This is a genomic window from Halomonas sp. PGE1 (genome assembly GCF_013000985.1).
Lineage (GTDB): Bacteria > Pseudomonadota > Gammaproteobacteria > Pseudomonadales > Halomonadaceae > Halomonas > Halomonas alkalicola.
The window spans coordinates 501,550-558,304 of record NZ_CP053032.1; the positions used below are offsets into that span (position 1 = coordinate 501,550).

At 67.8% G+C, this 56,755-nt stretch carries 48 protein-coding genes and 1 CRISPR repeat array (2 of these 49 running past the window's edge); of the genes, 22 read left to right on the top strand and 26 right to left on the bottom strand.

The genetic code is table 11. The features are described 5' to 3' along the window. Positions 1-20, bottom strand: the start of a protein-coding gene (locus tag HIR79_RS02425; RefSeq protein ID WP_249322230.1) for a hypothetical protein. 667 nt of this gene lie to the left of the window's left edge; the window shows 20 of its 687 coding nt (coding positions 1-20); it begins with the start codon at positions 18-20; its stop codon lies off the left edge, out of view. A 161-nt stretch (positions 21-181) separates the two neighbouring features. Between HIR79_RS02425 and HIR79_RS02430 the strand changes: the two genes are divergently transcribed. The 3 genes from HIR79_RS02430 (at position 182) to HIR79_RS02440 (ending at position 3,217) form a co-directional block, all read left to right on the top strand. Then, entirely contained in the window at positions 182-1,189 is a 1,008-nt protein-coding gene (locus HIR79_RS02430) for a DUF4349 domain-containing protein (protein ID WP_169956548.1), read from the top strand. 117 nt (positions 1,190-1,306) lie between these two features. Further along, positions 1,307-2,506, top strand: coding sequence for a Na/Pi symporter (locus tag HIR79_RS02435; RefSeq protein ID WP_249322231.1), 1,200 nt, complete (start codon positions 1,307-1,309; stop codon positions 2,504-2,506). Positions 2,507-2,530: 24 nt separating this feature from the next. Next, the gene (locus tag HIR79_RS02440) at positions 2,531-3,217 is read left to right on the top strand and encodes a phosphate signaling complex PhoU family protein (RefSeq protein WP_169956549.1); all 687 of its coding nucleotides are present in this window, start codon (positions 2,531-2,533) and stop codon (positions 3,215-3,217) included. Positions 3,218-3,436: 219 nt separating this feature from the next. Here the strand turns inward: HIR79_RS02440 and HIR79_RS02445 are convergent, their stop codons facing one another. After that, positions 3,437-5,809, bottom strand: coding sequence for a putative inorganic carbon transporter subunit DabA (locus HIR79_RS02445; RefSeq protein ID WP_169956550.1), 2,373 nt, complete (start codon positions 5,807-5,809; stop codon positions 3,437-3,439). Next, the gene (locus HIR79_RS02450; protein WP_169956551.1) at positions 5,806-7,404 is read right to left on the bottom strand and encodes an NADH-quinone oxidoreductase subunit L; all 1,599 of its coding nucleotides are present in this window, start codon (positions 7,402-7,404) and stop codon (positions 5,806-5,808) included. The genes HIR79_RS02445 and HIR79_RS02450 overlap by 4 nt, the downstream gene beginning before the upstream one ends. A 134-nt stretch (positions 7,405-7,538) precedes the next feature. Here HIR79_RS02450 and HIR79_RS02455 point away from each other — a divergent pair, with 134 nt between their 5' ends. Continuing rightward, the gene (locus HIR79_RS02455) at positions 7,539-8,432 is read left to right on the top strand and encodes a LysR family transcriptional regulator (RefSeq protein ID WP_169956552.1); all 894 of its coding nucleotides are present in this window, start codon (positions 7,539-7,541) and stop codon (positions 8,430-8,432) included. A 10-nt stretch (positions 8,433-8,442) separates the two neighbouring features. Here HIR79_RS02455 and HIR79_RS02460 read toward each other — a convergent pair whose 3' ends face one another. Both HIR79_RS02460 and HIR79_RS02465 read right to left on the bottom strand, forming a co-directional pair. Beyond that, entirely contained in the window at positions 8,443-9,441 is a 999-nt protein-coding gene (locus HIR79_RS02460) for an aldo/keto reductase (RefSeq protein ID WP_249322232.1), read from the bottom strand. A gap of 17 nt (positions 9,442-9,458) precedes the next feature. Next, positions 9,459-10,052 carry an SAM-dependent methyltransferase gene (locus HIR79_RS02465; RefSeq protein WP_169956553.1) on the bottom strand — a complete coding sequence of 198 codons (594 nt, stop codon included), beginning with the start codon at positions 10,050-10,052 and terminating at the stop codon, positions 9,459-9,461. Between the two features lie 207 nt (positions 10,053-10,259). On the opposite strand from HIR79_RS02465, the gene HIR79_RS02470 reads away from it, so the two are divergent. The 9 genes from HIR79_RS02470 (at position 10,260) to cas2 (ending at position 20,355) form a co-directional block, all read left to right on the top strand. Beyond that, positions 10,260-11,510, top strand: coding sequence for a YbfB/YjiJ family MFS transporter (locus tag HIR79_RS02470; protein ID WP_119021345.1), 1,251 nt, complete (start codon positions 10,260-10,262; stop codon positions 11,508-11,510). A gap of 121 nt (positions 11,511-11,631) precedes the next feature. Then, positions 11,632-12,015, top strand: coding sequence for a DUF4168 domain-containing protein (locus HIR79_RS02475; RefSeq protein WP_169956554.1), 384 nt, complete (start codon positions 11,632-11,634; stop codon positions 12,013-12,015). Positions 12,016-12,449: 434 nt separating this feature from the next. Further along, entirely contained in the window at positions 12,450-14,675 is a 2,226-nt protein-coding gene (locus tag HIR79_RS02480) for a CRISPR-associated endonuclease Cas3'' (RefSeq protein ID WP_169956555.1), read from the top strand. Between the two features lie 340 nt (positions 14,676-15,015). Beyond that, entirely contained in the window at positions 15,016-15,684 is a 669-nt protein-coding gene (gene cas5c, locus HIR79_RS02485) for a type I-C CRISPR-associated protein Cas5c (protein ID WP_169956556.1), read from the top strand. Next, positions 15,681-17,465, top strand: coding sequence for a type I-C CRISPR-associated protein Cas8c/Csd1 (gene cas8c / locus HIR79_RS02490; protein WP_169956557.1), 1,785 nt, complete (start codon positions 15,681-15,683; stop codon positions 17,463-17,465). Before cas5c ends, cas8c begins: the two co-directional genes overlap by 4 nt. A gap of 11 nt (positions 17,466-17,476) precedes the next feature. Further along, entirely contained in the window at positions 17,477-18,346 is an 870-nt protein-coding gene (gene cas7c, locus HIR79_RS02495) for a type I-C CRISPR-associated protein Cas7/Csd2 (protein WP_169956558.1), read from the top strand. 9 nt (positions 18,347-18,355) lie between these two features. Then, complete coding sequence (gene cas4, locus HIR79_RS02500; RefSeq protein WP_169956559.1) at positions 18,356-18,994, top strand: CRISPR-associated protein Cas4; 639 nt, start codon at positions 18,356-18,358, stop codon at positions 18,992-18,994. A gap of 5 nt (positions 18,995-18,999) precedes the next feature. Next, entirely contained in the window at positions 19,000-20,040 is a 1,041-nt protein-coding gene (gene cas1c / locus HIR79_RS02505; protein WP_169956560.1) for a type I-C CRISPR-associated endonuclease Cas1c, read from the top strand. 24 nt (positions 20,041-20,064) lie between these two features. After that, complete coding sequence (cas2, locus tag HIR79_RS02510) at positions 20,065-20,355, top strand: CRISPR-associated endonuclease Cas2 (RefSeq protein ID WP_169956561.1); 291 nt, start codon at positions 20,065-20,067, stop codon at positions 20,353-20,355. 189 nt (positions 20,356-20,544) lie between these two features. After that, positions 20,545-24,048: a CRISPR direct-repeat array (repeat unit 33 nt; unit sequence GTCGCGGCCCGCCCGGGCCGCGCGGATAGAAAC). Between the two features lie 271 nt (positions 24,049-24,319). On the opposite strand, the gene HIR79_RS02515 is transcribed toward cas2, so the two are convergent. Further along, positions 24,320-24,646 (bottom strand): antibiotic biosynthesis monooxygenase family protein, encoded by a 327-nt coding sequence (locus HIR79_RS02515; protein WP_169956562.1) that lies wholly within the window; start codon positions 24,644-24,646, stop codon positions 24,320-24,322. Positions 24,647-24,768: 122 nt separating this feature from the next. On the opposite strand from HIR79_RS02515, the gene HIR79_RS02520 reads away from it, so the two are divergent. Beyond that, on the top strand, positions 24,769-25,356 hold the full coding sequence (locus HIR79_RS02520; protein WP_169956563.1) for a DUF4202 domain-containing protein: 588 nt from the start codon (positions 24,769-24,771) through the stop codon (positions 25,354-25,356). Between the two features lie 155 nt (positions 25,357-25,511). Here the strand turns inward: HIR79_RS02520 and HIR79_RS02525 are convergent, their stop codons facing one another. The 4 genes from HIR79_RS02525 to HIR79_RS02540 form a co-directional block, all read right to left on the bottom strand. Continuing rightward, entirely contained in the window at positions 25,512-26,705 is a 1,194-nt protein-coding gene (locus tag HIR79_RS02525; RefSeq protein WP_169956565.1) for an acetate/propionate family kinase, read from the bottom strand. Position 26,706: 1 nt separating this feature from the next. Further along, positions 26,707-28,131 (bottom strand): bifunctional enoyl-CoA hydratase/phosphate acetyltransferase, encoded by a 1,425-nt coding sequence (locus HIR79_RS02530; protein WP_169956567.1) that lies wholly within the window; start codon positions 28,129-28,131, stop codon positions 26,707-26,709. 140 nt (positions 28,132-28,271) lie between these two features. Then, complete coding sequence (locus HIR79_RS02535) at positions 28,272-29,333, bottom strand: C45 family autoproteolytic acyltransferase/hydrolase (RefSeq protein ID WP_169956569.1); 1,062 nt, start codon at positions 29,331-29,333, stop codon at positions 28,272-28,274. A 2-nt stretch (positions 29,334-29,335) separates the two neighbouring features. Further along, complete coding sequence (locus HIR79_RS02540) at positions 29,336-30,091, bottom strand: dienelactone hydrolase family protein (RefSeq protein ID WP_169956571.1); 756 nt, start codon at positions 30,089-30,091, stop codon at positions 29,336-29,338. Positions 30,092-30,284: 193 nt separating this feature from the next. Here HIR79_RS02540 and HIR79_RS02545 point away from each other — a divergent pair, with 193 nt between their 5' ends. Further along, positions 30,285-31,490 (top strand): ABC transporter substrate-binding protein, encoded by a 1,206-nt coding sequence (locus tag HIR79_RS02545; protein ID WP_169956573.1) that lies wholly within the window; start codon positions 30,285-30,287, stop codon positions 31,488-31,490. 218 nt (positions 31,491-31,708) lie between these two features. On the opposite strand, the gene HIR79_RS02550 is transcribed toward HIR79_RS02545, so the two are convergent. The 8 genes from HIR79_RS02550 to HIR79_RS02585 form a co-directional block, all read right to left on the bottom strand. Continuing rightward, complete coding sequence (locus HIR79_RS02550) at positions 31,709-33,019, bottom strand: branched-chain amino acid ABC transporter permease (protein WP_169956575.1); 1,311 nt, start codon at positions 33,017-33,019, stop codon at positions 31,709-31,711. Next, the gene (locus HIR79_RS02555) at positions 33,019-34,026 is read right to left on the bottom strand and encodes a branched-chain amino acid ABC transporter permease (protein WP_169956577.1); all 1,008 of its coding nucleotides are present in this window, start codon (positions 34,024-34,026) and stop codon (positions 33,019-33,021) included. Before HIR79_RS02555 ends, HIR79_RS02550 begins: the two co-directional genes overlap by 1 nt. A gap of 24 nt (positions 34,027-34,050) precedes the next feature. After that, complete coding sequence (locus HIR79_RS02560; protein WP_169956579.1) at positions 34,051-34,755, bottom strand: ABC transporter ATP-binding protein; 705 nt, start codon at positions 34,753-34,755, stop codon at positions 34,051-34,053. Then, a complete protein-coding gene (locus HIR79_RS02565; protein ID WP_169956581.1) occupies positions 34,742-35,521 on the bottom strand; it encodes an ABC transporter ATP-binding protein in 780 nt (259 codons plus the stop codon). The genes HIR79_RS02560 and HIR79_RS02565 overlap by 14 nt, the downstream gene beginning before the upstream one ends. 107 nt (positions 35,522-35,628) lie before the next feature. After that, positions 35,629-37,074: a sodium-dependent transporter gene (locus HIR79_RS02570; protein ID WP_169956583.1), complete on the bottom strand. Its 1,446-nt coding sequence runs from the start codon at positions 37,072-37,074 to the stop codon at positions 35,629-35,631. Positions 37,075-37,199: 125 nt separating this feature from the next. Then, positions 37,200-37,544 (bottom strand): hypothetical protein, encoded by a 345-nt coding sequence (locus tag HIR79_RS02575; RefSeq protein ID WP_169956585.1) that lies wholly within the window; start codon positions 37,542-37,544, stop codon positions 37,200-37,202. A 128-nt stretch (positions 37,545-37,672) separates the two neighbouring features. After that, a complete protein-coding gene (gene typA / locus HIR79_RS02580) occupies positions 37,673-39,520 on the bottom strand; it encodes a translational GTPase TypA (RefSeq protein ID WP_169956587.1) in 1,848 nt (615 codons plus the stop codon). A 195-nt stretch (positions 39,521-39,715) separates the two neighbouring features. Continuing rightward, the gene (locus HIR79_RS02585; RefSeq protein ID WP_169956589.1) at positions 39,716-40,261 is read right to left on the bottom strand and encodes a hypothetical protein; all 546 of its coding nucleotides are present in this window, start codon (positions 40,259-40,261) and stop codon (positions 39,716-39,718) included. A 539-nt stretch (positions 40,262-40,800) separates the two neighbouring features. Here HIR79_RS02585 and glnA point away from each other — a divergent pair. The 5 genes from glnA (at position 40,801) to ntrC (ending at position 45,820) form a co-directional block, all read left to right on the top strand. Further along, on the top strand, positions 40,801-42,207 hold the full coding sequence (glnA, locus tag HIR79_RS02590; RefSeq protein ID WP_169956591.1) for a glutamate--ammonia ligase: 1,407 nt from the start codon (positions 40,801-40,803) through the stop codon (positions 42,205-42,207). A gap of 168 nt (positions 42,208-42,375) precedes the next feature. Beyond that, the gene (locus tag HIR79_RS02595; RefSeq protein WP_169956593.1) at positions 42,376-42,942 is read left to right on the top strand and encodes a DUF4124 domain-containing protein; all 567 of its coding nucleotides are present in this window, start codon (positions 42,376-42,378) and stop codon (positions 42,940-42,942) included. Positions 42,943-43,056: 114 nt separating this feature from the next. Then, positions 43,057-43,182, top strand: a complete 126-nt coding sequence (locus tag HIR79_RS18610) for a hypothetical protein (protein ID WP_283241849.1) — start codon at positions 43,057-43,059, stop codon at positions 43,180-43,182. A gap of 186 nt (positions 43,183-43,368) precedes the next feature. Then, positions 43,369-44,415 carry a nitrogen regulation protein NR(II) gene (gene glnL, locus HIR79_RS02600; protein ID WP_169959443.1) on the top strand — a complete coding sequence of 349 codons (1,047 nt, stop codon included), beginning with the start codon at positions 43,369-43,371 and terminating at the stop codon, positions 44,413-44,415. Beyond that, positions 44,408-45,820 carry a nitrogen regulation protein NR(I) gene (ntrC, locus tag HIR79_RS02605; RefSeq protein ID WP_169956595.1) on the top strand — a complete coding sequence of 471 codons (1,413 nt, stop codon included), beginning with the start codon at positions 44,408-44,410 and terminating at the stop codon, positions 45,818-45,820. The genes glnL and ntrC overlap by 8 nt, the downstream gene beginning before the upstream one ends. A gap of 1 nt (position 45,821) precedes the next feature. On the opposite strand, the gene HIR79_RS02610 is transcribed toward ntrC, so the two are convergent. From HIR79_RS02610 to HIR79_RS02635, 6 genes are read right to left on the bottom strand one after another with little or no spacing between them, the layout of a single operon-like run. After that, the gene (locus HIR79_RS02610; protein ID WP_169956597.1) at positions 45,822-46,142 is read right to left on the bottom strand and encodes a type II toxin-antitoxin system RelE/ParE family toxin; all 321 of its coding nucleotides are present in this window, start codon (positions 46,140-46,142) and stop codon (positions 45,822-45,824) included. A 2-nt stretch (positions 46,143-46,144) separates the two neighbouring features. Further along, positions 46,145-46,414 (bottom strand): type II toxin-antitoxin system Phd/YefM family antitoxin, encoded by a 270-nt coding sequence (locus tag HIR79_RS02615; RefSeq protein WP_169956599.1) that lies wholly within the window; start codon positions 46,412-46,414, stop codon positions 46,145-46,147. A gap of 41 nt (positions 46,415-46,455) precedes the next feature. Continuing rightward, the gene (locus HIR79_RS02620; protein ID WP_169956601.1) at positions 46,456-47,682 is read right to left on the bottom strand and encodes a Wadjet anti-phage system protein JetD domain-containing protein; all 1,227 of its coding nucleotides are present in this window, start codon (positions 47,680-47,682) and stop codon (positions 46,456-46,458) included. A 1-nt stretch (position 47,683) separates the two neighbouring features. Continuing rightward, positions 47,684-51,067 carry an ATP-binding protein gene (locus HIR79_RS02625; protein ID WP_169956603.1) on the bottom strand — a complete coding sequence of 1,128 codons (3,384 nt, stop codon included), beginning with the start codon at positions 51,065-51,067 and terminating at the stop codon, positions 47,684-47,686. A 1-nt stretch (position 51,068) separates the two neighbouring features. After that, positions 51,069-51,674 (bottom strand): DUF4194 domain-containing protein, encoded by a 606-nt coding sequence (locus HIR79_RS02630; protein ID WP_169956605.1) that lies wholly within the window; start codon positions 51,672-51,674, stop codon positions 51,069-51,071. Then, the gene (locus tag HIR79_RS02635) at positions 51,671-53,161 is read right to left on the bottom strand and encodes a DUF3375 domain-containing protein (RefSeq protein ID WP_249322233.1); all 1,491 of its coding nucleotides are present in this window, start codon (positions 53,159-53,161) and stop codon (positions 51,671-51,673) included. The genes HIR79_RS02630 and HIR79_RS02635 overlap by 4 nt, the downstream gene beginning before the upstream one ends. Positions 53,162-53,236: 75 nt before the next feature. On the opposite strand from HIR79_RS02635, the gene HIR79_RS02640 reads away from it, so the two are divergent. Next, complete coding sequence (locus HIR79_RS02640; RefSeq protein ID WP_169956607.1) at positions 53,237-54,577, top strand: deoxyguanosinetriphosphate triphosphohydrolase; 1,341 nt, start codon at positions 53,237-53,239, stop codon at positions 54,575-54,577. Positions 54,578-54,590: 13 nt separating this feature from the next. On the opposite strand, the gene HIR79_RS02645 is transcribed toward HIR79_RS02640, so the two are convergent. Next, positions 54,591-55,493 carry a nuclease-related domain-containing protein gene (locus HIR79_RS02645; protein ID WP_169956609.1) on the bottom strand — a complete coding sequence of 301 codons (903 nt, stop codon included), beginning with the start codon at positions 55,491-55,493 and terminating at the stop codon, positions 54,591-54,593. A 123-nt stretch (positions 55,494-55,616) separates the two neighbouring features. Here HIR79_RS02645 and HIR79_RS02650 point away from each other — a divergent pair, with 123 nt between their 5' ends. Further along, positions 55,617-56,480, top strand: coding sequence for an NAD-dependent protein deacetylase (locus HIR79_RS02650; RefSeq protein ID WP_249322234.1), 864 nt, complete (start codon positions 55,617-55,619; stop codon positions 56,478-56,480). Between the two features lie 6 nt (positions 56,481-56,486). Here HIR79_RS02650 and HIR79_RS02655 read toward each other — a convergent pair whose 3' ends face one another. Beyond that, on the bottom strand, positions 56,487-56,755 hold the 3' portion of the coding sequence (locus HIR79_RS02655; protein WP_169956611.1) for a translation initiation factor Sui1. It continues 106 nt past the right edge of the window; the window shows 269 of its 375 coding nt (coding positions 107-375); its start codon lies beyond the right edge, outside the window — the gene reads right to left on this strand; the stop codon is at positions 56,487-56,489.

Genomic DNA, 56,755 nt, shown 5'->3' on the forward strand with positions numbered 1-56,755 from the left:
AAACGGACGAGACGGGGCATGGCGATCTCCAGCGAATCGGGACGCATCGGGACCCGGCCAGGGAAGCCTAGCATCGCCGGCCGCGGGGAGCCCACCGTCGCCCATCGGCAACGCTGCGCAGCGGCGGGCAGCGGTGAAGTGCTACGCTTCAGGCATTCTCCCTGTCATGGACGACCCCGGCATGCCCTCCCGTGCTTTCCTCATCTTCCGCCCCCGCCTGCTGGGCCTCCTTTTTTCGGGGCTGGGCCTGCTGGCCGTGCTGGGACTCTCCGGCTGTGACGCCTTCGATGGCGGCGAGGTCTCCTCGCCCTATTCCGACCCCTACGCCACCGGCCAGGAGTTTTCCGGCAAAGAGTTCGCCGGCGAGGCCATGGTGCGCCAGGCCGACCTGGCCGGGGCCGCCCGGGCTCCGGAGGCCGGCGGCGAGGCGGACGCCTCGCGCATCGAGGAGCGGCGCCACTACCAGCTGCAGTTCGATGCCGCCGACGCCTTGGTGGCCGCCTACCACGAGGCCCACGAGGCCTGCCTGGGCATGGGCGGCTGCCAGGTGGAGCAGGGGCGCCTCAGCACCCCGCGCCAGGGGCTGGCCGGCGGTACCCTGGTGATGCGCATCGCCCGTGACCGGGTCGACGAGGCCGAGCCGGTGCAGCGCCTCGGCGATTCCCCGGCGCTGAGCGGCGTGGAGATCACCCGCGAGGACCGCACCCAGCAGATGATCGACCTGGAGGCGCGCCTGGCCCAGCAGGTGGTGCTGCGCGAACGGCTCGCCGAGCTGGCCCAGGAGGGGCGCGGCTTCAGCGAGCGGCGCATCCAGGACCTGCTGCAGGTGGAGCGGGAGCTGGCCCGGGTGCAGGGCGAGATCGAGTCGATGCAGGGCCGCCAGCGCCATCTCTCCCGGGTCACCGCGAGCGTCTCGGTGACCGCCAGCTTCCAGCAGCAGCGCTGGGTCGAGCCCCATCAGCACGGCCCCCTGGCCCCGCTGTGGCGCGCCCTGGATCGCAGCGTCAGCCTGTTCTTCGAGTCGGTGGGTCAGGTGATCCTGGTGGTGGTCTTCCTGACGCCCTGGCTGGTGCTGGGCATTCCCGCGCTGTGGCTGCTCACCCGGCTGTGGCGCCCGGTGCGCCGCGGGATCTCCCGCCTGGGCCAGCGCCGCCGCGCGCGGCGGGCCGCCCCGAGCGACGACGTCTGACGATTGGGATGCGGATGTCATCAAAGTGTCACATAGTGGCGCTACGTTGCGCCCACTGACATGGAATCGTCACGTAATCGTCACGAAGGGACCGTCCACCAACACGGCAGACCGCTAATGTCGAATCCAGGACCTTCCACCGATCGTCCCGCTCTCGCCCGCCAGGCCACCCACGAGGTGCCCGCCTGGCTGAGGGGCATCTACGCCGGCCTGTGCCTCTACCTGTTCCTGGCCGCCCTCAATGTGCTGGGCGCCGGGCTTGGCACCTTCGGCAGCGACAGCGATATGCTGACCCGCGCCTTCGCCTATGGCGAGAACCCCTTTATCGCCCTGATGGCGGGCGTGTTGGTCACCATGATCGTGCAGAGCTCGTCGTTCACCTCGGCGCTGATCGTCACCCTGGTGGCCAGCGGCGAGATGACACTGGGCACCGCCGTGTTCGCCATCATGGGCGCCAACATCGGCACCGCGGTGACCGGGGTGATCGTGGCGCTGGCCAACGTGCGCATCAAGCGCAACTTCCGCCGCTCCTTCACCGCGGCGATGATGCACGACTTCTTCAATATCCTGACCGTGCTGATCGTCTTCCCGATCGAATGGATCACCGGCATGTTCCACGAGGGCGGCCGCGGCATCTTCACCCGGCTGGCCGCCTGGCTGGCCGAGCTGATCGGCCTGGAGGAGGTTGCCCGTCCCAGCAGCCCGATCAAGGTGATCACCGCCCCCATCGTCGACGGGGCCAACTGGATCGGTGCCACCCTGATGCCGAGCCCGGCCTCCGCCGGCCTGCTGGTGGCCGGCCTCGGCCTCGCGCTGATGTTCGCCGCCCTGGTGTTCATGGTGCAGAATCTGCGCGGCGCCCTGCTGCGCCACATGGACGGCCTGTTTCGTACCTACTTCTTCCGCACCGATGCCCGCGCCTACGGGGTCGGGGTGGTCTCCACCGTGCTGGTGCAGTCCAGCTCCATCACCAGCAGCCTGATGGTGCCGCTGGCCGGGGCCGGGGTGGTGCGCCTGCGCCGGGTGCTGCCCTTCATGATGGGCGCCAACCTGGGCACCACGGTGACCAGCGTGCTGGCGGCCACCGCCAACCCCATCGCTGCGGCGATGACGGTGGCGCTGTTTCATGTCATCTTCAACCTGACGGGTACCGCCATCTGGTGGCCGCTGCGGGTCATCCCGCTGCGCATCGCCACCTGGTACGGCCGCCTGGCCGGCAAGCAGATCCGCTACGCCTTCCTGTTCCTGATCGGCGTATTTCTGGTGGTGCCGCTGGTCGGCATCACCCTCACCGAACTGTTCATGAGCCTGCGCTGAGCGCGGCCAACCGGGAGGTTCCCCATGTTTCGACAGCTCTATAGCGCCCTCACCTCCGAGAACAGCATCGACCAGGCCTACGCGGACCTGACCCGGATGCTCGAGCACGGCGCCTGGATGTTCGCCCGCGCCAACGAGGTGCTCTACAGCACCGTGGCCGCCGAGGAGGTGCGCCAGCCGCTCTACCAGCGCGATGGCGCCGTCAACGAGCTCGAGCGCTCCATCCGCCGCAAGGTGCTGCGCCATCTCACCGTCAACCCGGGCCACGACGTGGCCATCTGCCTGGCGCTGATGAGCGTGGCCAAGGACGCCGAGCGCATCGGCGACTACTGCAAGAACGTCTTCGAGGTCGGCGTCTTCTACAGCGAAGGCTTCCACGTGCCCAGCTACCAGAAGCCGCTGGACGAGATGGCCGAGCGCTTGAACGGCCTGTTCCAGGAGTTGATCGCCGCCACCCGCGACTCCGACGAGGCCAAGGCCCACCGGGTCATTACCGCCACCCGCGAGATCCGCGGCCGCTGCGACAAGCTGATCGAGGCGCTGCTGCGCGAGGAGGAGACGGTCGAGTTCCACGAGGCGGTGGCCTACTCGCTGCTGGCGCGCCACTACAAGCGGGTGGCCTCGCACCTGGCCAACATCGCCACCGCGGTGACCGGCCGCCTGGAAGACCTGGACTTCCCCAGCGACGCCGACGACCGCGCCCTGGACTGAGCCCGGCCCGCCAGGGGGAGACCCCAGGTAGCCTCTCGAGTCTGCACGAGGCTTGAGCCTGCTGGTGGGAGATCGGCTCCGCCGGGCGAATGGCGCCGCAGGCGCCCCGGCTGTCTGCCGCTGACAGTGAGAACCTCGCGTAGGCTCACGCCTGCGCGGGGCTTCTCGTGATAGCGGGGCCCCTCCCGGCCCCTCGGCACTCGGCAGGCGCCGGGCGGCTCAGGTCGCCACCCATCGGCCCGACCGATATCGCTCCAGCCCGGCGTCGGTGCGCCGGCACAGCCAGAGCCAGCCATGGTCGACCAGCCGGGCCACGTCAGCCTGGCGCGCCAGCACCGCCTCGATCCGCTCCCGCGGGGCATCGACCACCACCGTCAGTCGCTGCGGCTCGTGGCGCCACGCCGTGCCGTCGTGCAGGGACTGCAGCGGCAGGCCGATGCGCAGCTGCGGCGAGTTGCCCTCGATCACCCCGACATGGCCCCCCACCACCGAATGCAGCAGCTTGTTGCCGGCGCCGTAGAGCGAGGGGGCGACGACCGAGGCGAAGTACTGCAGGTTGATCCAGCTTGCCACCAGCATGGGGGCGGTCATCAGCGCCTCCAGCATTCGGCCGTCGGGATCGCGCTGCGGGTCATACTCGTGCAGGAAGACCCGTCCCTCCAGGTCGAGGCCCCGGCTTACCGCGCGGGGGGCCAGCAGCAGGGCGGCGTTGTTGGCCAGCCCCCACTCGGGGCGCGGCTGCGACCAGTCGCCGCCGCGCTGCCGCAGCGCCGCAAGGCGCTCCTCATCGCCGGTCGCCGCCACGCCCAGTGCCGTCGCGCGCTCCTCGCGGGTCGCCTGTCCGGCTCGCTCCAGGGCCTGCTCGAAGCGCCCCAGCAGGGGTGCCAGCGCCTCCGGTACGGCATCGGTGTCCAGCAGGGTGACGCGGTCGGTCAGGGTGCAGTGGGTGGCGGCCAGCACATGGGTGGTGGCGGGCAGGGCGACGCCACGTTCCGCCAGGCCCCGGCGCACCTCGCGGTCGTTGAGCAGCCGTGCGGCGAGCCGGGCATTCACCCCGCCCCCCTGGCCGCCGCAGGCGCCACAGGTGAGCCCGGCGTGATGCGGGTTGTTGTCGCTCGCCGAGTCATGCCCCACGAGCACCAGCAGCGGCGCCACGACGGCTCCCGGTCCCAGGCTGTCGAGCAGCCCCCGGGCCAGCGCGACGCGCTCCTCCAGCGCGAGCGGCTCGCCACCATAGGCGTGGAAGGGCCCCTCCAGGGAGGGCGTGGCCGTCGCCGGCGCCGGGCGGCGGCGGCTGTCCTTCAGCAGCTTCCAGCCCCAGGCCAGGCCGGTGGTCTCGACCAGGGTGAAGGTCGACAGCGCATGGTACTTGGCATGGCGGACGCTCTGGCGCCTGGCCTCCTGCCGGTAGCGGCGGCGGTGAAGCGGGGCCAGCGGCGGTGCTTCCTCGGTGCGGTAGCCTGGCGTCAGCAGCCCGGGCACCCGGGGCAGGGCGCGTTCGGGCCCGGCAGCGACATGGGTGATCGGCATGCCGAAGAATCCCGCCACGCCCAGGGTGGCCATCTCGGGCGAGGCCCCCTCGAGATGACGCCGCAGCCGCTCGGAGCGGACATCGATGCAGAAGGCCGCCTGCACCTGTGCCGGCTCCTGTCGCGGTGACGGGGGCCGGGCCAGGGCCGCCGACAGGCGGCGCTGGTAGCCCAGCTCGAAGGCGCATTGCCAGCACCAGAGTTCGGCCCGGTCGGCTCGGGAAGGGGGAGACGATTCCCACTGCGCCTGCCAGCGGCGGCGGCCCGGCGCCTCCAGCGCGTCGAGGCCCAGCCACTCCCAGGCCAGCAGCACCACCATCAGTTCATCGATGCCGGCGTGGCGAGCGGCGTCCGGCGTGTGCCAGGCCAGCCCCTGGCACCACGAGGCCCAGCCGTTGACCCGCAGCAGCAGGGCATGGGCCAGCGCCTCCAGGCCTTCGGGTGACAGCGCCAGCGCCTCGAGCAGTACCGCCCGCGCGTCCGTCGCGTCCGGGGGCAGCGTCTCGACGCGACGGCGCCGCGCGGCGTTCATCCGCCGGTCGTGGCGGGTCTGGGTCCTCCACCAGCCGTAGAGGGTCTCGTCCGCCTCGGCGGTCCAGCGCTGCTGGTGGTGATCGAAATAGCCGGCGCACAGCTCGGCGACCGGCTCGAAGGGGTCGTGGCCCGTCGACTGGACATGGCCGGCATCCCGGGCGGCCAGCTCCCAGGCGCTTGCCCGCTGCCGTGGCGGGGGGTCGGGCCGTTCCAGCCGTGACGTCAGCGATGCCTCCTCAAGTGGCGAATCGCACAGCGCGATGGCCTCGCGCAGGTCCTCGGGGCGGATGCGCCCGCTCTCCCAGGCCTGACGATAGAAGGCAGCCGGCATGGTCAGGGTGACGCCCGCCCGCCCGGCGAGGCGCTCCTCCGCCTCCTCGATGGGCAGGTCCCGCAGGCCCCACCAGGGGTTGACGGCGATCCAGCGGTCGAGTGGCCAGGTGGGGGCGATGCACTCGGTGGCACGGGCCAGGGCCTGGTGGTGTGCCTCGGTCACGTTCGGCTTGGCAGCGGGGGCAACGGCGGTCATGACCACTCTCCTCTGACGGTGACGGTATCGACCCGGCGGGTGGCCGAGAGGCGCTGGCGCATCAGGTGATCGATGCTGCGCTCCAGCGGCAGGTGGGCGTAGAGGCCCTGGCGGAAGTGGATCCGCCAGCGGGCTACGGCGGGGTGATGGGGGCGCAGCGTGACCGCCAGGGCCAGGCCGACCAGCGCCACCAGCACCGCGGTGCCGAGCAGGGCCGATGCCGGGCTCAGCGGCTCCGCCGCCAGCGGCAGTGCCGGCGAGATAAGGGCGTGCAGCAGCGCATAGAGCGGCACCAGGGCCAGGGCCATGGCGGCCAGGGTCAGGCGCTGGCGCAGGCCGAGACCCGCCGGCATGCCCAGCAGGGCCGCGCCCACGGCCAGCACCAGCAGCGCACCGAGCACCGGGTTGTGGCTGACCAGCCCCGGCCAGGCCAGCAGCACCCCGCCCGCCATGCCGCCCGCCAGGCCGGCCATGAGCAGGCGCTCCCGTGAGGGGGCCGGGGTCAGTCGCGAGCAGCGTGCCGCGTGCACCGTGCGGCCGCTGGCGAGGAAGGAGTGGGCCTTGTAGAGGGAGTGGGCGAGCAGGTGCACCAGCGCCAGGGTATAGGCGCCCAGGCCGATCTCGAACAGCATGAAGCCCATCTGGGCACAGGTGGACCACGCCAGGGCGTGCTTGACCGAGGCCTGGGTGAGCATGGTCAGCACCGCCACGATGGCCGTGGTGCCGCCGATGGCGATCAGCAGCAGGTGCCCGGGGGTCAGGCCATCGAACAGCGGGTAGAGGCGCAGCCAGATGAAACCGCCCAGGTTGATCACGCCGGCGTGCAGCAGCGCCGAGACCGGGGTCGGCGCCTCCATCACCTTCATCAGCCAGCCGTGCAGCGGCAGCTGCGCGCACTTGCACAGCGCCGCCAGCGCCAGGGCCACCGAGGCGGCCGGCAGCGCCCACCCTTCGCCGGTCGAAGCCTCGGCGGCGGCCAGCAGCACCGGCAGTTCGAAGCTGCCGTAGTGGTGGTAGATCAGCAGCACCGCTGCCAGCAGGGCGAGGTCGCCCAGGCGACTCACGGCGAACTTCTGCCAGGCGGCACGCTGCGCCTCGACGCGCTCCGGGTAGAGGGTCAGCAGGTGGTGCAGCGCCAGGCTGACGCCGACCCAGGCCACCAGCATCACCAGCAGGTGATGGGTAAACACCAGCAGCATGACGCTGGCCAGCACGACCAGGCACCAGGGCAGGAAGCGGGCGCGCCCCGCGTCGCCCTGGAGGTAGCCATCGGCGAAGCGCAGCAGCACCCCGCCGAGGAAGCTGATCAGCAGCGCCATCCACACCGCCAGGCCGTCGGGATAGAGGCCCAGGGGCGCGGCGGCTTCGGGCAGTCCCGTGGCCACCCCGGCGGCGTCGGCCACCAGCAGGCCGCCGATCAGCGCGCTGGCGAGGAAGCTGCCGGCCATCAGAGTCTGGCCGATCCGCCAGCAGCGCTGCTGGCGTTCGGGGGCGGCCAGGCGGATGCACCAGCCGGCCAGGACCAGCAGCGCAACCGGCAGCGCCAGCCAGACCGCCAGCGACGCATGGACCACCATCTGAAGCAGGGTCGTCATGGTACGGCTCCTTTGCGAGACATCCGCCGTACTATGACCCTATCGGTATGATGAAAAAATAGTTTATAAAGAAGCTATTGTTCGTTTAAAAAGAAGATATCCGCAGACATCGCCGCACGGCATCGAGGCCGGGGATGAAGCTCAACTACCACCATCTCTACTACTTCTGGCAGGTCGCCCGGTCGGGCCACCTGACCCGCACCGCCGAGGCCCTGCACGTATCGCAGTCCTCCCTCTCCCACCAGATCCGCCAGCTGGAGGAGCGCCTGGGACAGCCGCTGTTCGTGCGGGAGGGGCGCCGGCTGCGCCTCACCGAGGCCGGCCGGCTGGCGTTCGACTATGCCAACGCCATCTTCCGCCAGGGGGAGGAGCTGGCCGCGCTGTTCAGCGAGGGCGGCCAGGCGCTGCGCGAGGTGATCCGGGTGGGGGCCGTGGGGACGCTGTCGCGCAACTTCCAGGAGGAGTTCCTGCGCCCGCTGCTCGACCGCGAGGACCTGGAGCTGAGCCTGCAGAGCGGCGGCCTGGATGAGCTGCTGCGTCGCCTCTCCGCCCACCGGCTGGATGTGGTGCTGGCCAACCAGCCCGTGCGGGGCGATGACCAGCATCCGTGGCGCTCGCAGCGGCTGGCGCGCCAGCCCGTCAGCATCATCGGGGCGTCGAGCCTCGCCCCGTTGCCGACGTTTCCCGACGGGCTGCGCGGGCGCGGCCTGATCGTGCCCGGCCCCGACAGCACCGTGCGCCATGCCTTCGAACAGCTGTGCGACTACCATCGCCTGGCGCCCAACATCATCGCCGAGGTGGACGACATGGCCATGATGCGCCTGCTGGCCCGCGACACCTGCCACCTGGCGGTGATGCCGCCGGTGGTGGTGCGCGACGAGCTGCGGGCGGGCACGCTGACCGATTTCGGCGCGCTTCCCGGGGTCTTCGAGGAGTTCTACGCCATCACCATTCGCCGACGCTTCGAATCGCCACTGCTCAAGCGCCTGCTGGGCCAGTCGAGCGAGGCGCTGCTGCCGGCCCGGTGAGACGCGGGCGTTACGGGAACGCCTCGGTATCGATCTCGGCCTGCAGCGCCTCGCCGTAGCGCTCCCCCGCGACCCGGTCCGGGGTCAGCATCGCGTCCAGCCGCGCGACGGTGGCCGGCGCCAGGCGCAGGCCGTCCGCGGCCAGGTTCTCGCGCATGTGGGCCACCGAGCGGGTGCCGGGGATCGGCAGGATGTCGTCGCCCTTGGCGCGCAGCCAGGCCAGGGCCAACTGGCCGGTGGTGACCTCGTGCTCCCTCGCCACCGCCTGGGGCTCGGCCAGCTGCGACAGGTTGCGGGGCAGGTTCTCGGCGCTGAAGCGCGGCATGCCGCGCCGCACGTCGCCCTCCGCCAGCGGGGTGTCGGCCTGGATCGCTCCGGCCAGGAAGCCGCGCCCCAGGGGGCTGAAGGCCACGAAGGCGGTGTCCGCCTCGCGGCACGCCTCGATCACTGCGATCTCCGGGTTGCGGGTCCACAGCGAGTACTCCGACTGCACCGCGGCGATGGGATGCTCGGCCTGGGCCCGACGCAGGGTGGCCGCCGAGACCTCGGAGAGCCCCACGGCGCCGATCTTGCCCTCTGCTACCAGGCGGCCCAGCTCCCCCACGCTCTCCTCGATGGGCACCTGGCGGTCCCAGCGGTGCAGGTAGTAGAGATCGATATGGTCGGTGCCCAGGCGTTCGAGGCTCTCCTCGCACTGGCGGCGCAGGGTGGCCGGACGGCCGTCGATCACCTTCCTGCCCTGCTCGGGGTCCATGGCCATGCCGCACTTGCTGGCCAGCAGGATCTCGCCGCGCTTGGCGGAGAGGGCCTTGCCGACCAGCCGCTCGTTGGCGGTGGCGCCGTAGAGGGTGGCGGTATCGAAGTGGCGATAGCCCATGTCGAAGGCGGCATCCAGGGCGCGCAGCGCCTCCGCCTCGGGCACCGGTTGGCCGTAGCCGTGGGAGAGGTTCATGCAGCCCAGGCCGATGGCGGGGGAGCCGACGTCCTGAAGGCGGGAGAAAAGCGTCATCACGGGGTTCCTCGTTCTCAGCGCTTGCGGGCGATGAACTGCACCACGGCGCCCAGGCCAGTATGGCCGCGGCCCTCCACCACCTCGCGCTCGCACTCGCGGCTGAGCGCGATCTCCATCTCGGCGAAGGCCGCGTCGAGCTCGGCGGCGGTGGGCGTGCGGTCCGGGGTGTCCGGGCCGCCGGTGTCGCGGGGCACCTGGTCCGGGGTGTAGGCCTCGAGGATCAGCACGCCGCCGGGCTTGAGGGCGCGGAGCACCTGGCGGTGCAGGTGAGGGCGGCCCGCCGCCGGCACGTGGCAGAAGATCGACACCACCGCATCGAAGCTCTCCGGCAGGAACTCGTGCTCGGTGAGGTCGGCATTCAGGGTGGTGATGGCCACGCCCTTCTCCTCGGCCAGATGGGCGGCCTTGCGCAGACCCACCGAGGAGGCATCCACCGAGGTCACCCAGTGGCCCAGCCCCGCCAGGTAGACCCCGTTGCGCCCCTCGCCGTCTGCCAGGCAGAGCACCCGCTTGGGCGCCTCGCCGATCAGGTCGGCCTGTTCGCGCAGGAAGTCGTTGGGTTCGGTGCCGTAGACGTAGTCATCCGTGCTGTAGCGGTCGTCCCACATGGGGGCACTCTCCTGTTGGGGGTGATCAGAGCACGAGAGTAGCAAGTTATGCCGACAATGTGGCAGCGATATGTCGGTATTCGGCGACGGCATGCTGAGGGGCTCTTCCTTGGCTTTCGTCGGGGGGGTGGTGTGTGGCGAGTCGGGTTAAGGTAGAACCCTTAGCGTCATAACGACACAACAACACGGATCTCAGGAGCGCCAGGCATGGCCACGCCTTCGTCATCCTCACTCGGGGTGCCTTCCCCGGGATTTCTCTCCCCGCGCTATCGGGTACTGCTGGCCGGGGTATTCAGCCAGCTGCTCTGCATCGGCGTGGCACGCTTCGCCTATACGCCGCTGCTGCCGGTGATGCAGCAGCAGGCCTGGCTCTCCGACGCCCAGGGCGGCTGGCTGGCCGCGCTCAATTACGCCGGCTACATGCTGGGGGCGCTCACCGCGGCCTCCATCCACAGCATCCGGCTCAAGGACACCCTCTACCGCCTCACCCTGGTGCTGGCGGTGCTCTCCACCGCCGGCATGGCCCTCGCGGACAGCTTCTGGCTGTGGGCGGCCATGCGCTTCGTGGCCGGTTTCTCAAGCAGCGGTGCCATGCTGCTGGCCTCGGGGCTGATCCTGCACTGGCTGATCAGCCACCGGCAGCGCGGCGAGCTGGGCATCCACTTCGCCGGGGTGGGGCTCGGCATGCTGGTGGCTGCCCTGGCGGTGGAGCTGATGCTGCGCCTTTCCTTCGACTGGCAGGCCCAGTGGTGGGGCTTCACCGCCTTGGCCGCGGCGCTGCTGGTGCCTGCCTGGCGCTGGCTGCCGCGACCGACGAAGCCTGTAGAAGGCGCCGCCGCGAGTGCCGCGCCCGCGGCCATACCGCGCAGCCGCACCTTTATGCGGCTGATGCTGGCCGCCTACTTCTGCGCCGGCTACGGCTACGTGATCAGCGCCACCTTCATCGTGGCCATCGTGGAGCGCGAGCCGCTGCTGGCCGGCGCCGGCAACTGGACCTTCGCCCTGGTGGGCCTGGCCGCCGCCCCCGCGGTGATGGTGTGGGACCTGATCGCCCGGCGCTTCGGTTACCTGGGCGCGCTGATCGCGGCCATGGCCCTGCAGGTGGTGGGCATCGTGCTGCCGGCGCTCACCTCTAGCCTGGCCGGCGTGCTGATCAGCGCCGTGCTCTACGGCGGCACCTTCCTCGGCTGTGTGAGCCTGGTGCTGACCATGGCCGGCCGGCTCTACCCCCAGAGCCCGGCGCGGATGATGGGGCGCATGACGCTGGCCTACGGCGTGGCGCAGATCGTCGCCCCGGCGCTCACCGGCATGCTCGCCGAGGCCACCGGCCACTACTACACCGGCCTGTGGCTGGCCGGCGGCTTCGTGGCCCTGGGGGCGCTGCTGCTGATCTGGCTGCGTGCGGTGGACCAGACCGCCCAGCGGCTGGATGCCGAGGCGAGGGGAACCGCGGCCTGACACCTGATGAATCAACCTGTTACCAAGGGTTACCGGAAAATGTTGAACGCGAGTGGGTGAGTGTCGTCACAGGGGGCACATGCACGTAACGCCCCCCTGGGGTGATTCTCTGGAGGTATCAATGAAACGGATGACAGCCCTTTTTTCCGCCGCCCTGCTCAGCGCCGGCCTGATGTCGGCCACCGCCCACGCCCAGCAGGATCCGGCCGCCGCTCCCGAGCAGCCCCAGGCCGCGGCCCCGGCGACGGATTTCTCCGATGAGCAGCTCGAGCAGTTTGCGGAGGTCTCCCAGGAGATCGTCGTGATCTCCGAGGAGTACACCGGGCGCCTGCAGGCCGCCGAGGACGAGGCCGCCCAGCAGGAAGTGCAGATGGAGGCCAACGACAAGATGGTCGAGGCAGTCGAGGAGAGTGGTCTCGACGTGGATACCTTCAACGCCATCGGCATGGCCGTTCAGCAGGACCCCGAGCTGATGCAGCGCGTTCAGGAGAAGGTCGAGTCGTAAGGCTCGCGGACCGGGCCCAGGCCCGGTCCCGATGTATGGTGTTCCCCGACGCGGCCGGCCCAGGTTCCCCCCGTCCCCTCGGCATGTCCGGCCGAACCGCGTCCTTCGCCCCCGCACCCTGCGGGGGCTTTTCGTGGCTGCTCGCGAGCTCGCATGAGTCTCGGTTGCGAGATTGCTAGCTATCCGATCGAGCTGCCGGCGGCCTCGCCACTCATGTAGGCTTCTCGAATTCGCGGCTCAGACAGCCCAGCGAAGTCGTGGTATTTCAATCAGTTATCGCGATCACATCATCGTCCCCAGCGAAAATCAGATATGAAGCAGCTTGAGTCTGGCCAATGACCTTTCTTTTAGAAATAGCTGGCAAAGAAGGCTTCAGGATGCTTAGGTTGAATAGAAGAATCTGAATTCAGGAACTGGAATGCAGGCAGGAACGCATGTTCTACGCACATTCGACTTCGGAGGGAAACAAGTCGGACTGGCAGACATTGGCCAGCCACTTGATTGCTGTAGGGGAATTGGCTGGGGAGCGAGCAGCCCGCTTTGGTGCAGGCCCTTGGGGTGAGGCCGCCGGCTTACTCCATGATATCGGCAAGTACACGGCTCCCTTCCAAAGACGCCTGGAGGGCTCGCCGGAGCGCGTGGATCACTCCACGGCCGGCGCGCATATCGCCATCGAGACATTTCCTCAGGTAGGCTACCTGTTGGCCTACCTTATCGCGGGTCACCATGCGGGGCTGGCCAATGGTCGGGATATGGGGGAGCGCACGCCACTGAAGAACCGTCTGGAAGCAGACTTGCCGCCACTCGATCCAGTATGGCAGCAAGAGATAGCCCTTCCCCGCAATCTGTTGCCTCCGGCCCACTTTCAACAGCGCCGCGACAGGGCCTTCTTCCAGTATGCCTTTCTAACGAGGATGTTGTTTTCCTGCCTGGTCGATGCCGACTTTGTCGATACCGAGGCCTTCTATGCCGTGCATGAAAAAGGCGTGCCCTACGCGCGTGGTGGCGGGCCGTCGCTGGACTTGCTGCGTGATGCCCTGAATCAGCGTCTGGCCACCTTCACGGCAGATAGCGACGTCAATCGCCTGCGTAGCGAGATTCTCTCCCATGTACGTTCCCAAGCCGAGCTGTCGCCTGGACGGTTTACGTTGACGGTGCCGACCGGTGGCGGCAAGACGCTGGCCTCGCTGGCCTTCGCTCTCGATCATGCCATCGCTCACGGCATGGATCGGGTGATCTACGTGATTCCATTTACCAGTATCGTCGAGCAGAACGCCGCGGTGTTTCGCGATGCCCTGGGGAAGCATGGCGAGACGGCGGTATTGGAGCACCATAGCGCCTTCGACGCTGGCAACCCGCGTGACCACCATAGCATCGACAAGCTGCGCCGCGACAGCGAGAACTGGGATGCGCCGATCGTCGTCACCACGGCGGTCCAGTTCTTCGAGAGCCTGTTTGCTGCCAAGACCTCGCGCTGCCGCAAGCTGCACAATATCGCGCGCAGCGTGGTGATCCTTGACGAGGCGCAGACCATGCCCTTGCCGCTGCTGCGGCCCAGTGTGGCGGCCTTGGACGAACTGGCGTTGAACTATCGCACCAGCGTCGTGCTGTGCACCGCGACCCAGCCGGCGTTGGCCGAGACCGACGATCCCGAGCGTAGTTTCGTCGGTGGTTTGCGTGACTTGCGGGAGCTGGCGCCGGAGCCGGACCGACTATACCGCGATTTCAAGCGCGTTACCGTGCGCCATATCGGCCCGCTGGACGATACGGCGCTGCGCGACGAACTGCTTGTGACCGATCAGGTGCTGTGCATCGTCAATAACCGTCGCCATGCTCGGGCGCTGTTCGAGTCGATAGCGGATCGGTCTGGTGCCTATCACCTCACCACTTCGATGTGCGCCGTGCATCGCCGCCGGGTACTAGCCGAGATACGTCAGGTCCTCCAGGCTGGCGAGCCCTGTCGAGTCATATCGACATCGCTAATAGAGGCTGGCGTCGATGTCGACTTCCCCCGTGTATTGCGCGCTGAGGCTGGCCTGGACTCCATTGCCCAGGCGGCCGGGCGCTGCAACCGTGAGGGCAGACGCAGTGCGTCGGACAGTGAGGTCGCCATCTTTGCCACCGCCAACGATGACTGGGCACCTCCGCCTGAGCTCAAGAAGTTTGCACAGGCCACTATCGAAGTGCTTAGGCACCACGGCGACGATCCGCTGTCGTTGGCGGCGATAGAGGCCTATTTCCGGCTGCTGTACTGGCAACAAGGTCCCCAGGAGCTGGATAAGCATGGCTTGCTGAAGCTGGTCGAAGATGGCCGTATCGAAGGGCTGCCCTTCGATACCCTTGAACAGAAGTTCCGAATGATTGAGAACAACCAGCGCGCCGTGATCATCCCTTTCGATGACAAGGCCCGGGATGCGCTGAGGAAGTTGGCTTATGCCGAGGGGGTGGGAGGCATCGCTCGTGAGCTCCAGCCCTATACGGTGCAGGTGCCGCAGCAGGGCTTCGCTGCGCTGGAACGGGTGGGGGCCATCGTTGCCGTAGAATCCGCCAAGTTCGGTGAGCAATTCATGATGCTGGTTAACGAGGATCTCTATGACGGGCGGCTAGGGCTGAACTGGAGTGAGCCCACGTTTATGAGGGCTGAAAGCCTGATCTTGTAATTTCCAAGGGAAAGAATTGGAAGTTTTGGCGCCCTTGTCCTAGGCTTGCTTTGTCAAGAAGCCTGAGGGCACTGCCATGAGCTCATCAGAAGATGGTGACGGGAGTAAGCAAAGTGACTGGTCCTTGCTGTGCAAGATTCAGAGGGGATATGTCACTTTAGAGCTTCAGTGCCCTTTCAAACTATCTTGGCTTGTCTCGTTGCTCAGCTTGGTCATAGCCGCATTAGGGATTAAAGCTTGGCTTCCATGAGTGAGAGAGGGTTGAAATTTTCCCTTGGAAATTAATAGGTAAAATGTCGCCCCGTCCTGCCGGGGCGCGGATCTGATAAAGGATACAGCCATGACATTTGGAGTTCGTCTGCATATCTGGGGGGAGCGGGCCTGTTTTACGCGGCCTGAGATGAAAGCAGAACGGGTGTCCTACGATGTGATTACGCCGTCGGCGGCACGCGGTATCCTGGAGGCAATACACTGGAAGCCGGCGATTCGCTGGTGCGTGGATCGTATCCATGTGCTGAAACCGATCCGTTTCGAGTCATTGCGCCGTAACGAAGTGGCAGGAAAGCTGCCAGCCTCCACCGTCTCCAAGGCGATGAAGTCAGGGCGTGTCGATGATGTGGCCTACTTCGTCGACCAGAACCGTCAGCAGCGTGCTGCCACGATCTTGCGTGACGTGGGTTATGTGATCGAAGCGCACTTCGAGTTCACCTCGCGCGCCGACGATAGTGATACGCCTGGTAAGCATCTGGATATCTTCAACCGCCGCGCTCGGCAAGGGCAGTGTTTCCATATGCCGTGCCTAGGCACACGGGAGTTCCCCGCTAGTTTTGCTTTGATCGAAGCCGATGCCGCTGTGCCAGCCATTGATGACCGCTTGAGCGGTGAGCGTGATCTTGGCTATATGCTGCACGATATCGACTTCGCCAATGGCAAGACGCCACGTTTCTTTCGCGCCAGGATGCAGGATGGCGTGATTGAGGTGCCGCCTTTCGAGGAGGCACTGGCATGATCCTTACGGCTCTCAATGACTACTACCAGCGGCTGGCAGATGAAGACAAGGTGCCGCTGCCAGGCTTCAGCAGCGAGAAAGTTAGCTTCTGCCTGATCTTTTCCCAGGAGGGGAAGCCGCTACAGGTCGTCGATCTGCGCGATACCTCCGGAAAGAAGCCTCGACCAAGCCCTTGCCAGGTACCTGTGGACAAGCGGCGTACCTCGGGCATCCACGCCTATCCGCTGTGGGACAAGACCGCCTATTCCCTTGGTGTTACTGCTGGTGAAGGCAAGCGTCTGGCCGATGAGCATGCGGCATTCAAGGCGCGCCAATTAGCGCTGTTCGGCGAGAGCGATGATCCCGATCTGATGGCCTTTTTGAGACTGCTGGATCAATGGCAGCCGGAGCAGCTCTCTGAGTTACCCGGATATAGCGAAGAGGTCTTGGATACTAACGTCATATTCCGGCTCGATGGCCAGCGGCAGTATCTGCATGAGAACCGGGAAGCGCGCCGGCTATGGGGAGCTGCCTTGGAAGGCGGCGAAGGGGTGTCGGGGCAGTGCCTGATAACCGGAGACATCGCCCCCTTGGGTACCGTTCATCCTGCAATCCGTGGTGTCAGAGACGCGCAGTCGTCTGGTGCCTCGCTCGTTTCATTCAACAGCGATGCCTATGAGTCATACGGCTACAGCAAGAATCAAAACGCCTCGATCTCCAAGGCAGCCATCTTCGGCTACTCGACGGCGCTGAATCATTTGCTTCGAGGCGATACCGATAACCATCAGCGCTTGCAGATCGGCGATGCGACGGTGGTGTTCTGGGCCAAGGCCAGGGATACGGCTCATGCCGAGGCTGCCGAGGGCTTTTTCGCCATGCTCAACGAACCGCCCAGCGATGAGCAGGAGGCCGCCAAGCTAGGCACCTTGATGAAGCAGGTCTCCGAGGGACGCATCCTGGCAGAGCTCGATCCGATGTTGGAAGCGGATACCCAGTTCTTCGTGCTGGGACTGGCGCCCAACGCAGCGCGCCTATCGGTGCGCTTCTGGTATGTCGATAGTCTGGAGCACCTGGCGCAGCATTATGCCCATCACTACCAGGACATGTCGCTTGAGCCTTCCCCCTGGAAGGGGATGACGCCGGGAGCGTGGCGGCTTGCACTGCAGACGGCACCCATTCATGGCGACAGGCCCAAAGCTGAGGACGTGCTACCACAACTAGCCGGAGAGTTGATGCGTTCCATTCTTACCGGCTCCCGTTATCCGCGCTCACTTCTCAATAACATCGTCATGAGATTCCGCAATGACGGAAAAATCAGCGGTATTCGAGTTGCACTCTGCAAGGCTGTACTCGCGCGAGAGGGTCGTCTCGCGGTGCATTCGAACTCAACCACTCAGGAGGTGCCCGTGAGTCTCGATCCTCATTCCACCCACCCCGGCTATTTGCTTGGCAGGCTATTCGCCGAGTTGGAAAGTGCTCAGCGCGGCGCGCTAGGTAACGAGGTGAATGCCACCATTCGTGATCGCTATTACGGTGCCGCCTCGGCGACACCGGCCAGCGTCTTCCCCATGCTGTTGCGTAATTTACAGCATCATTTGTCGAACATGCGCAAGAAGGACAAGGGCGGGCTGGCACACAAGATCGAAGGCGAGATAGGCACTATCATCGACGGCTTGAGCGACAGGTTCCCCAGGAGCTTGCGCATCGAGGACCAAGGGCGTTTTGCGATAGGTTATTATCACCAGTCGCAAGCCCGCTTTGCCAAGAAAGATAGTGCCTATAAAAACGCAGAAGACGAGTAGGGAGAGTCAGAATGAGTGCCATCGCCAATCGCTATGAATTCGTGCTGCTGTTCGACGTCACCAACGGCAATCCCAATGGTGATCCGGATGCCGGCAACCTGCCGAGGCTCGACCCGGAGACCAATCAGGGACTGGTGACCGATGTCTGCCTCAAGCGCAAGATCCGCAACTACGTTGCCCTCGAGAAGGAAGAAGACGCCGGCTACGCCATCTATATGCAGGAAAAGTCGGTACTCAACAACCAGCACAAGAAGGCCTATGATGCGCTCGACATCAAGCCCGAGCCGAAGAAGCTGCCCAAGGAGGTGGAGAAGGCCCGTGCGCTGACAGAGTGGATGTGCCGGAATTTCTTCGACGTGCGCACCTTCGGCGCGGTGATGACCACCGAGGTCAACTCCGGGCAGGTGCGTGGCCCGGTGCAGATGGCCTTTGCCAGCTCCATTGACCCGGTGGTGCCGATGGAGGTCTCGATCACCCGCATGGCGGTCACCAACGAGCGCGACCTCGAGAAGGAGCGCACCATGGGCCGCAAGCACATTATTCCCTATGGCCTCTATCGTGCGCACGGTTACATATCGGCCAAGCTCGCCGAGCGTACCGGCTTCTCGGAAGACGATCTCGAGCTGCTGTGGCGCGCTCTGATCAATATGTTCGAGCATGACCGCTCGGCCGCCAGGGGTGAGATGTCGGCACGCAAGCTGATCGTCTTCAAGCATGACCACCCGATGGGCAATGCCCCGGCGCACCGGTTGTTCGACAGCGTGAAAGTCGTGCGTGTCGAAGGCGAGGAAGATACACCGGCTCGTCACTACAGCGACTATCGCGTCTCCATCGATGCCGAGGCCTTGCCGGCCGGGGTCAGCGTTGACGAGAAGCTATAGGTGAACCGGATGGAGGATGACGTTCGCCTGATCCCGCTCTCGGCGCTGCAGCATATGCTGTTCTGTCCACGCCAGTGTGCGTTGATCCACCTCGAACAGCAGTGGTTGGAAAACCGCTATACGGCGGAAGGGCGTATCCTCCATGAACGTGCTGATAATCTGGGGCATGAGCGTCGGCGGGGCATTCATACCGCCATGGCGCTTCCGCTGGCCAGTGAAACACTGGGATTGACCGGGGTTGCCGATGTGGTCGAGTTCGATGAGTCCCAGCAACCCACAGGGGTCCGGCCCATAGAGTACAAGCGTGGCCGGCCCAAGGCCCATCGCGCCGATGAAGTCCAGCTCTGTGCCCAGGCGTTGTGCCTGGAAGAAATGCTGGACGTCAGTATCGAGCAGGGCGCGCTCTACTATGGCAAGACGCGGCGGCGCAAGACCGTCGCGTTCGACGATGAATTGCGGGCACTGACCCTGCGCGTCATCGCCGATACTCGCGCGCTCTTCGATAACAACCGTACGCCAACTGCCATCTATGAGCCCAAGCGCTGTGACCATTGCTCGTTGATCGATGCCTGCCAACCGCAAGTAATGGGGAAGCAGCGCTCGGCGAGCCGTTGGCTAGCGCGTCAACTGCAATCGCTTGATGAGTGAATCGCATGCGCCGTCAGCTCAACACGCTGTATATCACCACCGAAGGTGCCTGGCTCAAGAAGGACGGAGCCAACGTGGTCATGAATGTAGAGGGCAAGGAGCGGGCGCGGCTACCTATCCATATGCTCGAATCACTGGTGTGCTTCGGCAGGGTGCTGGTATCGCCACCGCTGATGGGCTTTTGTGCCGAACAAGGGGTCACCATTACCCACTTGTCGCCTAACGGTAAGTTCCTCGCGCGTATCGAAGGGCCGGTATCCGGCAACGTGCTGCTGAGGCGCACCCAGTACCGCACCAGCGATGACGAAACCGCCTGTGCAGCTATCGTCCGCGGCGTGCTGATCGGCAAGGTGCACAATCAGCACGCGGTGATCTCCAGGGGGCTGCGTGACTACGGTAGCAAGCTGGACCCGTCCGAGCGTGAAGGATTGGAAAGGGTGCGGACTCGCCTGGGCCGGATCGCGCGGGACCTACTGCGTGAGCCCACGACGAATGGGTTGCGTGGCCTGGAGGGTGAAGCCGCGCAGGTCTATTTCAGCGTTTTCGATAGCCTCGTTCGTCACAACGGAGAAGCCTTCCGCTTCACCGGCCGCAACCGTCGCCCACCGCGTGATCGCCTCAATGCGTTGCTGTCGTTTCTCTATACTCTGTTGACGCACGACTGTCGCTCGGCGCTGGAAAGCGTGGGGCTGGACCCGGCGGTGGGGTTTCTGCATCGGGATCGTCCTGGGCGCCCCAGCCTTGCTCTGGACCTTGCCGAGGAGTTCAGGCCACTGCTGGGAGACCGCCTGGCACTATCACTGGTCAATCGTCGGCAGCTGCGGGAGAAGGACTTCACGGTTGCCGAAAGTGGCGGCGTGGCACTAACCGATGAAGCGCGCAAGACGGTGCTGACTGCCTATCAGGAGCGGAAGCGCGAGGAGCTCAACCATGCCTTTGTCGGTGAGAAGGCCCCGATCGGGATGTTGCCGCTGCTCCAGGCGCAACTACTGGCGCGTCATCTGCGTGGTGATCTGGATGCCTACCCACCCTTCCTGTGGAAATGACTTGTCGCTAAGGAGAGCGCGGCGATGATGGTTCTGGTCAGCTACGATGTCAGTACCTCTTCCGAAGGTGGCGAGGGTCGACTGCGTCGCGTCGCGAAAGCCTGCCGTGATGTTGGGCAGCGAGTGCAATTCTCGGTGTTCGAGATCGAGGTCGATCCCGACCAATGGGTGCGCCTACGGCAGCGGTTGATCGACCTGATCGACGATGAAGTCGATAGCCTGCGTTTCTATTTCCTGGGCAGGAACTGGAAGAACCGTATCGAACATATCGGTGCCAAGCCTGCCATGGACATGAACGGCCCCCTCGTTTTCTGATTTTCCTGTTGTCTTGCGAACCCTAAGCGTCCCGCATTTCACTGGTGGGTTCGCAGCTCTTTAACAATATGTTTTCATTGATGTTCTTGAGTGATGGTCTGTTTGGTAGAAAATTAGAACCTTATGGAAGATCTGTTTCGCTGATCCACGGTTATTTTGCTCGTCTCATCAAAGCGTTATAAAGGAACAGTCGCGGCCCGCCCGGGCCGCGCGGATAGAAACGACAAGGCAAGAAAAATGGCGGAATCTCTGCGCAAGTCGCGGCCCGCCCGGGCCGCGCGGATAGAAACAAGGAATACATCTCGCTGGACAACCTATGCAAAGCGCGTCGCGGCCCGCCCGGGCCGCGCGGATAGAAACACCATCTCGATCGAGGACGAGGCCGGCGGCGAGTTGTCGCGGCCCGCCCGGGCCGCGCGGATAGAAACAATTTCTTTGCGGAACAGCAATGATACACAATCATGTCGCGGCCCGCCCGGGCCGCGCGGATAGAAACGCAGAGGTGATACATGGCAGTCCTGATTGAAAACGTCGCGGCCCGCCCGGGCCGCGCGGATAGAAACGGCCTATGGATGCCGGATGATGCCCCGAGCTATAGTCGCGGCCCGCCCGGGCCGCGCGGATAGAAACAGTCGTGTCGGACTGGTGGTAGAGTCTGTCCGCAACGTCGCGGCCCGCCCGGGCCGCGCGGATAGAAACAGGATCTTGGTGGGTAGGCTCATGATGTTCCCCTTGTCGCGGCCCGCCCGGGCCGCGCGGATAGAAACTGGTGCTACACCAGACGTTAGTGGAAAGTACTCCGGTCGCGGCCCGCCCGGGCCGCGCGGATAGAAACCTTGAACGACCACTTGTAGCCGCACTGCACATGGCGTCGCGGCCCGCCCGGGCCGCGCGGATAGAAACCCTGTCGGCAAGCATGACGACCAAGTGGACGCAGCGTCGCGGCCCGCCCGGGCCGCGCGGATAGAAACTGGTGTGTTTCGCAGCGGTACCGACATGATCCCGAGTCGCGGCCCGCCCGGGCCGCGCGGATAGAAACTCGATCCTCCAGTCTGGCCTTGACGGTATCCAGCAGGTCGCGGCCCGCCCGGGCCGCGCGGATAGAAACTTTGCTGATCTCGTTGTAGCGCACCACCACGCCCAGGTCGCGGCCCGCCCGGGCCGCGCGGATAGAAACATATCCACCGGCCACTCGGACCCCGATCCGGGGGGTCGCGGCCCGCCCGGGCCGCGCGGATAGAAACCTTGCTGCCGTCAATGCTGCCGGTGGCCTTGGCGGGTCGCGGCCCGCCCGGGCCGCGCGGATAGAAACACGGTGTCCCGCCAGCCGTAGATCATCACCCCGGTAGTCGCGGCCCGCCCGGGCCGCGCGGATAGAAACACGAACTGCAGGATGTAGTTCTTGAAGATATGCGCGTCGCGGCCCGCCCGGGCCGCGCGGATAGAAACTACAGCTCCAGCCACCCGCTGAACCACAACAAGGGCGTCGCGGCCCGCCCGGGCCGCGCGGATAGAAACTCTGAGCAGATCAGCCTGGACCACGACCCTCAGCGCGTCGCGGCCCGCCCGGGCCGCGCGGATAGAAACAACATGGCGTCGAAGCGGGTCTTCTGCCCGCACTGGTCGCGGCCCGCCCGGGCCGCGCGGATAGAAACGTCATCCCCGCGCCGCCCGAGCCGGCCCCGGCGCGTCGCGGCCCGCCCGGGCCGCGCGGATAGAAACTCCGCCCTGGCCACGGCGCTGGGCGCCCACCGCGCGTCGCGGCCCGCCCGGGCCGCGCGGATAGAAACAGCTACTTGCTGCCATTATGATGGTGCTTGTTGCGGTCGCGGCCCGCCCGGGCCGCGCGGATAGAAACCAGGAGCGTCGTGCTGTGGCCATCGCCGCAGAACGGTCGCGGCCCGCCCGGGCCGCGCGGATAGAAACCTCTCCGATGCCTGGCAGCCCGAGTACAACCTCAGGTCGCGGCCCGCCCGGGCCGCGCGGATAGAAACTCACATGGACGGCGTGCCCTCGCTGCCATCGGCGGGTCGCGGCCCGCCCGGGCCGCGCGGATAGAAACCTGAGCGCCGACAGGATCTCCTTGAAGTCGCCCTTGTCGCGGCCCGCCCGGGCCGCGCGGATAGAAACGCCAAGCGGATCAAGGAGCGCTGGGCGGAGTGGTCGTCGCGGCCCGCCCGGGCCGCGCGGATAGAAACTTCTGGTTGCGATCCAGCCAGTCCGCATAGTCGCGGTCGCGGCCCGCCCGGGCCGCGCGGATAGAAACGCGGCGTCACGATCGGGCGCGGTCACGACCAGGCCGTCGCGGCCCGCCCGGGCCGCGCGGATAGAAACGAGCGCTACCAGCCGCCCGAGACGCAACGCGATCTGGTCGCGGCCCGCCCGGGCCGCGCGGATAGAAACTGCTCCCGCACGGCGGCAGGCGGGGGATGGCGCCCGTCGCGGCCCGCCCGGGCCGCGCGGATAGAAACTATATCTGGACGGCCTACAGCCCGCTGACGACCTGGTCGCGGCCCGCCCGGGCCGCGCGGATAGAAACTTGATCACGAAGGTCATGGGCGTCCTCTATAAGCGGTCGCGGCCCGCCCGGGCCGCGCGGATAGAAACAAACGGGGCCGCTTTCCCGTGTATTCGATCACGGGTCGCGGCCCGCCCGGGCCGCGCGGATAGAAACGTGGGCCGGTGGTGGGCGGGCGGCCAGCAACTGGTGTCGCGGCCCGCCCGGGCCGCGCGGATAGAAACGCGTGCTGCTGGGCGGCCCTTACGATGGCGTCAAGGTCGCGGCCCGCCCGGGCCGCGCGGATAGAAACGTCTGCGCCAGGGCATCGGCTGTTACTGTGGGCACGTCGCGGCCCGCCCGGGCCGCGCGGATAGAAACCTCGCCATTGGCTTCGGCCCGCCAGCCCACAGAAGTCGCGGCCCGCCCGGGCCGCACGGATAGAAACCCTAGCAGTGAGGCCGCCTCTGGCCGCGTGGTGAGCGTCGCGGCCCGCCCGGGCCGCGCGGATAGAAACCTCTTCGTTGGTGACAGTCGTCAATCTAGCTCAAAAGTCGCGGCCCGCCCGGGCCGCGCGGATAGAAACCACGGAGATAGGCGGGCCCAGCCGCTCAAGGCTTGTCGCGGCCCGCCCGGGCCGCGCGGATAGAAACCGTAACCAGGTGAGCGATGAGCTGGCCCAGCTGGGGTCGCGGCCCGCCCGGGCCGCGCGGATAGAAACTTTTGCTCGTTGGTCAAGGGTAGCAGACCACCCGCGTCGCGGCCCGCCCGGGCCGCGCGGATAGAAACTACGCCATCTATTCCTTACCCAAAGCTGAAGCCCAGTCGCGGCCCGCCCGGGCCGCGCGGATAGAAACCAGGGCTACGAGGAGCTCGCCGCCTGGCTCTCCGAGTCGCGGCCCGCCCGGGCCGCGCGGATAGAAACCAGGACCGCAACCGCGCCCCGTACCAGCTGACCCGTGTCGCGGCCCGCCCGGGCCGCGCGGATAGAAACCGCAGCGACGCGATAGAGGCCATCGCCAGGCAGGTCGCGGCCCGCCCGGGCCGCGCGGATAGAAACACGAGCGCCCTGGCTGGCACCCGTCATCACCGGGCGTCGCGGCCCGCCCGGGCCGCGCGGATTGAAACTGCCAGGTCAAGTACATGACCGATCTTGAGAACGTGTCGCTCCCCGCCCGGGGCGCGTGGATTGAAATAGATTTACCAGCCTACTGGAGTGCTTGAAATGTAGCGCTACTATCTCCTCATCCCACCGTGGTTCATTGCTTGCACGAATGGAGCCCGTAGGGCACCTGGGCCGCACTAGCTGAGGCCAGCCAACACCACCCAACACCACCGGGGCGCCTGCGGCGCCATTCGCCGGGCAGAGCCCATCTCCCACCAGTAGCCTGAAGCTTCGCGGCGACCGGGGACGTATCCCTATTCCCCGGTCTACCACCAGTCGCCTCGGCAGTCTGGGACCTACCCCTATTCCCTGCCCCTATTCCTCGGGGGCATCACCACCCACTCCGGCTCCTCGAATTCGCCGATCAGGCGGATCTCGCAGCAGGGCGCGGCGCTCTTGATGATCGCCTTCACCGTCGGGTCGCGCCTGGCCTCCATGGCGTCGCGGCTGGCCTTGCTGTCCCAGTGGGCGATGGCGATCAGGGTGGTGGGGTCGTCGATCTTGCGGTGCAGTTCGGTGCCTCGCGCGCCTGGCGCCCGCTGGATGATCTCGCTGGCGCGCACCCAGGCTTCGGCGTACTCCTCGGCTCGGTAGCCGTCGCGGATATGCACCTCGAAGATGTATTTCATGGCGCCTCTCCCGGTCGGTTCTCCGCTCAGTGTATCTCCCCGAGGGTGTGGCTTCGCCCCGCTGCGGGCGTCCGCTGATATGCTGGGGGCAACTGGCCCTTCATCGATCACAAGGAGTGAGCATGTCCGATACCCCCTATGCGAAGACCCTGGCCGCCCTGGATGCGCTGCACGCGCAGGACCCGCGCCATGTGGAGGTGGAGGGTGCGCCCGTGCCCCGGGAGCTGTGGCACGCCGGGCGCATGAGCGCCTGGCTGGAGCGGCTGCATGAGCACCCCGACGAGCTGATTCGCCTGGCGGTGCGCGGCCAGCACCTTCAGCGCTGGCAGGTGCCGCGCAGCGACTATCCGGAGGGGCGGGTGGGCTACCTGACCTGGCGTCGCGACCAGGGCCAGCGCGCCGGGGAGACCACCGCCACGCTGATGCGCGAGGCGGGCTTCGATGACGAGTCGGCAGAGGCGGTGAAGCGGATGATCCGCAAGCAGGGCCTGGGGCGCGACCCGGGCGCCCAGGCGGTAGAGGATTGCGCTTGCCTGGTGTTCCTGGAGAACTACTTCGCGGACTTCTCGAAGCAGATCGACCACGACCACCTGATCCGCATCGTGCAGATGACCTGGAAGAAGATGTCGCCCAAGGCCCATGAGCTGGCGCTTGGCCTGCCCATGAGCGCTGCGGCGCGCAGCCTGGTGGAGGAGGCGCTGGCAGGCTAGGCTCTGTCCGAAAACTGCCTACGCTCGGTCATACCGCGTTAAAAATCAGCTCGTGCGCGAGTCCGATCAAAGTACTCATTTACACCCCGTAAACTCCGCCTTTTCGCTGATTTTTGCCTTGTCTGACCTTCGCTCGCCGACTTTTCAGCCAAAGCCTACGGCTGACTCAGCAGGCGGGCGCTGTACCAGGCGATCATGCGCTCCTCGTCGGTGGGGATCACCCAGGCGCCGACGCGGCTCTCGTCCTGGCTGATGCGGGGGGCGTCGCGGCGGTTGGCGTCGGGGTCGAGGGCCAGGCCCAGCCACTCGCAGCCCCGGCAGATGGCCTCGCGCACCGGGGCGGCGCGCTCGCCGATACCGGCGGTGAAGACCAGCTGGTCGAGCCCGCCCAGGGCGGCCGCCAGGCTGCCGATCTCGCGCACGGCGCGGTAGGCGTAGAGCGCCACCGCTTCGCGGGCCTCCGCCGCGGGGCTTGCGAGCAGCTCGCGCATGTCGCCGCTGATGCCGGACACGCCGAGCAGGCCGGAGCGCTTGTAGAGCAGCTCGGTGACCTCGTCGGCGCTCATCCCCTCCTGCTGGATCAGGTGCAGCACCAGCCCCGGGTCGAGGCTGCCGCTGCGGGTGCCCATGGGCATTCCCTCGATGGCGGTGAAGCCCATGGTGGAGGCCACGCTCTGGCCGTTGCGGATGGCGCAGAGGCTGGCGCCGTTGCCCAGGTGGGCGACGATCACCCGCTCCCGGGGGGCATCGCCCAGGCAGGCCGGCAGCACCTGGTTGATGTAGTCGTAGGAGAGCCCGTGGAAGCCGTAGCGGATCAGTCCGCGCTCGGTCATCTCCCGGGGCAGGGCGAACCAGCGGGCGACCTCGGGTTGGTCGGCGTGGAAGGCGGTGTCGAAGCAGGCCACCTGGGGCAGCTCGGGGTAGCGCTCGGCCAGCGCCGCCACCGGGGCGAGGCAGAAGGGCTGGTGCAGCGGTGCCAGCGATTCGAAGGCCTTGAGCGCGTCGGTGATCTCGGGGGTGAGGCGCACCGGGCGATGGTAGGCACGGCCGCCGTGGACCACCCGATGCCCCACCGCGGCGAGCGCCAGGTCGGGGTGCGCATCCAGCCAGCCCAGCAGGCGCGCGGTGGCGCCCGGCAGGTCGAGGCGCGGGGGCAGCTCGCCCATCTCCGCGGCCACCGGGTGGCCCTCGCCATCCGCCAGCGTGAAGTCGGGGGCGCCACCGTTGAGCCCGGTGAACTTGCCGCGATAGCGGGGCGTCAGGGCGTCGAGGGAAGCGGCGCCCGCCAGCGGGTAGAGGGCAAACTTCAGGCTGGAGGAGCCGCTGTTGAGGGTCAGGATATGACGCATCTCAGGCTCCCTGTTCGGGCAGCCCCTGGCGCCGCTGGTGGTCGGCCACCAGCAGGGCCAGGGCGCAGGAGGCCATGCGGGTGATGGCCTCGTCGGCGCGGCTGGTGAGGATGATCGGGACCCGGGCGCCCAGCACCAGGCCGGCGCCGGTGGCATCGGCCAGGTAGGTCAGCTGCTTCATCAGCATGTTGGCGGACTCCAGGTCCGGGGCCACCAGGATGTCGGCGCGCCCGGCCACCGGGGAGTCGATGCCCTTGGTGCGCGCGGCGCTCTCCGAGATGGCGTTGTCGAAGGCCAGCGGGCCGTCCAGGGTGCCGCCGCAGATCTGGCCGCGGTCGGCCATCTTGCACAGGGCGGCGGCGTCCAGGGTGGAGGGGATCCGGGGGTTGACCGTCTCCACCGCGGAGAGGATGGCCACCCTGGGGTCCTGGTTGCCCAGGGCGTGGGCCAGCTCGATGGCGTTGCAGATGATGTCGCGCTTCTGGTCGAGGCTCGGCGAGATATTGATGGCGGCGTCGGTGATGAACAGCGGGCGCGGGTAGGTCGGCACGTCGAAGGCCATCACGTGGCTGATGCAGCGCTCGGTGCGCAGGCCGCCGTCGCGCTTGAGCACCTCGTGCATCAGCTCGTCGGTGTGCAGGGCCCCCTTCATCAGGGCCTCGGCGCGTCCTTCTCGCACCAGGGCCACGGCGCGCTCCGCGGCGGCGTGGCTGTGGGGCACGTCGATCAGCTCGAACTCGCTGATATCGAGCCGGGCGGCATCCGCCGCGGCGCGGATCTTCGCCTCCGGGCCCACCAGCAGGGGAATGATCAGGCCCTGGTGGGCGGCGGCCACGGCGCCGGTCAGCGAGACATCGTCCACCGGGTGCACCACCGCCACGGGGATGGCGGGGGGGTGGTCGGCGGCGGAGAGGATCTCGTGCAGGCGGCCGCGTTCGGCCAGGCGCACCGTGGGCAGCACGGCACGGGGCCGGCGGATCTTCTCCGTGGGGGCGAGCACGCGAGCCTCGCCCTCGATCACCACCTTGCCCCGCTGGTTCTCGCAGCGGCAGTCGAGGGTCAGCTGCGAGCGTGCATCGTCCTTGGCGCTGACGCGCACGCTGACCTTGAGCACGTCGCCGAGGGCGACCGGTGCCCGGAAGCTCAGCGTCTGGCCCAGGTAGAGGGTGCCGGGGCCGGGCAGCTGAGTGCCCAGCACCGTGGAGATCAGCGCGCCGCCCCACATGCCGTGGGCGATGACCTCCTGGAAGCGGGAGCTGCGCGCGAAGTCGTCGTCCACATGGGAGGGATTGACGTCGCCGGACATGATGGCGAACAGTTTGATGTCATCCAGGGTCAGGCGTTTCTCGAGGTGCGCCTCGTCGCCTACCTGGATCTCGTCGAAGGTGCGGTTCTCGATGTAGCGGTCGTCGTGGGGGGCATCCATGGGGCGGCTCCGGGGGTGGTTACTGCGATGCAGCAAATTCAGCCCCCATCATAGCCTGTCCCGGCCGCCCTTGCGTTGACCCGCGGGACGTTGCGATTCCCCCGGCGACTGTGCCGGGGCTGTGGGTATGCCAGCGTGCCCTACAGGGTCACCACCAGCGTCTCCTCGGACTCGCAGGGCTTGCCGTGGCGCACGGCGAGGCGCCGCTCGGTGAGGTTCATCACCACCCCGAACAGCGTCTCCATGCGCTCCTCCGGGGGCTGGGCGGGGTTGAAGTGGCGGCAGATCGACAGCGGCTCGCCGTCGTGGTCGGCGAGGATCTCGAACAGGGCGCGCTCGTCCATGGGGGCGCTCGGCGCCGGCTCCCGGCGCAGCAGGGCATCCAGTCGCGCCAGGCGTGGGCGCGAGTCGGCCCGGGGGAAATCCTCCACCTGGGCGGTGGCGTCCGGCGCGTAGAGATGGTTGGTGTGAGTGACCACGCCGCCCTCGGCCGGCAGCCGGCCTGGCTCGCCGGGGTGCACCTCGAGTCCCACCGCCTCGCCCTTGGCACTCGCCACCAGGAAGTGGGCCGGGGAGCAGACCCGGTCGCGGCTGGCCACCGCCAGGGCGCTTTCCAGGTCGGGGCTCTCGAGGATCTTGCGCAGCGCCACGTGGATCGGCAGCCCCTCGCCGCAGGTCTGCGAACGGATGGCGTTGAGGCAGACGCCGATGCCGTGGGCGTTGAGCCCGATCTTGGCCACCATGCCCGCCTCGCCGACGCTCACCAGCGGGGCACTGTTCTCGCCCTGGATCTTCAGCACCACCACGTTGTGCAGCTGGTCGGTGCGCCAGTCCCAGTTCTGTGCCAGCCACTGGGTGCCGGCGCGCTGCAGGGCGAAGGCGGAGCAGCCGCCGCTGGCGCGGGTCAGCGAGATCTCGCTGCGGCAGTTGAGGGTGAGGATGTCGATGGGCTCGACCCCGGCGCCCTCGGCGATGGCGTCCATCTCCTCGAGGATCTCGGGAAAGCCGCGCTCGATCATGCGCCCGAAGCGCGCCGCCTCGACCCGGGCCCGCACCCAGCGGATGCCCACGAAGTCGTGGAAGAGCCGGTCGTAGACCTCCAGGCTGCGCTGGATCAGCCGGGCGCGGGTGCGGCCGTGGGCCAGGCCGATCTCGCGGCGGCTGCCGCCGAGCTCGGTGACGGTGAGCAGCTGCTGCAGCATGGTCAGAGTGCCTCGTCGAGCAGGATCAGGAAGGCGCTCCAGGCGCGGGCATCGGCGTGGGCCCGGTAGGCGTCGCTGCCGAACACGGTGAAGGCGTGGGGCGCGCCGGAGTAGACCTGGATCTCGTAGGTCGCCTCGGCGGCCTCCAGCTCCTCGGCCAGGGTGGCGACCTCGCTCATGGGAATGGCGCTGTCGGCGCCGCCGTGGGCGATCAGGATGGGCCCGGCGCCCTGTGGCCAGCTCTGCCCCTCGGGGGTGGCCAGGCCGCCATGGAAGCTGGCGAAGCCGTGCACGTTCTCGGCCTCGCCGAAGCGAGCCATCTCCAGGGCCACGGCGCCGCCGAAGCAGTAGCCCATGATCACGCTTGGCTCGGCGGCGCCCTGGGCGCGGGCCTCGGCTAGGCCCGCCAGGGTCAGGGCGCGCATGCGTTCGCGATCCTCGTAGAGGCGGGCGGTCTCGGTGCGCTTCTTCTCGATCTCCTGGGGGCGGTTGCCCTGGCCGTAGAGGTCCACGGCGAAGGCGTCATAGCCCTGCGCGGCGAGCATGTCGGCGCGCTGGCGCTCGTAGTCGTCCAGGCCGTCCCAGTCATGGATGATCAGCACCGTGCCGCGGGCCTCGCCCTCGGCGGTGACGAGATACCCCTCGAAGGCCTCGCCCTCCACCTCGTAGACGAGATCTGTGCCGGCGGGGGTGAAAGCGTGGGCGCCGCCGGCGGCGAGCGCCAGGGCGACGGTCAGGGGCAGGGCGAGAGTGCGCATGTGGGGGCTCCAGGCAACGGGCGGTGTCAGGGGCCTTTCAGTATAGGCGTGATGGCGGGCCCTGCCGTTGGCGCGGGGAGTTGACCGCCGGGCTTGCCAGCGTTGGCAGGGGCGGCTTGAGATTTCCCGCGGGGCGTTCCAGATTGAGCGTGGGAGTCACCAGCACATTATTCGCAACCAACGGGACAACAACATGAAGAAGAGCATCCTGTCGATGGCCATCGCGGCCTCTGCACTGAGCATGGCCGGCGCGGCCCAGGCCGAGGTGAAGGTCGGTTTCCTCGGCGGTTTCACCGGGGGCATCGAGAGCCTCACGCCGCCCATCTACGAGGGTGCCCGCCTGGCAGTGCAGCAGGTCAACGAGCAGGGCGGCATCCTGGGCGGCCAGACCCTGGTGATGCCCAGCGGGGATACCACCTGCGGCGACGCCTCGGCGGCCTCCAACGCAGCGGATCGCATGGTCAACACCGAGAACGTCACCGCCATCGTCGGCGCGCTGTGCACCGGGGCGACCATCGCCGCGGCCAACAATGCCGGCATTCCCGGCGGGGTGGTGATGGTCTCGCCGGCCTCCACGGCGCCGGCGGTCAGCGAGCTGGACGACAACGACCTGGTGTTCCGCACCGTGCCCTCGGATGCCTTCCAGGGCGAGATGCTGGCCAAGCTGGTGCTCGACCGTGGCATCGACTACGTGGCCGTGACCTACGTGAACAACGACTACGGTCGCGGCCTCTCCGAGGCCTTCACCGAGGCCTTCGAGGCGGGTGGCGGCGAAGTGGCCGAGAACCTGGCCCACGAGGACAACCGCGCCGACTACCGCTCCGAGCTGGGCTCGCTCTCCGCCACCGGCGCCGACACCCTGGTGGTGCTGGCCTATGCCGACACCTCCGGCCAGACGGTGCTGCGCCAGGCCTACGAGGCCGGCACCTTCACCCAGTACGTGGGAGCCGACGGCATGGTGGGCGACAGCCTGGTGGAGGCGATCGGCGCTGACGTGCTCGAGGGCATGATCGCCACCCGCCCGGGCAGCCCCGACCTGCCGGGCACCGAGATCTTCAACGAGGCCGCCGAGGCCGCCGGCATCGACCCCAGCGCGGTGTTCGCCGCCCAGGCCTACGATGCCGCCTTCCTGGTGGCGCTGGCCATCGAGCAGAACGGCAGCGCCGAGCGCGAGGGGCTCTCCGCGGCGCTGCGCAGCGTCGCAAGCGCTCCGGGCGAGATCATCCTGCCCGGCGAGTGGGAGAAGGCCGTGGAGCTGATCGCCGCCGGCACTGAGATCAACTACGAGGGCGCCTCCGGCAGCCACGAGTTCGACGAGGATGGCGACGTGCCGGGCGTGGTGGTGGAGATGGTGGTCGAGGACGGCCGCTTCGTCAGCAAGGGCTTCGTCGAGCCCTGAGCCTCCCGCGCTGAGCTGATCCGAGCTCTCTGACCAGAAAGGCCCCGGTGGTTTTCCACCGGGGCCTTTCACGTTGATAAGGCTTTTTTCGAAAAGTCGTCGAGCGAAGGCCAGACAAGGCAAAAATCAGCGAAAGGACGGAGTTTACAGCTGTAAATGAGTACCTTGAGCTGATTTTTAACGCCGTATGGCCGAGCGTAGACAGTTTTCGATAAAGCCTACCCGTGGTGCCTGACCTTCTCGGGCAAGAGTCCCTGCGGCGCGAAGCGCAGCACCAGGGTGATCAGCAGGCCGATCACGAAGACCCGGGCCTGCAGGGCGCGGCTCTCGATGTTGCGCGGCGGCTCCCAGGCGAACCACAGGTCGCCGAGGTGCACGGCCAGGCTCATCAGCGCCAGGGCCAGCGGTTCGGACATGATCCAGATGAGGTAGACCGCCACGGCGCCGAAGATGGTGCCCAGGTTGTTGCCGGGGCCGCCGAGAATCACCATCACCAGCACCAGGAAGGTGTGGTTGAGCGGCAGGTAGCCGTCCGGGTCGAACAGGCTGTTGAAGGTGGCCAGCACCCCGCCGCCGATGCCCATCAGGATGCAGCCCAGCACGAAGATCTCCAGGCGGCGCTGGTTGATGTCCTTGCCCATGGCGGAGGCGGCCACCTCGTTGTCGCGGATGGCGCGGATCATCCGTCCCCAGGGGGCGTTGTAGGCGCGGTGCAGCAGGAAGAAGATCACCGCGATCATCACCGCCGTCACCGAGAGGTAGAGCGCCCGAGCCAGGGTGAAGCCCAGCTCCGCCGGCCCTGGGGTGGGCCAGGGCAACGGCGAGACGGTGGCGGTGCCGCGGGTCAGCCAGTCGGAGTTCTTGAGGAAGGCCTTGATGATCTCGGCGATGCCCAGGGTGGCGATGGCCAGGTAGTCGCTGCGTAGCCCCAGGCAGATATGGCCGATGAAGTAGCCCACCGCGCCGGCCAGTGCCCCGCCGACGATCCAGCCGGTCCAGGCCGGCAGGCCCAGGCCGCCGACGAAGCCCGCCTGTGACTGGATCTCGCCGGTGACTCCGCGCAGCAGGCTGATCACCACCAGATAGAGCACCACCGCCAGCACGATGGCGATCAGGGTGCGCAGCCGCTTGGGCACGCCGATCCGGTCGAGCCTAGTGGCGCCAAACACCAGCATGGCGGCCGCCGCCGCGTAGAGCAGCACCCGGGCCAGCTCGCCGGGCAGTTCACTCTCCCAGAAGGCGGGGTTCACGGGCACGCTGAAGGCCATGGCGCAGTAGCCGCCGAGGGCCACGAAGCCCATCACCCCGGCATTGAACTGGCCGGCGTAGCCCCACTGGATGGTCAGGCCGAGGGCCAGGATGGCGTAGCAGGCGGCCTCCACCAGCATGCGGGTGCTGTAGGCCGCCCCCATCGCCATGTAGACCCCGAGGATGGCCGCCAGCAGGGCGGCAAACAGCACCACCTCGCGGAGGGGGAAGCGCGATGGGGCGGCGACGAGGTCCTCGCGGCGCTTGTCGGTCGTGTTCATCAGATCACCTTGCCCTTGAAGATGCCGGTGGGGCGCCACACCAGGATGGCCACCAGGATGAAGAAGGGAACCACGATCTTGTACTCGGTGCTCACGAAGGCCAGGTTGCGCGGCAGCTCCAGCCACTCCGGGAAGTGGTGGGCGATGGGCCGCAGCAGCACCGACCAGTTGAACACCGCCAGGGTCTCGGCGAAGCCCACCACGAAGCCGCCGGCGATGGCGCCGTAGGGGTGGCCCACGCCGCCGACGATGGCCGCGGCGAAGATCGGCAGCAGCAGGAAGAAGCTGAGGTCCGGCTTGAAGGTGACGTCCAGCGACAGCAGGGTGCCGGCGATGGCGGCGAGCCCCCCGGCGATCACCCAGGTCACCGCCACGATGGCGTTGGTGTTGATCCCCGAGGCGCGGGCCAGGTCGGGGTTGTCCGACATGGCGCGCATCGCCTTGCCCAGCCGCGAGCGGTTGAGGAAGAGGTGCAGGCCCACCACGCAGGCGATGGTCAGCACGAAGAGGATGATCTGCGGCTCGGTGATCACGATGGGCGCGCGCACCCCCTCGAAGGGCAGGGCGAGACGGTAGATCTCCTTGCGCTCGCCGGCCATGTAGAGGTTCTGGGCGCTGGTGCCGGCGAACAGGCGGATCAGCCCCTGCAGCATCAGGGTGACGCCGAGCGAGCCGATCACGATGACGATGGGCTTCACCCCGTGGGCGCGCAGCGGCTTGTAGAAGGCCTTGTCGATGCCCACGGCGAGCAGCGCGGTGAGCACCATGGCCGCCGGCAGCATCACCACCGGAGTGGGCAGCCCGACGATGCCGCCCACGCCCGGGAAGGCCGCGGTGAGCAGCAGCACCATGAAGGCGCCGAAGGTCATCATGTCGGCGTGGGCGAAGTGGGCGAAGCGCATGATGCTGAAGATCAGCGTCACGCCGATGGCGCCGATGGCGTAGATCGAGCCGGTCACGCTGCCGGCGATGATCACGTTGTTGATGAAGAAGACGAGTTCGTTCACGACGGTTGTTCTCCTGTCCCTGGCTCAGCCGCCCAGGAAGCTCCTGGCCACTTCCGGGTCCGCCAGCAGGGCGGCACCGGTATCGGTGAAGCGGTTCTGGCCGGCGGCCAGCACGAAGCCCTTGTCGGCGATGGCCAGCGCCTGCTTGGCGTTCTGCTCCACCATCAGGATGCCGACGCCGGCGGCGTTGATCTGCTTCACCTGCTCGAAGATCTCGTTCATGTAGAGCGGCGAGAGGCCCGCGGTGGGCTCGTCGAGCAGCAGCAGGCTGGGCTCGGCCATCAGCGCCCGGCCCATGGCCACCATCTGGCGCTGGCCGCCGGAGAGCTCGCCGGCGGGTTGGTGGCGCTTGTCATAGAGCGGCGGGAAGAAGTCGTAGATCTGCTTGAGCATGCGCTTGACGTTCTGGGGCTTGAGGAAGGCGCCCATCTCCAGGTTCTCCTTCACCGTCATGCTCGGGAAGACGTTCTTCTCCTGGGGAACGAAGCCCATGCCCTGCTGCACCAGCTTGTTGGGGGGCAGGTTGTGGATCGGCTCGCCGCGCAGCAGGATCTCGCCCTGGGTCACGGTCAGCAGGCCGAACACGGCCTTGAGCATGGTGGACTTGCCGGCGCCGTTGGGGCCGACGATCACGCCGATCTCGTCGGCCTCGATGGCCATGTTCACCCCGTTGAGGATGTTCATGCCGCCGTAGCCGCCGTGGACGTCGCGCGCATCAAGGAGTGGCATCGTGGGGGGCTCCAAAATAGGCTTCGATGACCTCGGGGTTGCTCTGGATCTCCTGTATCGTGCCCTCCACCATCACGCTGCCCTGGGCCAGCACGATCACCGGGTCGCAGAGCCTCGCGATCATGTCCATGTCGTGCTCGATGACCAGGAAGGTGTAGCCCAGATCGCGGTTGAGGCGCTCGATGTTCTCCACCAGGTCGCCCAGCAGGGTGCGGTTGACCCCCGCCGCGATCTCGTCGAGCAGCACCACCCGGGCGTCGGTCATCATGGTGCGGCCGAGCTCGAGCAGCTTCTTCTGGCCGCCGGAGAGGTTGCCGGCCAGCTCGTTGCGCACGTGGTAGAGCCCGATGAAGTCGATCACCTCCAAGGCCTTGCGGCGCACCCCCTCCTCCTGGGTCCGCACCAGCCCCGGCTTGAGCCAGGCGTTGAAGAGCCCCTCGCCGGCCTGGGCGGGGGGCACCATCATCAGGTTCTCCAGGGCGGTCATCTGGGAGAACTCGTGGGCGATCTGGAAGGTGCGCAGCAACCCCTTGTGGAAGAGCTCGTTGGCGGGGCGGTTGGTGATCTCCTCGCCGTCGAGCAGCACCTGGCCGCTGTCCAGCGGCAGGGCGCCGGCGATGATGTTGAACAGCGTCGACTTGCCGGCCCCGTTGGGGCCGATCAGCCCGGTGATGGAGCCCTTCGCCACCGAGAGCGAGCAGTCGTTGATGACCCGAAGGCCACCGAAGGCCTTGTGGACGTTGCGCACGTCGATCATGGGTGTCATGGATGTTTCCATTGTTCTTGTTGCATGGTTCTTGTTGCATGGTTCTTGTCGAGTTCGCTGCCGCTCGCGCGGCCGAGGCGCCGCCGCCCGGGGCGGCGGCGCGACCGTCACTGCTCCTGGCTGTCTTCCACCAGGAAGGTGCGGCCGGCGGCGAAGGCGCCGACGATCACCAGGGCGCCGACGGTGGGGATCAGGTAGCCCTCCACCTGGGGGATGGCGCGCAGGAAGACGAAGGCCACCGCCGCCGGGGCCACGAAGCGCACCAGGAAGCGCCAGATGGCGAACCAGGTCTCGTTGGTGCGCATCTCCTTCATCACCTCGCTGTGGGTCAACGCCCAGCCGGCGAAGAGCGCGATCAGAAGGCCGCCCAGCGGCATGAAGATGTTGGTGAGCAGCTCGATGAAGTCGAAGGCGCTGCGCCCGAACAGGGCATGGAAGAGGGTGCCCTCGGCGTAGACGTTGAAGCTGACCACGGTGAGCAGGCCCAGCGCCCAACTGGCTACCACCATGGCGAACACCGCCTGGGGGCGGGTCATGTCGAAGCGCTCCACCAGGAAGGCGGCCACCGGCTCGATCAGCGAGATGGAGGAGCTGATGGCCGCACCCAGCACCAGGATGAAGAAGACCCCGCCGATCAGCGCGCCGAAGGGCATCTCGGCGAAGGCCAGCGGCAGGGTGACGAACATCAGCCCCGGGCCCTGGCCGGCGTCCAGGCCGGCGCCGAACACCAGCGAGAAGATCGCCAGGCCCGCGACCATGGCCACGGCGGTGTCGACGATGGCGATGGTGACGGCGGTGCGGGTCAGCGAGAGGTCGCTGGACATGTAGGCGCCGTAGGCCATGATCGCGCCCATGCCGAGGCTCAGGGTGAAGAAGGACTGCCCCATGGCGGCCAGCCAGCCCTCCAGGCTCAGGTCGGCGAGGTTGAAGGTGAACAGGAAGCTGGCCGCGGCGCCGAAGTCGCCGTTGGCCACGCCGTAGGCGAGCACCACCAGCAGGATGACGAAAAGCGCCGGCATGATGATGCGCAGCCCGCTCTCGATGCCCTTGTGGATACCCATGCCGACGATCAGCCCCGAGGCGATGATGAACAGGGTGTGGTAGAGGGTCAGCAGCCCCGGCGAGGCGAGCAGGGCCTCGAAGCCCGCGCCGATGGTGGCGGCATCGGCGCCGGCCAGCGAGCCGGTGAGCATCTGCCAGGTGTAGTGGATCGCCCAGCCGGCGATCACCGAGTAGAAGCTGAGGATCAGGAAGGCCGAAGCGGCCCCCAGCCAGCCGATGGACTCCCAGGCCCGCGAGGTGTTGTGGGTGCGGGTGAGAAAGCGCATGCCCATGATCGGGCTTCGGCGGCTGCTGCGGCCGAGCATGGTCTCGGCGATCAGGATCGGGATGCCCACCGCGAAGATGGTCAGGGCGTAGACCAGGATGAAGGCACCGCCGCCGTTCTCCCCGGTCAGGTAGGGAAAGCGCCAGAGGTTGCCGAGACCCACCGCCGAGCCGACGGCAGCCAGCAGGAAGGTGCCCTTGTGGGTCCAGACGTTATGCTTGCTCATGGTGGCTCCAGAACGCGAATCGATGGCCTTGTGGGCCCGTGCCGCAACTTTGCGGCAAAACGCGGTCAGGAGCCAGCCGCCAAGCGTTTATCGGCCGTTAAGTTCGGCGATGGTGTCGCTATCGACTAGCGCGCCTGGTCGTCGTCCTCGTCATCCTCGTCGTCGTCCCGGGCCCTGCCGACGCGGGGCTCCAGGGCGCGGGAGGCGTCCGGCAGGCGAACGGTGTCGCCCAGGGCCAGCTTGCCGTGGGACTTCAGCCGTCGGCCGTTGTTGACGGCGATGATCGCCGCCACCTCGCCGATGCTGGTGCCCTCCACGTAGGCCTCGACCTTCACCCGGACCACGGCGCCCTGGTAGCGCGCCGAGAGGATGTCGCCGGGCCCGGGGGCCGAGTGGCCCATGGGGTCCTTCTCGAAGTGGCGCATCACGCTGTCGGCGCCGGGGTCGTCCCACTCCACGTGCTTGTGCATGCCGGTTCTCCTCTCTGGGCGGCGGATCGAGTTGGCAGGCTACCAGCATAGAAGATGCCGGGGCCGAGAACGACGACGCCCGCCGCGGGGAGTACCCCGGGCGGGCGTCGTGGCGCGATGGCCTCGCCTTACTTCTTGCTGGCGCGCTTGCGCTCGTTTTCCTTGAGGAACTTCTTGCGCAGGCGGATGTGGTTCGGGGTGATCTCCACCAGCTCGTCGTCGTCGAGGAACTCGATGGCCTGCTCCAGCGAGAACTTCACCGGCGGGGTCAGCACGATGTTCTCGTCGTTGCCCGAGGCGCGCATGTTGTCGAGCTTCTTGCCCTTGGTGGGGTTGACCACCAGGTCGTTGGCGCGGCTGTGGATGCCCACCAGCATGCCCTCGTAGACCTCGGTGCCGTGGTCGATGATCAGCTTGCCGCGATCCTGCAGGGCGTAGAGCGCATAGGCCAGCGCCTTGCCGTCGACCATGGAGACCATCACGCCGTTGCGACGCTCGATGGCGGCGTCGGGCTTGAGCGGGCCGTAGTGGTCGAAGCGGCTGGTCAGGATGCCGGTGCCGGAGGTCAGGGTCATGAACTGGCCGCGGAAGCCGATCAGGCCGCGAGCGGGGATCATGAAGTCCAGGCGAACCCGGCCCTTGCCGTCGGGATTCATGTTGGAGAGCTCGCCCTTGCGGTAACCGAGCTCCTCCATGATGGAGCCCTGGTGCTGCTCCTCGCAGTCGATGATCACCTCTTCGTACGGCTCCTGCTTGACGCCGTCGATCTCGCGGATGATCACCTCGGGGCGGCCCACGGCCAGCTCGAAGCCCTCGCGACGCATGGTCTCGATCAGCACCGAGAGGTGCAGTTCACCGCGGCCGGAGACCTTGAACTTCTCCGGGGTCTCGCCCTGCTCGACGCGCAGCGCCACGTTGTGGATCAGCTCCTGCTCGAGGCGATCCTTGATGTTGCGGCTGGTGACGAACTTGCCGTCGCGGCCGGCCATCGGCGAGTCGTTGACCTGGAAGGTCATGGAGACGGTGGGCTGGTCGACGGAGAGCGGGGGCAGCGCCTCGACGGCAGCCGGGTCGCACAGGGTGTCGGAGATGGAGAGCGGGTCGATGCCGGTGATGCAGACGATGTCGCCGGCGGTGGCCTCGTCGGTCTGCACGCGCTCCAGGCCCATGTGGGTCATCACCTGGCCGACCTTGCCCTTGCGGGTGGCGCCGTCGGTGCCGATCACGGTGACCTGCTGGTTGGGCTTCACCGAGCCGCGCTTGATGCGGCCCAGGCCGATGACGCCCACGTAGCTGTTGTAGTCCAGCGCGGAGATCTGCATCTGGAAGGGACCGTCCAGCTCGACCTTGGGCGGCTCGACGATGTCGACGATGGCCTGGAACATGGGGGTCATGTCCTCGGCCAGCTCCTCGGGGTCGGGGCCGGCGATGCCGTTGAGCGCGGAGCAGTAGATGATCGGGAAGTCGAGCTGCTCATCAGAGGCGCCGAGGTTGTCGAACAGGTCGAAGATCTGGTCGATGACCCAGTCGGGGCGCGCGCCGGGACGGTCGATCTTGTTGACCACCACGATGGGCCTGAGGCCCTGGGCGAAGGCCTTCTGGGTGACGAAGCGGGTCTGCGGCATGGGGCCGTCGACCGAGTCCACCAGCAGCAGTACCGAGTCCACCATGGACATGACGCGCTCGACCTCGCCGCCGAAGTCGGCGTGTCCAGGGGTGTCCACGATGTTGATGCGGTAGTCCTGGCCATCCGGAGACTGCCAGCGGATCGCCGTGTTCTTGGCCAGGATGGTGATGCCGCGTTCCTTCTCCTGGTCATTGGAATCCATGACGCGCTCCTGACCCTCGGCCTTGCGGTCCAGGGTGCCGGACTGGCTGAGGAGCTTGTCGACCAGAGTGGTCTTGCCGTGGTCGACGTGGGCGATGATGGCGATGTTCCGGAGATTGGCGATCTCGGAAGGCGTTGCGGTGTTCATAGGTTGCTGCTCATCTAAGGGGTCGCACCTATGTACACGGTTGTGTCAGTGCCCTAGGCGCGGGGGTAGGAATGTCGGGCCGGCATTGTACAGGGTCCCCCGGCCGGCGAATAGCGGATTCGCGCTTTCGATGGGCTGTCAACGCGAGACCGGCGCCTTGGGGGGCCGTCGTCGGGTGTCACCATTTGGTCGGTGTCAGGCATCGGTGGGCCTTGTCCGGGCACCGCAGGCGCGCAGGCGTTCCAGCAGCTCGTCCAGGGCGTCATCGTCCAGCTCGGGGTCGCAGCCGCCGATGCGCTCGAACCAGGCGCGGGATAGGCACAGGCCCTCGCCTCGCGGCAGGCGACTGCGTCTGAGCCAGGCCAGCAGGCCCCGCAGCGGGCCGCGCTGCAGGGTGGGGAGGAGGGCGACATCGCCCCGGCCCGCGGCCACCTCGGCGGCCAGTCGGGAGAGCGTCTCGGCGCTGGAGACGCTGCCGATGCCGGGAAAGATCAGCAGCGGGCCAGGGCTGCGGGCGATGGCGTCGTTGATGCGCTGCCCCAGGGGGGCGGGAATGACGCTGAGCAGGCGTGCACCGTAGCGGTGCGCCATACGGGGCAGTCGGGCATCGCCGGTGTCGTCGATGATGGCCAGCGAGAAGGACTCGGCACGCGCCAGCGGCGCCACGATCGCCAGCTGCCGAGGCAGGCGGGAGCCGGCGCTGCGGGCGTCGATCAGAATGCAGCCGGTGATGTCAGCCATGCGAACTCCGCTCCAGTAGGCCGCACCCTTGGGTCGTGGGTCGGCTGCCAGGAGTTCGCTGCCGGTACCTCGAGGGGTGGTGTAATGAAGTGTAGCCGTTAGTGTCTCAGAGTATCAAAGGGGTTCGGTGGGAAATCTCTGGGCGCTACAGGATGGTGTTGTCCCCGCCGGGAGGGCTGAGGGGCCTGAGACGCCTCGAGCGCCCTTCAGAGGTGCATTGGCGAATCATTTCGCACTTTCATGGTGCAAAGAATGGGGCTGGACGATGCTTACCAGGGGCGCCAGAAGGGGCTTGATTCAGGCTGGTGCGCCGAAGCGTTTCGTTTTCATTCTTCAAATCAGCAAGTTGCTCTTGTTTTGCCGCATCGGGGTGCAGTGTTGGCATGAGGCGTGCATTGTATTGGGCAGCGCCGGAGAGAATGCCGGCTGCCGTGGGCAGGGTGTCCACGGCGTGCTACAACTTCGCAGTACCCCGAATTCGACGTATCCCGATCTCGCATCACCAAGGCTTCGAGCCAAGTTCAACCCCGGAGGACACCATGTCTGCCAAGACTCTCGCCCTGATTGAAGAACATGACGTGAAGTGGGTCGACCTGCGCTTCACCGATACCCGTGGCAAGGAGCAGCACGTCACCATCCCGGCCCGCGATGTGGACGAGGAGTTTTTCGAGAACGGCCAGATGTTTGATGGCTCTTCCATCTCCGGCTGGAAGGGTATCAACGAGTCCGACATGATCCTGCGTCCGGAAGACGGCACCGCCTTCCTCGACCCCTTCACCGAGGACGCCACCCTGGTGCTGCGCTGCGACATCATCGAGCCGGCCACCATGCAGGGCTACGAGCGTGACCCGCGCTCCATCGCCAAGCGCGCCGAGGCCTACCTGCAGTCCACCGGCCTGGGCGACACCGCCTTCTTCGGCCCCGAGCCCGAGTTCTTCATCTTCGACGAGGTGCACTGGAAGTCCGATATCGAGGGCTCCATGTACAAGATCACCTCCGAAGAGGGCGCCTGGGCCACCGACCGTACCATCGAGGGCGGCAACCTGGCCCACCGTCCGCGGGTCAAGGGCGGCTACTTCCCGGTGCCCCCGGTCGACAGCTTCCACGATATCCGCGGCGCCATGTGCAACACCCTGGAGGCCATCGGCCAGACCGTCGAGGTGCACCACCACGAGGTGGCCAACGCCGGACAGAACGAGATCGGGATCAAGTTCAACACCCTGGTCAAGAAGGCCGACGAGGTCCAGGAGATGAAGTACGTGATCCACAACGTGGCTCACGCCTACGGCAAGACCGCCACCTTCATGCCCAAGCCGCTGGTCGGCGACAACGGCTCCGGCATGCACGTCCACCAGTCCTTCTGGAAGGATGGCAACAACCAGTTCGCGGGCGACGAGTACGCGGGTCTCTCCGAGATGGCCCTCTACTACATCGGCGGCATCATCAAGCACGCCCGTGCCCTGAACGCCTTCGCCAACGCCTCCACCAACTCCTACAAGCGTCTGGTGCCGGGCTTCGAGGCGCCGGTGATGCTGGCCTACTCGGCCCGCAACCGCTCCGCCTCCATCCGCATCCCCTACACCGCCAGCCCCAAGGGCAAGCGCGTCGAGCTCCGCTTCCCGGATCCGACCGCCAACCCCTACCTGTGCTTTGCGGCGATGCTGATGGCCGGCATCGACGGCATCAAGAACAAGATCCACCCCGGCGACGCCATGGACAAGAACCTCTATGACCTGCCGCCGGAAGAGGGCAAGAAGGTGCCGACCGTGGCCCACAGCCTCGACCAGGCCCTGGATGCCCTGGACAAGGATCGCGCCTTCCTGACCGAAGGTGGCGTCTTCACCGACGACATGATCGATGCCTACATCGAGCTGAAGATGGAGGACGTGGAGCGCATTCGCATGACCACCCACCCCATCGAGTTCGACATGTACTACAGCTGCTGATGATGGCAGCGGCCAGGCGCGACGCGACCTGGCCCGGCATCGACGCCCCGGCGTTGATCGAAAAGGGGTTCCGCCATGGCGGAACCCCTTTATCTTGTTCACTATCCAAGCAGGGGTAAGGCAACACCATCCACAGACCGCCAGGAAGGCGGCACGCAGGGGGTATCCATGAACAAGGCCTTGATGGCCCTGGCGGTGGGGCTGTCGTTCAGCCTGGCGGCCCAGGCCCAGACGATCTATCGCACCACCGACGCCCAGGGCAACGTGGTCTTTACCGACAACCCGGACCGGGGCGGTGAGCAGGTGGAGCTGGCGCCGCTGACCGTGGTGCCCTCCAGCGGCGAGGTGCGCCGCGGCGAGCCGGCGCCACGGCTCGAGGCCAGCGGTGCCGCCGCGGCGACGGGCTCGCCCGGCCAGCCCTTCATGCCCTACGACAGCTTCCGCATCCTCTCCCCCAGCCATGAGCAGGCCTTCCCGGTGGGGGCGGCGGGCAACGTGCCGGTGGAGCTGGGCATCCAGCCCGAGCTGCGCGAGGACCATCGCGTGCGCCTGCTGGTGGACGGCCAGGTGAGCCAGACGGCGATGCACACCACCGCCTTCATGGTGGCCAACATGAACCCCGGCGAGCACGTGCTGCAGGCGGAGTTGCTCGACGGCAGCGGCGCCGTTCGCCACCGCAGCTCGCCGGTGACCATCTATGTGCACCGGGCCAGCGTCAACCGGCCCGCCGATTAGCTGCCCCCTCGCTGGGCGCCCTGGCCGTGGTGCCCGGACGGCAGCCCGAGGCCCTGTGGCCCCCCGCATGGCGACCGCTGGCCGCCCCATGGCGGCGGGCCGATCTATTCGCCCGTGAAGCCGCCGCCCCCGCCTGCCGAGGCGCCGTCGCCGCTGCGTCGCGGTGCGGAATCGATCCGACGGCTGCCCGACGATGACCCGCCGCTGCGCCGTCATGAGGAGCGCGGCACCTCCCGCTGAGCCCTTGCGGGGCACTCGGTGCACCGACATCGTCCGCCGCGCCGTGCAGCCCTTCCTTTTCTGCACTATTTTGGTGCGGCGGGGTGGCGATCCGCCGCCGCGGAGCCCCTGGTGGCGGGCCTTGCGAGTCTGGCGCGCTTCTTGCAATCGCTTGGTGTCTACCCTGGATCCGATATGGCCCCTTCGATGTATCAACGCTTGATGGAGCACCTCACCACCGCCGTGGTCCTGCTGGACGGCGAGCTGAGGCTGCGATGGATGAACCCTGCCGCCGAGGCGCTGCTGGCGAACAGCCTCAGCCGGGTGCAGGGTGTGGCGCTGTGCGCCCTGATGGAGAGCGATGATGGATTCGGCGCGGTACTGGGCAAGGCCCGGGACGAATTTCACCCCTTCACCCAGCGCGAGGCGCGCCTGACCATGCTGGGCGGCGAGGCGCTGACGGTGGACTACACGGTCACGCCGCTCTCCCGGGAGGAGCTGCTGCTGGAGATCGAGCCCCGCGACCGGCTGATGCGCATCTCCCGGGAGGAGGCGCTGCTGACCCGTCAGGAGACCATCAAGGTGCTGACCCGCGGCCTGGCCCACGAGGTGAAGAACCCCCTGGGCGGCATTCGCGGGGCGGCCCAGCTGCTGGAGCGCGACCTCGACGACCCGGACCTGAAGGAGTTCACCCGGATCATCGTCGAGGAGGTGGATCGGCTGCGCGACCTGGTGGACTCCATGCTGGGCCCCAACCGGGTGACCCGCCACGAGCCGCTCAATATCCACAAGGTGCTGGAGCGGGTGCGCTCGCTGCTGAGCGTCGAGCACCCCCAGGTGCGGGTCGAGCGCGACTACGACCCCAGCCTGCCGGACCTGGCCGGCGACGAGGCCCAGATGATCCAGGCGGTGCTCAACGTGGCCCGCAATGCCGTGGAGGCGATGACCGAGTCGGGGACGCCCGAGCCGCGGCTGGTGCTGCGCACCCGGGCGCGCCGCCAGTTCACCCTGGGCGCCGAGCGCCACCGCCTGGTGTGCGAGGTGGCGATCATCGACAACGGCCCCGGCGTTCCCGAGGCGCTGCGCGAGACGCTCTTCTATCCCATGGTCTCCGGCCGCGCCGAGGGCAGCGGCCTGGGGCTCTCCATCGCTCAGGCGATCCTGCACCAGCACCAGGGCCTGATCGAATGTGATTCCGAGCCAGGCCAGACCGAATTCCGACTGCTGATTCCCCTGGAGAAGCGCCATGACTGACGCCGCTCGCGTGGTGGTCGTCGATGACGACCGCGCCATCCGCTGGGTGCTCGAACGTGCCCTCGCCCAACCCGACCTCGACGTGGAGTGCATCGAGCGCGCGGACACCGCCCTGCAGCGCCTGCTCGACAATCCACCCGACGTGCTGGTCACCGACATCCGCATGCCCGGCATCGATGGCCTGGACCTGATGGCCCGGGTGCGCGAGGCCCATCCGGACCTGCCGGTGATCGTGATGACCGCCCACTCCGACCTGGACAGCGCGGTGGCCTCCTACCAGGGCGGGGCCTTCGAGTACCTGCCCAAGCCCTTCGACGTCGACGAGGCGCTGGCCCTGGTGCGTCGTGCCGTGGCCCACGCTCGGGAGCGCCAGCGCCCGGTCATCGTGCCCGAGGGGCTGGATGCCGAGATCATCGGCGAGGCGCCGGCCATGCAGGAGGTGTTCCGCGCCATCGGCCGGCTGTCACACTCGCACATCACCGTGCTGATCAACGGCGAGTCGGGGACCGGCAAGGAGCGGGTGGCTCGGGCGCTACACCAGCACAGCCCGCGGGCCGGCAAGCCCTTCATCGCCCTGAACATGGCGGCGATCCCCAAGGACCTGATCGAGTCCGAGCTGTTCGGCCACGAGAAAGGCGCCTTCACCGGCGCGGCCGCCCAGCGCCAGGGCCGCTTCGAGCAGGCCGACGGCGGCACCCTCTTCCTGGACGAGATCGGCGACATGCCCGCCGAGACCCAGACCCGCCTGCTGCGTGTGCTGGCCGACGGCGAGTTCTACCGGGTCGGCGGCCACACGCCGGTGAAGGTGGACGTGCGCATCATCGCCGCCACCCACCAGAACCTCGAGAGCCTGGTGGAGGATGGGCGCTTCCGCGAGGACCTCTTCCACCGCCTCAACGTGATCCGCGTGCACCTGCCGAAGCTGGCCGAGCGCCGCGAGGATATCCCGCGGCTGGCCCGTCACTTCCTGGCCGAGGCCGCCAAGGAGCTCTCCACCGACGTCAAGGTGCTGACGCCCGAGGCCGAGAGCCACCTGACCCGCCTGCCCTGGCCGGGCAACGTGCGCCAGCTGGAGAACACCTGCCGCTGGCTGACGGTGATGGCCTCGGGCCGCGAGATCCTGGTGGAGGACCTGCCGCCGGAGCTGCGCCACGAGGATGGCAGCCCCGCGCCCAGCGGCGACTGGCGCACCGCCTTCCGCGACTGGGCCGATCGGGCCCTGGCGGCGGGACACACCCATCTGCTGGAGGAGGCGGTACCGGACTTCGAGAAGATCCTGATCGAGACCGCCCTGCGCCACACCGGCGGGCGCAAGGGGGAGGCCGCCGAACTGCTCGGCTGGGGACGCAATACGCTGACCCGTAAATTGAAGGTATTGCTGCCGGCGCTGGCCGACGGGGAGTGAGTTAACTCAGGAGTCGGCGCGCCAGCAGCCGCTGCATGTCACGGCGGCTGTGGGCAATCAGATAGACGATGAGTCGCTCGCCATGCTGACGATAGAGGATCCGTACCGGCGGCTCGATGACCTGCCGATAGTCACGGATGCCCAGCTCCAGCAGCTCGCGGGGGTGGCTGCCGCGCTCGGGGAGCTCCCCCAGCGAGGCAAGGCGCTCTTCGATGGTGGTCAGCAGCTGTTCGGCCGCTGGCGGCGAGTCCTCAGCAATGAAGTCGTAGAGCTCGCGAAGGTCCTCGAAGGCCGAGGCCGTGAGTTCGACCCGCAGCGCCACCGCTAGCGATCTCCTCGGCGCAGCCGGTTGAAACACTCGGCCGTATCCAGGGTCCTGCCCTGCTCGACCTCCTGGCTGCCCAGCGCCAGAATCTTCAGCAGCGCCAGGGTCTCCTGGGTCTGCTCGTAGCTGCGGATATCCTGCACGACCATTCGGGCTTCACCGTTCTGAGTGATCACCATGGGCTCGCGCAGTTCGTTGAGCGAGCGGGAAATCTCGGCAGCATGTGCCTTCAGATAGCTGATTGGTTTGATGTTCTCTGAGTATTTCATGGCGTTTGGATCCGCACGGGCGTGTGGACTGAATTTAGTCTCTATTCGGTTGTCCGGCAAGCAGCAGGAAGCCGCTGCCGCAGCCAGTCGAAGTCGATGCGCTCCTGCTCGAGTCGGACCCGCTCGGCCCAGGTATCGTCGCGCAGCGCGAGGAACAGCGCGAGTTCGGCGTCGGTCAGCCGGCGGGGAGTCGTCCTGAGGCGCTTGTCGGCGGGCTCCTCGCCCCATAGCGAGCGGTGCGCCAGCAGCGTCTGCTGATCCATCAGCAGCGAGCGGGCATCGGGCAGCGAGGCGCGAACCCGGTCGAGGATACCGAAGCCATGGGTGTCGATATCGCCCCAGTAATACACCTCGACCTCCCGGAGCCAGGGGGTGCGTACCAGGTGCTCCAGGCCGTAGCCCAGCCCGAACACCACCAGCGAGCGGGGCACGTCGGGAAAGGCCAGGCCGTTGGTCTGGTTCTCGGTGATGAAGACGCGCTCAACCGCCGGCCGGAAGGTGGTGAACTGCTCGGCGGGGAGGCTCAGGTCGCTCAGCCCCTGCACGTGGAGGGTCGGGTCGAGCAGGCGCAGGCGCACCAGCGGCGAGGGGCTGCGCAGTCCGAAGCGCTGGTTGAAGCCGCGCACCCCGCTGGCCTCGGCGTCGATGGCCGAAGCCGGCAATACTTCGTCGAGCAGCGCCGCGAGCAGGCCGCGCCGGGCCTCGATGAACTTGGTGTCGACGCCGGGAATCGCCAGCTGGCGTGGATAGCAGCCGGGCCGCGGGTGGCGCTGGAAGTGGTCGAGCACGGCGAGTAACCGAGGCCAGCTCTCCTTGTGTTCCAGTGCCTTGAGCGGCTGACGGCGCAGCCAGTCGGCCAGTCGCGGCTGGCGAGCCAGGATCTCCTCGGCCAGCGCATCGAAGCGTTCGGCATCACGCTGCCGGCCCAGCAGCCGAAGCGCATCCTCGGCGCCGGGAACGCTCAGCGCGGCGGGCAGCTCGTTGCTGCCCTGCACCCGGTTGCCCTGGCGGCGGAACGTGATCGCGTAGCCGTGGCCCAGGGCGTCGCGGCTGTTGTCGCGCAGCTGCCTGACCCAGGCGGCCACCTCGGCGAAGCGTTCGGTGATGTCCCGGGCCGTGGGGCGGCGCAGGCGCAGGGCCAGCGGAAACAGCGGCTCACCGTCGTCGGCCGGCAGGCGCGCGGCGAGGAGGGCGCCGCTGTCCCAGTGGCGCTGCAACTGGCGGCGAATCTCCTCCGGCGTGGTCCAGGCGCGGGGTGGCGTCTTCACCTCACAGCACCTCGATCCGTTCCCGGGCGGCCTTCTCCTGGCGGTACTCCTCGATGGTCAGGTTGCGCAGCAGCGACTGGCGCCCCGCTTCGTTGTGCACGAAGCCGACGCTGGCCACATAGGGCTCGATGATATGGATCTTCTGCAGCGGGGTGACGATCAGCAGTTGCAGGTTGAGCCGGGCGAACAGCTCGAGGCCATAGCGGGCCGATTCATCGGAACCGCGACCGAAGGCCTCGTCGATGACCACGAAACGAAACGAGCGAGAGTGGCTCTCGCCCCACTCCAGGCCGAACTGGTAGGCCAGGCTGGCGGCCAGCACGGTATAGGCGAGCTTCTCCTTCTGGCCGCCCGACTTGCCGCCGGCGTCCGAGTAGTGCTCGTGCTCGCCGTCGTCCTCGCGCCAGCGCTCCGAGGCCGAGAACAGGAAGTGGTGGCGCACGTCGGTGACCTTGCGGGTCCAGCGCCGGTCCAGTTCGCTGCTGCCCTCGCGGCCGCGGAAGCGCTCGATGATCGCCTTGACCTGCAGGAACTTGGCCTCGGAATACTGCTCGTCGTCGCTGCCGCTGATACTGCTCTCGGTGCAGGCGCGCAGCTGCTGGCGGAAGTCGCGGACCTCGGCATCCGGGCTGGGCTCGGCGACCAGGCGGATATAGCGCCCCGGGTTGTAGTCGATGTCGTGCAGGGAGGCGTTGATGGTGGCGACGCGCTCCCGGATCTCCTCGCGCTGGCGGTTGAGGAAGGCCTGGAAGCCGGCGATCTCGTTGATGGTGTTCTCGTTGAGCAGCCGCTTGAAGCGTGCCTCGAAGCGTGGCAGGTCGTCGGCCCGCAGCGCCGCCAGCAGGGCGCGATAGTCGTCGCCGGCGGCCAGGCTGGCGTCCACTTCCTCGGTGTCCTGGGGCCAGGCGGTGCGGATGTGCTGCATGGCCTTGACGATCGCCTCGCTCAGCCTGTCGAGCTGCTTCTGGCGGGCATCGATGGCCGCCTGCAACCAGTCGCGCATCTCCCGCTCGCGGTTGTCGCAGGACTCGACGCTGAGCTGGTGCTCACCGAGGGCCTGGGGGCGCTGGGCGTCGAGGCGCGGGAAGCTGGCCTGGCGCTGTTCGGCGTCGAGGCTCTCGACCAGGGAACGGGCCGCCGCGAGCTGGGTATCGGCCGCCTCGCGCCGCGCCTCAAGGCTGCCCTGATCGTTCTGGGCCTGGCCCCAGGCCGCCTCGGTGGCGGCGCTGGCGGCCTCCAGTTCCTGTAGCTGGGCCTGCAGCGTCCTGAGCCGGTCGGAGCTTTCCTCCAGCTGGCGGCGCTCCGCTTCGCGGCTGGCCAGCTGTGCCGCCGGGGCGCGCCAGTCGAGCGCCTGGAAGTCCTCGAAGCCCTGCAGGCGGCTGAGGTCGCCGCGCCGCTGGCCGAGCCGGCGCTGCTCGGCCTGGACCTCGGCCACCCGGGCGGCGCTGGCCTGGATGCGTTTCTGCAGGGTCTCGGCCTGTGCCTCCAGGGCGGCGATCTTGGCCTCGTTGCTCCAGCCCAGCACGTAGCGGGTACGGTCGTCGAGGCGGTGGCGGTCGTCCTTCTCGTGGCGCTCGCCGCCGGTCTTGAGCTGGCCGTTGCGGGTCAGGGCGCGCTGCTCGCGGCGGAACTGGCTCAGCTCGCCACAGCAGGCATAGTCGAAGCGCTTGCCCAGCTCCTGTTCCAGCCAGGCGTAGTGGTCGCTGTCGGGGCGAATGGCCAGCTTGCGTACCAGCGACTCGGGATGCAGGGAGGGGGCGGCGACCTGGGTGTCGCGCACCCGGTAGTAGACCAGCCGGCCGCGTAGCTGGGTGCGTTCGACCCAGTCGGCGACCTCGGCGTAGTGGGCGTCGGGCACCAGCAGCGAGAGGGCGAAATTGTGCAGCACCCGTTCGGCGGCGCCTTCCCAGTCGCGGGCGTCCTCGTGCACCTGCAGCAGCTCGCCGACGAAGGGCAGGGTGCCCTCCTCCAGGCCGGTGGCCTCACAGAGCCGCTCGCGCAGCGCGAGCATGCGCGCGGGCAGGTTGGAGCGGCGTTCGCGCAGCGAGGCCAGCTCGGCGTCGAGGGCGTCGTGTTGGTCCTTCAGGCCGCGCAGCGTCAGCTCGTGGTCGGTACGCTGTTCGGTCAGGGCGTTCTCGTCGTCGTCCAGGCTGGCCAGGGCCCGGTCGATGGCCGCGGCATTGGCCCGGAAGCTCTCGGTATCCTCGGCGGCCTCGAGACCCACCGCCTCGGCGAGCTCCCGGTAGCGGTCGGCGCGCCGCCGACACTGGTCGCGAGCCTCGCCGAGTTTCTCGATTTCGCGGGCCAGCTGGGCCAGGCGGTCGCCGCCGCTGTCGGCGATGGCCTGGCGCAGGTCGTCACGCTGGCTGGCCTCTCGGCGACGCTGTTCGGTCAGCTCGTCGAGCCGGGTGGCCAGCCGCGCCAGGTCCGCGTCCAGGCGCTCCAGGCGGCGTTCCAGCAGGGTGGCCTTGTGGCTCGCGAAGTAACTCTTCAGCGCCTCGCGATCGGCGACCTGCTCGGCCTGCTGGACCGCCAGTTCGGCGTGGCGGTCGAGGTTGTCCACCAGCGGGGTCAGCGCCTCGATCTTGCGGCGTGCCTCGAGCACGGCGGCGTGGGCGCGGTCGAGGTCGTCGAAATGGCGGATCAGGCCGGTGATGCGCTCCTCCATGGGCAGCGCCTCGAGCATATGGGTGCGCACGAAGTCGGTCAGGTTGCCCACCGATTTCATCGACACCGTCTGGTTGAACAGCTCCATGGCCTGGTCGTTGCTGGCGCCCAGGCCGAAGCGCCGGCGGAAGGCGGCCCCATAGGGCGGGAAGTGGTCGTGCAGCTCCACATGGGGGCTGTCGCGCAGGCGCTTCTTGAGGAGCTTGAGGTCGCTGCCGAAGTCGTCGAAGTCGCCGGCGATGGCCAGTTCGCGGTCGGCCACCACGTAGAAACGCTCCGGCTGGCCCTGGGTATCGGTGATCCAGAACACCTGGGCCAGGGTCACGTGGGTGTCGAAGCCCTCGTTGTAGAAGTGGCCGAGGATCACCGAGTAGCTGTTGTGGTCGCGCAGGCCGACGGCCTTGGCACTGAGCCCCGCCTCGCCGCGTTCGCTCTTGTAGTGGCCCAGCACGTAGGAGCGCAGGCTGCGCTCCTTGGCCTCGGCGCCGGCCGCCTTGTTGTAGGTGATGCGCTGGGCGGGCACCAGCAAAGTGGTGATGGCATCGACTAGGGTGGACTTGCCGGAGCCGATGTCGCCGGTCAACAGGGCGTTGTCGCCGCCGGCTTCCAGGCGCCATACGCGCTGGTGGAAGGTCCCCCAGTTGTAGACTTCCAGGCGCTGCAGGCGAAAGCCGGCGCGTCCCGGCGGCGCCCCGAAGTCGAGTTCACCGAGCTGCATGTCAGCGGGCCTCCTCGGCATGTTCACGGTAGTCGGCCAGGCGCTGTTCGAACTCGGCGAGCCACTGGGCATCGACGAAGGACTTGAGCAGGCGGCGCACTTCGAAGCGCGGGGGGTCGCCCTTGAGGCGACGCAGGAAGCCCAGTTCCACCACCTTGTTGATATGGCCGTCGAGGCGGTCGCGCAGGCGCGCCTCGTTGCTGGTGTCGGCCAGGAACAGCGCGAGCATCTCCTGGAGCTGTTCGCGGGAGAGGATCAGGCGCGGCTCGTCGCCGCCGGCATCCTGCTCGGCGAGCTTCTTGCGCAGCAATGCCAGCAGCAGGCTGACCGGGTAGCTCAGCGGCTGGCGGCGCACCAGGCGGGGCAGCGGGTTCTCGTCGTCATCCGGCCGCTGGCACAGGTAGGCGTGGCCTTCGGCCTCGTCGAGCATCAGTGACAGCCCCAGTGGGGCCAGGTGATCGCGCAGTCGTGCCTGGTGGTCGAGCAGGTCCTGCCACTGTCCGGGATCGCGGTCCTGATAGAGGACGCCCTTCATCAGGGCGATCAGGACCAGCGAGAAGCGACGCTCGCCGGAGAGGGGCGCGGCATCGGGTGTCGTGTCGCTCATGGGCTGGGTACCGGTTGACGGGTGAAGATGACGCGCGGCAGCCGGGCCCGCCGCCAGCGCCCCTGGTCGTCCTGCCAGGCGAGTTCCTGGGGGTGAGCCTCGTCGAGCAGCCCCTGGTGTCCCTCGGTGGCGATGGCCAGCCAGGCCACCAGTTCGGCGAGCCCCTGGCGGAGTGGCTCCTCGGCCAGCAACTCATCGAGGGTGACCTGGTCACGGGTCTGCAGCGCGCGCCGCACCCGGGCGCGCAGGCGCTCCTTGTCCACATGGTGCTGGTCGAACAGCGCCTCGGCGCCGACCTCCCGGTCGTCGCCGCTGGCCAGGCGCTCGGCGCTGATGCGCGGCTTGATGGGGGGACGGAACAGCGGGCGCTCCATGGGCAGCTCGAGGCGTGGCGCCGGCTCGTCGAGGGCCATCACCTCCTCCTGGGGGGCGTTCTCGCGCAGGGCCAGGGCGTGGCGTTCGATGTTGTGCAGGATGCCCATGATGCGGCGGTTCTCCAGCCAGCCCTGGTCGTCCAGGTAGCGCCGCAACTGCTCGGAGAGCCGGGCGACGGTGCGCTGGGCCACTTCGCCGGCCGACAGCCAGTCGTAGTGGATGCGTGCCAGGCGCGGGTCGGGGGCCAGCTCGGCGACCGGCTCCAGGCTCAGGATGCGCTCCAGCAGCGTGGTGAGTTCTTCCTGGCGAGCCGGCGACATCAGGAACTCCCAGAAGGCATGGAAACTGCGTCCCTGGTCGGAGTCGCGGATGGCATCGTGGTCGCCGAAGACCTCTTCGAGCAGCTCGCCCTTGCTGCCCTCCCAGGTGGCGATGCGCTCACGCACCTCGCGGTCGAGGTGGCGAAAGTTCTGTTCGACCTGGCGGAAGTCAGCGAGCAGGGCCCGGGCGGTGTCGGTCATCTGCAGGAAGCGCTCGCGCAGGGCCGTCGTCGCCATCAGGTCGAGGCGTCCGGCGCGAATCTCGGCGATCTCGCCGTCGATGGCATCGCGGCGCCGCTCCAGGTCGCGGATGCGGGCCTCGGGGTCGGTCTCGCTCCCCTGGTCGATCTCGTGCAGCAGGTCGAAGACCTGCTTGAGGCGCGATTCCGCGCCGATGAACTGACGCTGCTCGAGGCCCGACAGCCAGTGCATGGCCTGCTCGGCGGCCGGGGTGAGGTCGAAGTGCGGTTCGTCGCCCGCGGCAGGATAGTACTTGCGCAGCCAGCGGTGCCGGTCGTCGGCCCATTCGTTGAGATAGGCCAGGGCCTCGCGCGGAAAAGCCGCTTCGCCGAGCTCCTGACGCAGGTGGTGGAGCCAGTCGTCCAGTTGTGCCGCCAATGGCTGCTCGGCGATGCTGCGCTGGTTCGGCACGATGAAGGTGCGCTGCAGGAAGCCGATGATCATCGGGGCGTTCTCGGCACGCAGCAGGCTCCACGCCGGATGGGAATGGCGTAGCCGCTGCAGGTAGTCGAATTCCAGGGAGCGTATCATCGGCATAGGATAGCGTGGCATGAGTCGTGGCCAAAGCCGACGATAGCAAGGCGGCGGCCGACAGTGCCAGAATGGGACTCTCAAGGAGAGATCGCCATGACGCAGATGCACTGGGAGCGGCTGCTCGATCCGGGCCGGCTGCACGATACCCGGGGTGGGCGCGGTAGCGCCGAACCGGGCCGTACCCCCTTCCACAAGGATCATGACCGGATCGTCTTCTCCGGCTCCTTCCGCCGCCTGGGGCGCAAGACCCAGGTGCACCCGCTCACCGAGAACGACCATATCCATACCCGCCTGACCCACTCCCTGGAGGTGGGCTGCGTGGGTCGCTCCCTGGGCATGATCGTCGGCGAGGGGTTGCGCGAGCGGCTGCCGGCCCGGATCACTCCGGCGGACCTGGGGGTGATCGTCCAGGCCGCCTGCCTGGGCCACGACATCGGCAACCCGCCCTTCGGCCATGCCGGCGAATACGCCATCCGCGACTGGTTCAAGCGCGCCGAGTCCGACGGCAGCGGCCTGCTGGAGGGGCTCAGCGATACCCAGCGGGCCGACCTGCTGACCTACGAGGGCAACGCCCAGGGCTTTCGCATCGTCACCCAGATCGAATACAACCAGTTCCGCGGCGGCATGCGCCTGAGCACCGCGACCCTGGGCACCCTGCTCAAGTACCCCTGGACGGTGGAACACGGCGGGGCGGCCGGCAAGTTCGGCTGCTACCAGAGCGAGCGGGAGCTGCTGGTCGAGGTGGCCGAGCGGCTGGGCCTGCTGCCCCAGGGGGCGGGGCGCTGGTGTCGCCACCCGCTGGCCTGGCTGGTGGAGGCCGCCGACGACATCTGCTATGCGCTGCTCGACCTGGAGGATGGCCTGGAGATGGGCATCCTGCGCTATGAGGAGGTGGCGGAGATCCTGATCCAGATCGCCGGTGGCGCCCCCGACGACTACGCCGCCATGCAGCGCCTCGGGGTCTCCCAGCGCCGGCGCATCGCCGCCCTGCGCGGGGCGGCCATGGAGCGCGCGGTGAACGACGTGGGGGCGGTCTTCGTGCAGCACGAGGCGGAGCTGCTGGGCGGGCGCCTGCGCCAGGACCTGCTGGAGCTCTGTCACCCGGACCTGGGCTGGGGCGTGGCCTCGGCCAAGCAGCTGGCCCGGGAGCGCATCTTCCAGAACGAGCGCAAGGCCAAGCTGGAGATCGGTGCCTACACGACCCTGGGTATCCTGCTCGAGGCCTTTATCGGCGCCGCCCATGAGCTGCACCATACCGGGCGCTCCACCTTCAAGCACCAGCGGGTGCTGGCGCTGATCGGCGAGAATACCCCGCGCCCCTCCTGGTCGCTCTACGACAGCTATCGGCGCATGCTCGATTTCATCGGCGGCATGACCGATCACTATGCGGTGGACCTGGCCCAGGAGATGGGCGGCCGGCTCAGGGGCGATTGAGCCCCGGGGCGGCTCAGCCTCGCTCGGGCAGGCGCTCGAGGCGAGCGGCGCGCTCCAGCAGCACGCCGATCACCGCGTCGTGGGTCTCGGTATCGAAGTCGCCGGGGCAGAGCTCGCCGAGCTGGTCGGCGAGGTGCTCGCCGCTGACCACCAGCAGGTCCTCGGGGCCCTGGCGGGCGTCCACCTCCCAGCCGGGCAGGGTCAGCACGCCCATCACCGGCACCGGGCGGCCGGTGAGCTCCGAGAGCCAGTGGCCGAGCCACAGGGTCAGCTCCCGGGTCTTCTCCAGCGGGGCATGCTCGCTCCAGCCGGGGAAGCGCAGGCGCTGCGGCTCCACCGTGACCAGGTTGATCTCCTTGCCGGAGGGGGTGAAGGGGCGGGTGCGGGCCCGGGTCTCCACCACGAAGACGCCGCAGGGCGTGACCACCACGTGGTCGATGCGGGTGCCGTTGCCCGGCACGTCGTGGAACACATAGTAGGGGTGGGCCTCGGGGCGGATCAGCCGCTCGAGCTCCTGGCCCACCGCCAGCTCGCAGGCCAGGCCCAGCTTGAGGCGCCGGATGCGCTGGAAGTCGCGCATCAGCAGGAAGCAGAAGAGCAGCACCAGCAGGGTGCTGAGCACGCCGTAGAGGGACCATTCGATCCAGTCTTGCTCGCTGGCGAAGAGCATGCGGCCCATGCCGTAGACCAGCGGCGCCAGGGTGGCGATGGGGCCCAGGGCGCCGTTGAGGAAGAGCCCGGCGAAGGCGCGGTCCAGGCGGTCGCGCAGGGCCTGGCCGGGCTCGCGCAGCGGGTGGGCGTCGAAGGGGGAGCGTACCCGGGCGTCGTGAAGGTTGCGCAGCGCCACCACGATCACCGCCAGCGCGGCAAGGGGGAACAGGAAGATCAGGGGAAGCAGGTATTCCAGCCAGGCCATCGGGGTTCCTTGCCCATCAGTCAGGGAGAGGCGGGGTGTCGGGCCCATTCTAGACAATCTCTGCCCTTCGGGGCCATGCTCTTTCGGCACTCGGCATCAACGACACCCCGGGGAGAGCGCGGTATGACGACAGCCATCCAGGGCATGACGCTCGGCAGCGAGGCCCAGCGGGCACTCGGCGACTTCGTGCTTCGCCATCCGCGCCTGGCGGTGCTGACCGGTGCCGGCATCAGCACCGCCAGCGGGATTCCCGACTATCGGGATGCCGCCGGCGCCTGGAAGCGCTCACCGCCCATGCAGCATCAGCAGTTCATGGGCAGCCATGCGGCGCGCCAGCGCTACTGGGCGCGGGCCCTGGCGGGCTTTCGGGTGCTCGGCACGGCGCGCCCCAATCCGGCCCATCGGCGGCTGGCCGAGCTGGAGGCCATGGGGCGGGTCAGCGGGGTGATCACCCAGAACGTCGACGGCCTGCACCAGCGTGCCGGCTCCCGGCGGGTCATCGATCTGCACGGCCGCGCCGACCGGGTGCGCTGCATGGGCTGCGGCGCCAACCGCATGCGCCACGACCTGCACGCCGAGCTGGCTCGGCTCAATCCCGGCTGGGCCGAGGTGGCGGCCCGGGCGGCACCCGATGGGGACGCCGACCTGGAGGCGGACTTCTCCGACTTCCGGGTGCCCGGCTGCTCCCGCTGCGGGCGCGGCATCTGGAAGCCCGACGTGGTGTTCTTCGGCGACAGCGTGCCCCGGGAGAGCGTGGAGCGGGCCTTCGCCCTGCTGGCGGAGAGCGATGCCCTGCTGGTGGTGGGCAGCTCGCTGATGGTCTTCTCCGGCTTCCGCTTCGCCCGCGCGGCGGCCCGGGAGGGCAAGCCGATCGCCTGCTTCAACCTCGGCCGCACCCGCGCCGATGACCTCTACGCCCTCAAGCTGGAGGCGCCGGTGGAGGCGTCCCTGGCCGCGCTGTGCGGCCTCTGCGGGGGCGACGCCTGACGCCGCTCAGCCGCCGGCCAGCTTGACGGTATAGCCGCGCGCCTGAAGCTCCGCCTTGAGGCGGTCGCGATGATCGCCCTGGATCTCGATCACCCCCTCCTTCACGGCGCCACCGGTGCCGCACACCTTCTTGAGCTGCTTGGCCAGGGCCTTGAGCTCCGCCTCGGGCAGCGGCACGCCGGCGATCGTGGTGACCCCCTTGCCCTTGCGGCCGCTGGTCTCGCGACGGATACGCACGATGCCGTCGAGTTCGGCCAGGCGGGCCTGCTCGGCGA

Coding starts and splice junctions, on each gene's coding strand:
- HIR79_RS02475 (WP_169956554.1), top strand. CDS start 11,632: ATGAAACGGATGACAGCCCTTTTTTCCGCCGCCCTGCTCAGCGCCGGC.
- HIR79_RS02550 (WP_169956575.1), bottom strand. CDS start 33,019: ATGAACACGACCGACAAGCGCCGCGAGGACCTCGTCGCCGCCCCATCG.
- HIR79_RS02560 (WP_169956579.1), bottom strand. CDS start 34,755: ATGCCACTCCTTGATGCGCGCGACGTCCACGGCGGCTACGGCGGCATG.
- HIR79_RS02595 (WP_169956593.1), top strand. CDS start 42,376: ATGAACAAGGCCTTGATGGCCCTGGCGGTGGGGCTGTCGTTCAGCCTG.
- HIR79_RS02450 (WP_169956551.1), bottom strand. CDS start 7,404: ATGACGACCCTGCTTCAGATGGTGGTCCATGCGTCGCTGGCGGTCTGG.
- HIR79_RS02540 (WP_169956571.1), bottom strand. CDS start 30,091: ATGCGCACTCTCGCCCTGCCCCTGACCGTCGCCCTGGCGCTCGCCGCC.
- HIR79_RS02460 (WP_249322232.1), bottom strand. CDS start 9,441: ATGACGCTTTTCTCCCGCCTTCAGGACGTCGGCTCCCCCGCCATCGGC.
- HIR79_RS02625 (WP_169956603.1), bottom strand. CDS start 51,067: ATGCAGCTCGGTGAACTCGACTTCGGGGCGCCGCCGGGACGCGCCGGC.
- ntrC (WP_169956595.1), top strand. CDS start 44,408: ATGACTGACGCCGCTCGCGTGGTGGTCGTCGATGACGACCGCGCCATC.
- glnL (WP_169959443.1), top strand. CDS start 43,369: ATGTATCAACGCTTGATGGAGCACCTCACCACCGCCGTGGTCCTGCTG.
- glnA (WP_169956591.1), top strand. CDS start 40,801: ATGTCTGCCAAGACTCTCGCCCTGATTGAAGAACATGACGTGAAGTGG.
- HIR79_RS02615 (WP_169956599.1), bottom strand. CDS start 46,414: ATGAAATACTCAGAGAACATCAAACCAATCAGCTATCTGAAGGCACAT.
- HIR79_RS02440 (WP_169956549.1), top strand. CDS start 2,531: ATGTTTCGACAGCTCTATAGCGCCCTCACCTCCGAGAACAGCATCGAC.
- HIR79_RS02530 (WP_169956567.1), bottom strand. CDS start 28,131: ATGGATGCCCCCCACGACGACCGCTACATCGAGAACCGCACCTTCGAC.
- cas7c (WP_169956558.1), top strand. CDS start 17,477: ATGAGTGCCATCGCCAATCGCTATGAATTCGTGCTGCTGTTCGACGTC.
- cas5c (WP_169956556.1), top strand. CDS start 15,016: ATGACATTTGGAGTTCGTCTGCATATCTGGGGGGAGCGGGCCTGTTTT.
- HIR79_RS02435 (WP_249322231.1), top strand. CDS start 1,307: ATGTCGAATCCAGGACCTTCCACCGATCGTCCCGCTCTCGCCCGCCAG.
- HIR79_RS02470 (WP_119021345.1), top strand. CDS start 10,260: ATGGCCACGCCTTCGTCATCCTCACTCGGGGTGCCTTCCCCGGGATTT.
- HIR79_RS02465 (WP_169956553.1), bottom strand. CDS start 10,052: ATGTGGGACGACCGCTACAGCACGGATGACTACGTCTACGGCACCGAA.
- HIR79_RS02480 (WP_169956555.1), top strand. CDS start 12,450: ATGTTCTACGCACATTCGACTTCGGAGGGAAACAAGTCGGACTGGCAG.
- HIR79_RS02535 (WP_169956569.1), bottom strand. CDS start 29,333: ATGCTGCAGCAGCTGCTCACCGTCACCGAGCTCGGCGGCAGCCGCCGC.
- HIR79_RS02630 (WP_169956605.1), bottom strand. CDS start 51,674: ATGAGCGACACGACACCCGATGCCGCGCCCCTCTCCGGCGAGCGTCGC.
- HIR79_RS02585 (WP_169956589.1), bottom strand. CDS start 40,261: ATGGCTGACATCACCGGCTGCATTCTGATCGACGCCCGCAGCGCCGGC.
- HIR79_RS02570 (WP_169956583.1), bottom strand. CDS start 37,074: ATGAGCAAGCATAACGTCTGGACCCACAAGGGCACCTTCCTGCTGGCT.
- HIR79_RS02575 (WP_169956585.1), bottom strand. CDS start 37,544: ATGCACAAGCACGTGGAGTGGGACGACCCCGGCGCCGACAGCGTGATG.
- HIR79_RS02455 (WP_169956552.1), top strand. CDS start 7,539: ATGAAGCTCAACTACCACCATCTCTACTACTTCTGGCAGGTCGCCCGG.
- HIR79_RS02520 (WP_169956563.1), top strand. CDS start 24,769: ATGTCCGATACCCCCTATGCGAAGACCCTGGCCGCCCTGGATGCGCTG.
- HIR79_RS02640 (WP_169956607.1), top strand. CDS start 53,237: ATGACGCAGATGCACTGGGAGCGGCTGCTCGATCCGGGCCGGCTGCAC.
- cas8c (WP_169956557.1), top strand. CDS start 15,681: ATGATCCTTACGGCTCTCAATGACTACTACCAGCGGCTGGCAGATGAA.
- HIR79_RS02645 (WP_169956609.1), bottom strand. CDS start 55,493: ATGGCCTGGCTGGAATACCTGCTTCCCCTGATCTTCCTGTTCCCCCTT.
- HIR79_RS02565 (WP_169956581.1), bottom strand. CDS start 35,521: ATGACACCCATGATCGACGTGCGCAACGTCCACAAGGCCTTCGGTGGC.
- cas4 (WP_169956559.1), top strand. CDS start 18,356: ATGGAGGATGACGTTCGCCTGATCCCGCTCTCGGCGCTGCAGCATATG.
- HIR79_RS02515 (WP_169956562.1), bottom strand. CDS start 24,646: ATGAAATACATCTTCGAGGTGCATATCCGCGACGGCTACCGAGCCGAG.
- typA (WP_169956587.1), bottom strand. CDS start 39,520: ATGAACACCGCAACGCCTTCCGAGATCGCCAATCTCCGGAACATCGCC.
- HIR79_RS02650 (WP_249322234.1), top strand. CDS start 55,617: ATGACGACAGCCATCCAGGGCATGACGCTCGGCAGCGAGGCCCAGCGG.
- cas1c (WP_169956560.1), top strand. CDS start 19,000: ATGCGCCGTCAGCTCAACACGCTGTATATCACCACCGAAGGTGCCTGG.
- HIR79_RS02635 (WP_249322233.1), bottom strand. CDS start 53,161: ATGCCACGCTATCCTATGCCGATGATACGCTCCCTGGAATTCGACTAC.
- HIR79_RS02445 (WP_169956550.1), bottom strand. CDS start 5,809: ATGACCGCCGTTGCCCCCGCTGCCAAGCCGAACGTGACCGAGGCACAC.
- HIR79_RS02545 (WP_169956573.1), top strand. CDS start 30,285: ATGAAGAAGAGCATCCTGTCGATGGCCATCGCGGCCTCTGCACTGAGC.
- HIR79_RS02525 (WP_169956565.1), bottom strand. CDS start 26,705: ATGCGTCATATCCTGACCCTCAACAGCGGCTCCTCCAGCCTGAAGTTT.
- HIR79_RS02430 (WP_169956548.1), top strand. CDS start 182: ATGCCCTCCCGTGCTTTCCTCATCTTCCGCCCCCGCCTGCTGGGCCTC.
- cas2 (WP_169956561.1), top strand. CDS start 20,065: ATGATGGTTCTGGTCAGCTACGATGTCAGTACCTCTTCCGAAGGTGGC.